General features: G+C 48.1%; 48 protein-coding genes (1 of these 48 cut by a window edge). 30 read left to right on the forward strand and 18 right to left on the reverse strand.

What is annotated here, in order from left to right; translation table 11 throughout:
- The first annotated feature begins 23 nt into the window (after window positions 1-23).
- Together BTV99_RS00720 and BTV99_RS00725 are read left to right on the forward strand one after the other, a co-directional pair.
- Complete coding sequence (locus tag BTV99_RS00720) at window positions 24-1,013, forward strand: malate dehydrogenase (RefSeq protein WP_172953122.1); 990 nt, start codon at window positions 24-26, stop codon at window positions 1,011-1,013.
- Window positions 1,014-1,235: 222 nt separating this feature from the next.
- Window positions 1,236-1,475, forward strand: coding sequence for a DUF2789 domain-containing protein (locus BTV99_RS00725; RefSeq protein WP_075100440.1), 240 nt, complete (start codon window positions 1,236-1,238; stop codon window positions 1,473-1,475).
- Window positions 1,476-1,584: 109 nt separating this feature from the next.
- Here the strand turns inward: BTV99_RS00725 and ribF are convergent, their stop codons facing one another.
- Window positions 1,585-2,625 carry a riboflavin biosynthesis protein RibF gene (ribF, locus tag BTV99_RS00730; RefSeq protein WP_083608459.1) on the reverse strand — a complete coding sequence of 347 codons (1,041 nt, stop codon included), beginning with the start codon at window positions 2,623-2,625 and terminating at the stop codon, window positions 1,585-1,587.
- Between the two features lie 301 nt (window positions 2,626-2,926).
- On the opposite strand from ribF, the gene BTV99_RS00735 reads away from it, so the two are divergent.
- Entirely contained in the window at window positions 2,927-3,565 is a 639-nt protein-coding gene (locus BTV99_RS00735) for a GNAT family N-acetyltransferase (protein ID WP_075100740.1), read from the forward strand.
- A gap of 124 nt (window positions 3,566-3,689) precedes the next feature.
- Here the strand turns inward: BTV99_RS00735 and BTV99_RS00740 are convergent, their stop codons facing one another.
- The 3 genes from BTV99_RS00740 to ampD all read right to left on the reverse strand — a co-directional run bounded on the left by BTV99_RS00740 (window position 3,690) and on the right by ampD (window position 6,741).
- A complete protein-coding gene (locus BTV99_RS00740; protein WP_075100441.1) occupies window positions 3,690-4,301 on the reverse strand; it encodes a hypothetical protein in 612 nt (203 codons plus the stop codon).
- A 109-nt stretch (window positions 4,302-4,410) separates the two neighbouring features.
- Window positions 4,411-5,961: a murein biosynthesis integral membrane protein MurJ gene (murJ, locus tag BTV99_RS00745; protein ID WP_075100442.1), complete on the reverse strand. Its 1,551-nt coding sequence runs from the start codon at window positions 5,959-5,961 to the stop codon at window positions 4,411-4,413.
- Between the two features lie 180 nt (window positions 5,962-6,141).
- The gene (gene ampD / locus BTV99_RS00750; protein WP_083608460.1) at window positions 6,142-6,741 is read right to left on the reverse strand and encodes a 1,6-anhydro-N-acetylmuramyl-L-alanine amidase AmpD; all 600 of its coding nucleotides are present in this window, start codon (window positions 6,739-6,741) and stop codon (window positions 6,142-6,144) included.
- Between the two features lie 142 nt (window positions 6,742-6,883).
- Here ampD and BTV99_RS00755 point away from each other — a divergent pair, with 142 nt between their 5' ends.
- From BTV99_RS00755 to lpxC, 12 genes are all read left to right on the forward strand, one after another.
- Entirely contained in the window at window positions 6,884-8,986 is a 2,103-nt protein-coding gene (locus BTV99_RS00755) for a DUF4105 domain-containing protein (RefSeq protein WP_256713695.1), read from the forward strand.
- 9 nt (window positions 8,987-8,995) lie between these two features.
- On the forward strand, window positions 8,996-9,832 hold the full coding sequence (locus tag BTV99_RS00760) for an SDR family oxidoreductase (protein ID WP_075100444.1): 837 nt from the start codon (window positions 8,996-8,998) through the stop codon (window positions 9,830-9,832).
- A 105-nt stretch (window positions 9,833-9,937) separates the two neighbouring features.
- On the forward strand, window positions 9,938-10,942 hold the full coding sequence (locus BTV99_RS00765) for a hypothetical protein (RefSeq protein ID WP_075100445.1): 1,005 nt from the start codon (window positions 9,938-9,940) through the stop codon (window positions 10,940-10,942).
- Window positions 10,943-11,000: 58 nt separating this feature from the next.
- Complete coding sequence (gene pyrE / locus BTV99_RS00770) at window positions 11,001-11,708, forward strand: orotate phosphoribosyltransferase (RefSeq protein WP_075100446.1); 708 nt, start codon at window positions 11,001-11,003, stop codon at window positions 11,706-11,708.
- A 112-nt stretch (window positions 11,709-11,820) separates the two neighbouring features.
- Window positions 11,821-12,792 (forward strand): glutathione synthase, encoded by a 972-nt coding sequence (gshB, locus tag BTV99_RS00775; RefSeq protein ID WP_075100447.1) that lies wholly within the window; start codon window positions 11,821-11,823, stop codon window positions 12,790-12,792.
- A 293-nt stretch (window positions 12,793-13,085) separates the two neighbouring features.
- Window positions 13,086-14,171: an undecaprenyldiphospho-muramoylpentapeptide beta-N-acetylglucosaminyltransferase gene (gene murG, locus BTV99_RS00780; protein ID WP_075100448.1), complete on the forward strand. Its 1,086-nt coding sequence runs from the start codon at window positions 13,086-13,088 to the stop codon at window positions 14,169-14,171.
- Between the two features lie 97 nt (window positions 14,172-14,268).
- Window positions 14,269-15,708 (forward strand): UDP-N-acetylmuramate--L-alanine ligase, encoded by a 1,440-nt coding sequence (gene murC / locus BTV99_RS00785; RefSeq protein ID WP_075100449.1) that lies wholly within the window; start codon window positions 14,269-14,271, stop codon window positions 15,706-15,708.
- Window positions 15,709-15,876: 168 nt separating this feature from the next.
- Window positions 15,877-16,845, forward strand: coding sequence for a D-alanine--D-alanine ligase (locus BTV99_RS00790; protein WP_075100742.1), 969 nt, complete (start codon window positions 15,877-15,879; stop codon window positions 16,843-16,845).
- Window positions 16,846-17,250: 405 nt separating this feature from the next.
- Window positions 17,251-18,042: a cell division protein FtsQ/DivIB gene (locus BTV99_RS00795; protein WP_075100450.1), complete on the forward strand. Its 792-nt coding sequence runs from the start codon at window positions 17,251-17,253 to the stop codon at window positions 18,040-18,042.
- A 222-nt stretch (window positions 18,043-18,264) separates the two neighbouring features.
- Window positions 18,265-19,557, forward strand: coding sequence for a cell division protein FtsA (gene ftsA / locus BTV99_RS00800; protein ID WP_198335354.1), 1,293 nt, complete (start codon window positions 18,265-18,267; stop codon window positions 19,555-19,557).
- Window positions 19,558-19,832: 275 nt separating this feature from the next.
- Window positions 19,833-21,032 (forward strand): cell division protein FtsZ, encoded by a 1,200-nt coding sequence (ftsZ, locus tag BTV99_RS00805; protein WP_075100743.1) that lies wholly within the window; start codon window positions 19,833-19,835, stop codon window positions 21,030-21,032.
- A 297-nt stretch (window positions 21,033-21,329) separates the two neighbouring features.
- Window positions 21,330-22,247: a UDP-3-O-acyl-N-acetylglucosamine deacetylase gene (gene lpxC / locus BTV99_RS00810; RefSeq protein WP_075100744.1), complete on the forward strand. Its 918-nt coding sequence runs from the start codon at window positions 21,330-21,332 to the stop codon at window positions 22,245-22,247.
- A 298-nt stretch (window positions 22,248-22,545) separates the two neighbouring features.
- On the opposite strand, the gene BTV99_RS00815 is transcribed toward lpxC, so the two are convergent.
- Complete coding sequence (locus BTV99_RS00815) at window positions 22,546-23,061, reverse strand: DciA family protein (RefSeq protein WP_075100452.1); 516 nt, start codon at window positions 23,059-23,061, stop codon at window positions 22,546-22,548.
- Between the two features lie 240 nt (window positions 23,062-23,301).
- Here BTV99_RS00815 and BTV99_RS00820 point away from each other — a divergent pair, with 240 nt between their 5' ends.
- Window positions 23,302-24,030, forward strand: a complete 729-nt coding sequence (locus tag BTV99_RS00820; RefSeq protein WP_075100453.1) for a CHAP domain-containing protein — start codon at window positions 23,302-23,304, stop codon at window positions 24,028-24,030.
- A 123-nt stretch (window positions 24,031-24,153) separates the two neighbouring features.
- Here the strand turns inward: BTV99_RS00820 and BTV99_RS00825 are convergent, their stop codons facing one another.
- Both BTV99_RS00825 and BTV99_RS00830 read right to left on the reverse strand, forming a co-directional pair.
- Window positions 24,154-24,843: a hypothetical protein gene (locus tag BTV99_RS00825; protein WP_075100454.1), complete on the reverse strand. Its 690-nt coding sequence runs from the start codon at window positions 24,841-24,843 to the stop codon at window positions 24,154-24,156.
- A gap of 310 nt (window positions 24,844-25,153) precedes the next feature.
- Complete coding sequence (locus tag BTV99_RS00830; RefSeq protein WP_075100455.1) at window positions 25,154-25,465, reverse strand: YhbY family RNA-binding protein; 312 nt, start codon at window positions 25,463-25,465, stop codon at window positions 25,154-25,156.
- A gap of 321 nt (window positions 25,466-25,786) precedes the next feature.
- Between BTV99_RS00830 and BTV99_RS00835 the strand changes: the two genes are divergently transcribed.
- From BTV99_RS00835 to BTV99_RS00865, 7 genes are all read left to right on the forward strand, one after another.
- On the forward strand, window positions 25,787-26,419 hold the full coding sequence (locus BTV99_RS00835; protein ID WP_075100456.1) for an RlmE family RNA methyltransferase: 633 nt from the start codon (window positions 25,787-25,789) through the stop codon (window positions 26,417-26,419).
- Between the two features lie 305 nt (window positions 26,420-26,724).
- Window positions 26,725-28,620, forward strand: a complete 1,896-nt coding sequence (gene ftsH / locus BTV99_RS00840; protein ID WP_075100457.1) for an ATP-dependent zinc metalloprotease FtsH — start codon at window positions 26,725-26,727, stop codon at window positions 28,618-28,620.
- A 196-nt stretch (window positions 28,621-28,816) separates the two neighbouring features.
- Entirely contained in the window at window positions 28,817-29,764 is a 948-nt protein-coding gene (gene folP / locus BTV99_RS00845; protein WP_075100458.1) for a dihydropteroate synthase, read from the forward strand.
- 28 nt (window positions 29,765-29,792) lie between these two features.
- Window positions 29,793-30,083 (forward strand): succinate dehydrogenase assembly factor 2, encoded by a 291-nt coding sequence (locus BTV99_RS00850; protein ID WP_075100459.1) that lies wholly within the window; start codon window positions 29,793-29,795, stop codon window positions 30,081-30,083.
- Between the two features lie 37 nt (window positions 30,084-30,120).
- Window positions 30,121-30,579, forward strand: coding sequence for a hypothetical protein (locus BTV99_RS00855; RefSeq protein WP_075100460.1), 459 nt, complete (start codon window positions 30,121-30,123; stop codon window positions 30,577-30,579).
- 406 nt (window positions 30,580-30,985) lie between these two features.
- The gene (locus tag BTV99_RS00860) at window positions 30,986-31,696 is read left to right on the forward strand and encodes a YidB family protein (RefSeq protein WP_075100461.1); all 711 of its coding nucleotides are present in this window, start codon (window positions 30,986-30,988) and stop codon (window positions 31,694-31,696) included.
- Window positions 31,697-31,923: 227 nt separating this feature from the next.
- Window positions 31,924-33,381, forward strand: a complete 1,458-nt coding sequence (locus BTV99_RS00865) for an anion permease (RefSeq protein ID WP_075100462.1) — start codon at window positions 31,924-31,926, stop codon at window positions 33,379-33,381.
- 29 nt (window positions 33,382-33,410) lie between these two features.
- On the opposite strand, the gene BTV99_RS00870 is transcribed toward BTV99_RS00865, so the two are convergent.
- The 3 genes from BTV99_RS00870 to trmB form a co-directional block, all read right to left on the reverse strand.
- Complete coding sequence (locus BTV99_RS00870) at window positions 33,411-34,463, reverse strand: regulatory protein RecX (RefSeq protein ID WP_075100463.1); 1,053 nt, start codon at window positions 34,461-34,463, stop codon at window positions 33,411-33,413.
- 30 nt (window positions 34,464-34,493) lie between these two features.
- Window positions 34,494-35,552, reverse strand: coding sequence for a recombinase RecA (gene recA / locus BTV99_RS00875; RefSeq protein WP_075100464.1), 1,059 nt, complete (start codon window positions 35,550-35,552; stop codon window positions 34,494-34,496).
- A 1,096-nt stretch (window positions 35,553-36,648) separates the two neighbouring features.
- A complete protein-coding gene (gene trmB / locus BTV99_RS00880) occupies window positions 36,649-37,371 on the reverse strand; it encodes a tRNA (guanosine(46)-N7)-methyltransferase TrmB (RefSeq protein ID WP_372046328.1) in 723 nt (240 codons plus the stop codon).
- A 386-nt stretch (window positions 37,372-37,757) separates the two neighbouring features.
- On the opposite strand from trmB, the gene BTV99_RS00885 reads away from it, so the two are divergent.
- Window positions 37,758-38,687 (forward strand): DUF2628 domain-containing protein, encoded by a 930-nt coding sequence (locus BTV99_RS00885; protein WP_075100466.1) that lies wholly within the window; start codon window positions 37,758-37,760, stop codon window positions 38,685-38,687.
- A gap of 110 nt (window positions 38,688-38,797) precedes the next feature.
- Here BTV99_RS00885 and BTV99_RS00890 read toward each other — a convergent pair whose 3' ends face one another.
- The 8 genes from BTV99_RS00890 to gmk form a co-directional block, all read right to left on the reverse strand.
- The gene (locus BTV99_RS00890; protein WP_075100467.1) at window positions 38,798-40,684 is read right to left on the reverse strand and encodes a monovalent cation:proton antiporter-2 (CPA2) family protein; all 1,887 of its coding nucleotides are present in this window, start codon (window positions 40,682-40,684) and stop codon (window positions 38,798-38,800) included.
- A gap of 73 nt (window positions 40,685-40,757) precedes the next feature.
- Entirely contained in the window at window positions 40,758-41,462 is a 705-nt protein-coding gene (locus BTV99_RS00895) for a hypothetical protein (protein ID WP_075100468.1), read from the reverse strand.
- A gap of 262 nt (window positions 41,463-41,724) precedes the next feature.
- A complete protein-coding gene (locus BTV99_RS00900; RefSeq protein ID WP_075100469.1) occupies window positions 41,725-42,909 on the reverse strand; it encodes a cation diffusion facilitator family transporter in 1,185 nt (394 codons plus the stop codon).
- A 307-nt stretch (window positions 42,910-43,216) separates the two neighbouring features.
- Window positions 43,217-45,499: a primosomal protein N' gene (locus tag BTV99_RS00905; RefSeq protein ID WP_075100470.1), complete on the reverse strand. Its 2,283-nt coding sequence runs from the start codon at window positions 45,497-45,499 to the stop codon at window positions 43,217-43,219.
- A gap of 218 nt (window positions 45,500-45,717) precedes the next feature.
- A complete protein-coding gene (locus BTV99_RS00910; RefSeq protein ID WP_075100471.1) occupies window positions 45,718-46,098 on the reverse strand; it encodes a RidA family protein in 381 nt (126 codons plus the stop codon).
- A gap of 271 nt (window positions 46,099-46,369) precedes the next feature.
- Window positions 46,370-48,568 carry a bifunctional (p)ppGpp synthetase/guanosine-3',5'-bis(diphosphate) 3'-pyrophosphohydrolase gene (locus BTV99_RS00920; protein ID WP_075100473.1) on the reverse strand — a complete coding sequence of 733 codons (2,199 nt, stop codon included), beginning with the start codon at window positions 48,566-48,568 and terminating at the stop codon, window positions 46,370-46,372.
- Window positions 48,569-48,963: 395 nt separating this feature from the next.
- On the reverse strand, window positions 48,964-49,224 hold the full coding sequence (gene rpoZ / locus BTV99_RS00925) for a DNA-directed RNA polymerase subunit omega (RefSeq protein WP_068403827.1): 261 nt from the start codon (window positions 49,222-49,224) through the stop codon (window positions 48,964-48,966).
- A 191-nt stretch (window positions 49,225-49,415) separates the two neighbouring features.
- A complete protein-coding gene (gene gmk, locus BTV99_RS00930) occupies window positions 49,416-50,039 on the reverse strand; it encodes a guanylate kinase (protein ID WP_075100474.1) in 624 nt (207 codons plus the stop codon).
- A gap of 337 nt (window positions 50,040-50,376) precedes the next feature.
- On the opposite strand from gmk, the gene ispH reads away from it, so the two are divergent.
- From ispH to BTV99_RS00960, 6 genes are all read left to right on the forward strand, one after another.
- Window positions 50,377-51,333 carry a 4-hydroxy-3-methylbut-2-enyl diphosphate reductase gene (ispH, locus tag BTV99_RS00935; protein ID WP_075100475.1) on the forward strand — a complete coding sequence of 319 codons (957 nt, stop codon included), beginning with the start codon at window positions 50,377-50,379 and terminating at the stop codon, window positions 51,331-51,333.
- Window position 51,334: 1 nt separating this feature from the next.
- Window positions 51,335-51,586: a hypothetical protein gene (locus tag BTV99_RS00940; RefSeq protein ID WP_075100476.1), complete on the forward strand. Its 252-nt coding sequence runs from the start codon at window positions 51,335-51,337 to the stop codon at window positions 51,584-51,586.
- Window positions 51,587-51,754: 168 nt separating this feature from the next.
- Window positions 51,755-52,570, forward strand: coding sequence for a thioesterase family protein (locus tag BTV99_RS00945; RefSeq protein ID WP_075100477.1), 816 nt, complete (start codon window positions 51,755-51,757; stop codon window positions 52,568-52,570).
- Window positions 52,571-52,937: 367 nt separating this feature from the next.
- Complete coding sequence (locus tag BTV99_RS00950) at window positions 52,938-54,464, forward strand: catalase (protein WP_305956332.1); 1,527 nt, start codon at window positions 52,938-52,940, stop codon at window positions 54,462-54,464.
- Window positions 54,465-54,767: 303 nt separating this feature from the next.
- On the forward strand, window positions 54,768-56,747 hold the full coding sequence (htpG, locus tag BTV99_RS00955; protein WP_075100479.1) for a molecular chaperone HtpG: 1,980 nt from the start codon (window positions 54,768-54,770) through the stop codon (window positions 56,745-56,747).
- 416 nt (window positions 56,748-57,163) lie between these two features.
- A protein-coding gene (locus BTV99_RS00960; protein ID WP_075100480.1) for a C13 family peptidase crosses the window boundary here: on the forward strand, window positions 57,164-57,671 show its start. It continues 962 nt past the right edge of the window; the window shows 508 of its 1,470 coding nt (coding positions 1-508); it begins with the start codon at window positions 57,164-57,166; the stop codon falls past the right edge of the window.

The following is a 57,671-nucleotide window of genomic DNA, read 5'->3' on the forward strand; positions in this document are numbered from 1 at the left end:
AACCATCAATTAGGGAGTATTCAATGTCAATGAAACAGCCTTTACGCGTTGCCGTCACTGGTGCCGCTGGTAATATCAGCTACGCGATGCTATTTCGTATTGCATCTGGCGAGATGCTAGGTAAAGATCAGCCAGTTATTTTGCAATTGCTTGAAATCACACCAGCGCTTGACGCCCTAAAGGGTGTGGTCATGGAACTAGAAGACTGCGCATTCCCATTGTTGGCAGGTATCGTTCAAACTGATGATGCAAATGTGGCATTCAAAGATGCTGACTACGCGTTACTCGTCGGTGCCCGTCCACGTGGCCCAGGTATGGAGCGTAAGGACTTACTAGAAGCCAACGCTGCGATTTTCTCAGCACAAGGCAAAGCATTGAACGAAGTGGCTAGCCGTGATGTAAAAGTATTGGTCGTCGGCAACCCTGCCAACACCAACGCGCTAATCGCTCAGCGTAACGCGCCAGATTTAGATCCACGTAACTTCACCGCCATGACTCGCCTAGATCATAACCGTGCGATGGCACAGCTGGCCGAAAAAACTGACAGCACTGTCAATGACATCAAAAACATGACCATCTGGGGCAACCACTCATCGACCCAGTATCCAGACCTAACGGCTGCGACTGTCAATGGCAAACCAGCGCTAGAGTTGGTTGATCGTGATTGGTACGAAAACACGTACATCCCAGAAGTACAGCAGCGCGGCGCGGCTATCATTAAAGCTCGTGGCGCCTCGTCTGCAGCTTCCGCTGCCAACGCTGCTATCGCTCATATGCGCACGTGGGCACTCGGTACTGACGAGAACGATTGGGTCTCTATGGGTGTTTACTCAAATGGCGAATACGGTATCGCTGAAGGCCTCATCTACTCATTCCCATGCACATGCGCTAACGGCGACTGGTCTATCGTAGACGGCGTTGACGTGTCATCAGAATTCTCAAAAGAGAAAATGGCTGCCACTGAGCAAGAGCTGAGCGAAGAGCGTGATGCGGTAGCACACCTACTACCGTAAGCCATGACTTTGCTAAAAGTATGGTAGACAGCCATATAGAAAAGGCCCTCTTAAGATAGAGGGCCTTTTTTGTGCGTTGACATTTATTGAGGCCCTTATCAATACAATTGATAACGTTAGATAAACGTGGATTAACAGCGAACAAAAAAAAGCTTGCTACAATAAATGAGTTCGTTGCAATAATAAGTACAATTAAACCTGCACCATTTAAGGAGAGACAGTATGCTAGGTGAACCTGAATATAATATGAATGAGCTATTTGCCCAGTTAGGACTCGATAGCTCTGATGAGGCGATTAATCAGTTTATCGAAAAAAACAAATTGGCCAAAGATGAAAAACTGGTAGATTCTGATATCTGGACGGACAATCAGCGTATGTTTTTGCAAGAAGAGTGGAAAAAAGACGCCGCTTGGGTGGAGACGATTGATGAATTAAATGTCCGTATGCATCCAGATGCCTAGAAGCTGATATATAAAACCTAATATATAGAAGTATTAAAGAAGTATAAAAAACCCCACAGTATAATATCGACTGTGGGTTTTTTATGTCTGTCACATCTGAATGTACTGCTCAATCAGGTTGCTGCGCGCGCCAAGCAATCAGCTCTTTGACATCACTATGGATACCTGTTTTTAGGGCGTCTAAGCTCTCATAATGGCGCTCGCCATGCAAATAATGCAAAAAGCGCACTTGTAGCGTCAGGCCATATAAGTCAGCTTGTAGGTTGGGGAAATGTATTTCTAAGCGCCAGTCGTGGGCTTTGTCGACAGAGGGGCGGGTGCCGATGCTGGCCGTGCCAAACAAACTGTGCGGACGCAAACCTGTTATGCCCATATTGTCATCATTAGCCAATTTTGTTAAACCATCTGCGATTATCTCGCCTCTGTCATCCAAGCTGACCACATCGACGGCAAAGATACCATGCAGCGCAGGCTTTAAGCGCTTAAGCTCGATATTGGCGGTAGGAAAGTCCAGAGTACGGCCGATTTTATCTCCACCGATGACCTCGCCTGTCATTGTATAATCACGGCCAAGCAAGGCGTTGGCCGACGCAATATCTCCTGCCAATAACAAATCACGCACACGGGTTGAGCTGATACGTGCTGCTTTGCCGCCATCATCGACGACGGTATGCAGATTGGTCACGTCTAAGCCGTAGCTGCGCAAAAACGCACTATCGCCCGTCCGATCATGGCCAAATTTAAAATCATCTCCTAGCACCAACGCTTTGACGTTTAGGCGTAGTGCCAGTAAATCCGCGAATGCCTGCGCCGATAGCGAGCGAAACTCATTGTCAAATCCTGCGACAATGAGAGTCTCTACGCCGTACTCTGCAAGTAGTGCTTGCTTTTCTGCCAAGTTGGTGAGGCGAGCAGGGGCGCTTGCTGGCGCAAAAAACTCACGAGGCTGCGGCTCAAATATCATGACAGCAGCGTCAAGCCCACGTGCATCGGCGATATCGCGTACTTGGGCGAGCATCGCTTGATGGCCTAAATGCACACCATCAAAGTTACCGATAGTGAGCACACAAGGCGCTAGCGCTACTGGGTGAGTATGGGCAGGCAGGGCGCTTGGTGTGGCAATCAGTTGCTCAAGAAAATAGGTGTTCATAAATGTCAGCTATGATAAATAAGACCAAATAAAGAAGGAAAAAACACGTTCAGATAAAACATTGAGGTGTCTAAAACCAGCCATTATAAAGTAAAATAGCCATACTAACATCTTATGGTCTATGGATAATACCAGTATCAAACGAACCAGTATCAAACGATTTGTGTCAGCGATGGCTGCATCGCAAAAAACGCGTTTGTTGATCTGCGCTATCGCGGCTTTGCTATCTGTTGATGAAGGTCTAGATGGTGAGTATTATTTTCCCAAATACCCTGTGTCGCTTTTTAGCTCTGGACATTCTATGACTGCTACTTCTTTACCTGCTTTGGCCCCGTCTTACCATCTCAATGATGTATGGTTGGTACAGCATGCTAGAGCAGAGGATTTGCCCGAGGTTGTGGCGATTTACAATCAAAGTATCGCTGGCAAACAAGCCACAGCGCAGCTGATACCAGTGACCTGTGAAGAGCGCGCCGCGTGGTTTGCCGAGCACATAAACAGTCCGACGCGGCCTATTTATGTCGTTAGAGCTAGAGCGCAAGCGAGGGAGCAAGCGAGCGAGGATACAGCTCAAACAGTGCAAACCAGTCAAAAAACATCACCAATCGTGGCGTGGGGCAGCTTTAGCGACTTATATGCGCGTATGGCTTATCATATCAGCACAGAGATGAGTATCTATCTGCATCAAGACTATCAAGCAAAGGGTCTAGGCAGTTTGCTGACACGCTGGATGCTGACGCAAGCACCAAGCCTTGGTATTCATAATGTCGTCGCCCTAATCTTTGCGCACAATCAGCCAAGCTTAGGACTGTTTGGTAAGCTTGGCTTTGAGCAGTGGGGCTATATGCCAAAAGTATGCGATATGCAGGGGTTTGTCGCTGATGTGGTGATGCTCGGTAAAGCGGTGACGTCAGATGGCATCTCAGATAAAACGTCTTAAATGCGTTGGTTTGGCATCTTTTGACCGAAGATGTTTATCATTTAAGCGGCCTTTATATAAAGAATATTCATCTACAGGACATTTATCAAAAACATCTTAACTAAACCATCTTAACTAAACCACATTAACCTAAAATTTTCCACTGACCATCTATCTTTTGCAGCTCATAAGTCAGCGGCGCAGGCTCACTTTGGCCTTTTAGCATCAGCTCGCCTGTGATGGTGGCACGCGTTTTATCATCACTATACTTGGTATCCGTAATGGTGACGCCATCGACTGTTTGTTGAAACGCTGACTGAGTGTTGGCCAGCTCTTCTTCAAAGTTTGCCATATTCACTTCATAATATGAGGCGGATTTTTTGGCATCACCATAATATAAGCTATCTAGCGCTTTTTTTACCGTATCTTCTGGCGTGCCTGCTTCGGTTGGATTAGTCACCAAGCTTTTTTGCTTGGCAGAGGCGGTGACAGGATTGACATTATCACTATCGATAGCGGTTTTATCTTCAGTATTGGCCGCTATCTGCTCACGCTTCACGTCATTGTCGCTATCGACTGTCTCTACTGCAGTCGTTAGGTCATCCTCAGAGGTTTTGGCAACAGCTGCTGTCTCTTCAATAGCCGCGGTATCTTTATTATCATTATTGCCACAACCACTCACAAGTAAGCCGGTGCTTAGAACGCCAGCAGTGAGTAAGGTCGGTAAGCGTAGTAAGGTGGATTGTTTCGTTGTCATATTGACCCTCAAAATTTATGTATTCGTTAAACGTCAATTATCACAACTATCGGCTTCACGCACTATCATTTCTCATATAAGGCTTGTTTTGGTTTGGTAAAGGCGTCGTTTAGCCATGTTTGAGCTGGCGCGGACGAAAGCCTGTGGCCAATAACACCACGCCATAGACCGCTGCGCCCACCGCACACATGACGAGCAGAGCAATGATACGCTGCCACTGCGCCTCATCGGTTGGAAAATAAGGCAGCATGATGTACAGGGCGGCAACCATGGCACTTGTAGCAATCGCAAACTGAGCAAACAATTTTTTCCAATGACTACCAAAGCGAAAAATCTCACGCTGATATAAGAAATAATACAACAAGCCGGCGTTGACAAAGGCGGCACCTGTGGTGGCTAAGGCCAATCCGCCATGTAGCGGCAGCTCTAAAAAGTAAAAAATACCGATAAAAACCACGCTAAAAATCATATTGGCAAAGACAGAGATAATACCGATTTTTACTGGGGTTTTGGTGTCTTGCCGCGCAAAAAACGCAGGCGCAAAAATCTTAATCAGCATAAAGCCTAAAATACCGCCAGCCATACTACGCAGCGCCAGCGCGCTCATCTGTGAGTCACGCAAAGTAAACTCTCCGCGCAAAAACAGCGCCTGCATGAGCACGTCGGCTAAGATAAATAACGCCGCCGACGCTGGCACGCCCACCAAAATAATCAGACGTGCCGCCCAGTCGATGGTTTTTTTAAAGCTGACATCGTCTTTTTGCGCTTCACTCTTTGATAAGCTGGGCAAAATCACCGTCCCAATCGCCACGCCGATGAGCCCTAGCGGTAGCTCGCTCATGCGCTCGGCTGCGTAGAGCCAAGAGACTGAGCCGCCTATCATCAATGAGGCAAAGACGGTATTGAGCAGCAGATTAATCTGGGTGACCGAGACACCAAAGATAGCTGGTAGCATCAGCTTTAGAATACGTCTGACCCCTTCATGTTTGAAGTCAACCTTGGGCGCGACCAGCAGCTTTTGTTGCCAAAGCTGCGGCAGCTGTATCAAAAACTGTAGCAATCCTGCGATAGCCACTGCATAGCCGAGCGCCATGATCGGTGTGTCAAACATCGGCGCGAAAATCAGCGCGCCACCAATCATGCACAAGTTTAATAACACAGGGGCAAAGGCTGGCGCGGCAAAGCGGCCATAGCTTTGTAGGATACCGCTGGCAAAGGCGGTCATAGAGATAAACAGCAAATACGGAAAAGTCAGGCGCAGCAGCTCAGCGGTGATGGCAAATTTGTCGGGTTGGTCAGCAAATCCTGGAGCAAACAGTGTCACCACCCACGGCGCAATTAAAATCACCAGCACTGTCAGCATGGACAGCACCAGTAGCAGCGCCCCTGAGGTACGACTGACCAAGATCTGCACCTGCTGTAGGCTATATTTTTCTTTATACTCAGACAGCACAGGGACGAATGCTTGGCTAAAAGCGCCTTCGGCAAACAGACGCCGCAAAAAGTTTGGAATCTTAAAAGCGACCAAAAAGGCATCCATCAGGCCACCTGCACCAAACACGCCCAATAACACCACATCACGTAGCAAGCCTAAAACACGAGACAGCATGGTCATGCTACTGACGACCATCGTAGAGCGAAATAACCGACTTTTTGCCATAAGAACCTGTTTTGCTATGTTGTTTACTGATAAGGGGTTGCTGATAAGAAGTTGCTGAGTGATGGGTGTCAAAAAACTGACAAATTATAGCACTTTCGTTATCGAGATAAATGGAACGACTGTGGAAATGCTACCAGCCAGCCAGCCAGCCAGCCAGCCAGCCAGCCAGCCAGCCAGCAGCTATCCTGCCATTTGATGAGCAATAAGCTCACGCAGCCGCGCCCATTCAAAAAACTCGCCTGGATCGGTCTTGCGTCCAGGGGCGATGTCGCTGTGTCCAGTGAGGTGACGGCGGGTGTTGGGGTAGGCGCTATATATAGCCGCGACGACGGCTGCAAGCGTGTGGTATTGCGCGGCGGTAAAGGGCACAAAATCAGACCCTTCAAGCTCGATGCCGATGCTATAATCATTACACTCAGGTCGCCCAAGGTAGCTGGATCTGCCAGCATGCCACGCACGCTCATTGAAGTTAACAAACTGCGTAATTGCGCCATCACGTTCTATGAACAGGTGCGCTGACACTTCAGCACCTTTGATCGTCTGAAAATACGGATGGGCGTCCCAGTCCAACTGATTGGTAAATAGTGCTTTGACATAATGCACACCATCAGAGCCGCATGCGCCAAACTCGTTGGGCGGTAGACTGATATTGTGAATGACAATGGTATCAATGGTGGTGTGCTCAGGTCGCTTATTAAAATTGGGTGATGCAAGCCAAGTAGCGGCCGATAGTAGACCATCATCGATAGTCATGGATGATGGGATGGTTGAGCTGGGCATAATATTCTCTTTATATTGTCGTTTTCGTTATAAATAGGTTGAGCGCAGATGTCAGATGTATGGCATCGATGATGATGGTTAGCATATTTAGTTGTTATTTAGATTTATATTCACTCATATGATAACGGGCGAGAGTTTCCTCATGTCTACAAAGCCGAGTTTTTCTGTAAATTGTACCTCAAGCGCTACTCGCCTGCGAGCGTACTGCGTGCGTGCACGTTTGCCTTTTGCAGTGGCAGCGCTGCTACTCTCAGCGCAAGTGCAGGCTGTGTTGCCGACGCCTGCGTCCTTGGTGATGACAGGCGAGCTGGCGGCTGCGCCAACCACCACGGCTGATATTAGCCAGAGCCCAATGCCGCAGACTGATGGCACCTTGCATAGTCAAGATAGCGAAGCCGAGCAATTATTAGCCACATGGCGTCAGCAGGTACAAGCGCACAGTCTGGCTGAGCATACCACTTGGCGGCGATTGTTGTACTTTTTGGATGATAAAAAATCACTCTTTAATAAAGGCGCGTCCAAGAGCCTTATCGATAGTCCTGCGTTTTTCCTCAGTACCGACGGCCAGCACGACGCTGGCGCTGAGCTGGATGCGCTGCTAGTGGCCTTGGCCGAGCAGAGGGTCGCACCGCCTGAGTCCAAACCCCGCAGCGATGCACAGTCAGCTATTTGCCGGTTTCCTGCGCGCACACACTGGCTCACTCAGAGGCTAGGCATTGATAGCTCAAGCTTGCAAGCGGACTGCCCTGAGCTGACAGAGTGGATGGCGATGCTAAACCCCGAGCAGCTGTCCATTATGTTTGCTGAGGAGTACTTGGACAATCCAATCTCCGCGTTCGCCCATACCTTGCTACGTATCGACTCACCGATCAGTGCCGCCGACCCCAGTCAGATTCATCATGCCTACGCCCTCAATGACACCGTCGATGGCGACCCTGACGATGCGTTTGCTGTTTATGCCATTAAAGCCACCAGCGGCGGTTATAATAATAGAATTGAGATCGACCCTTATCCCGAAAAGCTGGCCAAATATCTCAAAGACGATGAGCGTGACGCGTGGACGTATCAGTTGGACTTGACACCCGCAGAGGTGCAGCAAATCATCCTGCATGTGTGGGAGACTAAGGATTTAGACATTCCTTATTATTTTACCACGGACAACTGCGCCTCTGAGATTCTGCGTCTGATCGATGTGGTGCGCCCCGAGCAGGATTTGCTCAGCCAGCTGCCTTATGTGGTTATTCCCTCTGATGTGGTCAAGCTGCTTGATGAGGAGTCTTTATTGGCAGATGCCCGTTATACCCCATCTGATAGTACCGTGCGTCAAGCCGAGCTAAATAAGGCCAAGGCGGCCGCACTGGGCTATCAAAATCTCACCAATAATGACGCGAGTAATATTCAATCAGCCGCGCGCAATGTGGCATCGAGTATCTCAGCTGGCGATAAAAAAACCATCATAGATCATGGCATTATTGCCTCCGACAACAACCCAATCGATAGACATCCATTGCAAGTGGCTCAGATTGGCGCAGGTCAGCGCGGTGATAATGGCTACCTTGATGTGGGGTTGCGTTTGGGATTCCATGATACCTTGGATCGTGCTTCAGGATTTCCTCAGTTTTTTAATCTAGAGGCACTGGCTGCGACAGTGCGCTTTTATGAGACAGACACCAGTAAAGACCATGAGCCAGATCGTGTGGTATTAGAGAATTTTACAATCCTGCGAGGCCGCTCTTTTAATCCTGTCAATACCGCCAAACAAGGCAAAACCTGGGGCGCCAGTGTCGAGGCGACCCGCGTAAATGATGGCTCGCAACCATCAGGGCGCGATCACTTGGTCGGTAGCATCGGCTACGAGACGGGCTGGTCGTGGGCGCTCGGCAGCCCAAAATCTGGCAGCGGAGAGATGCCGCCGCAGCTATGCTACGCTCTATTTTCAGGGAAGGGGCAAGCAGGCCGCGGCATCCATAAAGGCTTTCGTATCGGTGCTGGGGTCAATGCAGGCTGCGACTATCAGATTAACAATCAGTTACGCGCGCAAGCCCAATTGCAATTGCCATATTGGTATCATGTCAGCAGTGACGACCCAGACGTTCGCAGTCATTATTGGCAGCCAATCTCAAGCATCGGCCTACAGTACGATATCGATAAAAATCAAGCAGTGCGCATCAATGCCAGCTATGAGTGGCAGGAGCGTATCGACGCCAATGACGATATACAGCTGTCATACCGACGCTATTTTTAAGGATATAAAATGAGTATGCACCTACTGATTATCGGACAAGGCGACATCGGACTGCCCGTGACCAATAAACTGGCGCAGGACGGTTTGTCAGTCACCGGTCTTGCTCGCCGCACGCGCGAGCACTATGATTTAAATGATCAAGCAAGCTTTATGCAAGCAGATGCCTTGCGCTTGCGCGCTGATGAGCTACAAGACTTTACCCATCTGGCGATTATCGTCACGCCTGATGACTACTCAGCCAGCGGTTATCAAAACAGCTATTTGGCGATTGCTCAGCATGTAGCCGCACTGGCCGAGCAACTACCACATCTGACGCGCGTTGTGTTTATTTCGTCAACGGGCGTTTATGGGCAGGATGGCGGTGAGTGGATAGACGAAGAGACGGTGCCGACCATGCCTAAGCGCGAAGCTTCGCAAATTATCTTGCAAGCAGAAAAGGTACTGCAGCAAGGCTTTGGTGATCGTGCCATTGCCATTCGCCCTAGTGGTATCTATGGGCGCGAGCGTCTGATGCGCCTGCGTCAAGCCCGCGATCCGCAAAAAAAGCCCGTCGCCGCTGCCCACTGGAGCAATCGTATTATGGATAGCGATTTGGTCAATATCATCGTCAACGTCTTGACCATTGCTGCGCCAAAGCCGCTTTATATTGCGACGGATTATGCGCCAGTCACCACCTTGGAGCTTGGTGTTTGGCTCAGTGCGCAAGTGGGAGAAGCACCGCCAGCGATAGCGGATGAAAAAACCGCTGTCACGGGCAAGCGTCTGCACAGCAATATACCATTAGCGTGGCTTGACTATCCTGACTGGCAAGTAGGTTACCGTGATATTGTGCGCCATCAAGCGTAAAATAGCCGTCTATCGTCAACCCTGTCGTTCAGTTATTTTAAAACCGATACAGCACAGCTGGTACTTATTTCGCGCTTATCGTTTTTTATCATTGATGGAGATTTCATGACCCAGCCTTCTACTTCTGAGAGCCGCTTATCTACTGCAAAGCACGCAGCAAGCGACATGCTGGCAGAAGGCAATGCTGAGCGCTCCTCTACGTTGCCTGATAGTCAGCAGCCTGCCATCGTGCACCCTAATTTTGATCCAAGCCAAGCGCCGCTCGATCCTGCACGGCCGCTGAGTGATATTCCAGAGCCAGCGCGGCGGCTAAACGGTCAGCTGCGCCGGCTTTACGGCAACGCTGCGCGGTTCTATCAGCCTTGTACCAGCAATTTATCGAAATGGGCGCTGATTGCCTCTGAAGCGTTGGCTGAGCATTTGGCGCTATTACAGGCAGCAAAGCTTGTCGAGTTGCCTGACAGCTTTTATCAAAACCACAGCGAACAGCCGCTACTATCGCCGCTCGGTGGCATGATACTGTTGGATATGGCCGATATCCATCAGGCCATGCGCGCGTATCCAGCGCTCCATCGTTATGGTTTTGCACCTGCTGATCGCTCGGTAAAAACCCACCAAACAAGCGCAGGCTTGCCTGAGAAGACCAAAGCCTCTACCGCCTCCCTGCGCGCCCTTATCAAACGCTATAATCCTGACGAGTTACTAAGCGATGCCTATGCCGATGACTGGCAGGTGATCTTGCAGCCGCAGCAGTTTGAAACGGGCGAGGGCAGCTTGGCCACTGACATCATGGCGTGCAGCGCGGCGGTTCATGCGCTAAAGCAGTGCCAGACGCGTAAAAGTATCAATCACCGCTATAGTGCGGCGCAAGTGTGCCAGTACGTACGCAGCTATTTACTCAGTCAGGTGATCTGTGAGCCTGCACAGCGCCATGTTTATCGGCAAATTCGGGTGTTTGCAGGGCATATCGTGGTCGCCGCCTACCATTTGGGCTGGGACATACAAGTCAGCCACGACGGTCACTGTTACTTTAACCTCTCATCGCGTAATGGCTTATTGATGCGTTATCCCAATATGCAGGATTATGCCATCAACGGTTGGTCAAGCTGATCAATAATGCGTACAATAACGCCACTTTTTTGCCTTTTTTTGCCAATAGGAATACCTCATGCTAAATGCCGCAACTGCTGACGCCCAAACCGCCTCTTTTTCTTCTCATCAATTTATTCAGCTGGCGCTTGACAACCAAGTGCTTAAGTTTGGCGAGTTCGTCCTAAAGTCTGGTCGTATCAGCCCCTATTTTTTTAATGCAGGCTTGCTGGCGACAGGTGAGATGTTGTCTCTGCTGGCACGCGGTTATGCAGATGCTTTGGCGGCACAAATGACCAAAAGTGACGAGGCGGACATGCAAGAGCTGGTCATTTTTGGTGCGGCTTATAAAGGCATTCCTTTCGTTGCCGCCACCGCGCAAGCGTTATGGCAGCATCACGGTATCAACGCCAAATGGGGCTATAACCGCAAAGAGGCCAAAACACATGGCGAGGGCGGTAACTTGGTGGGTGCAGATGTCAGCGGTAAAGCGGTCTGGGTGCTCGATGATGTGATTACGGCTGGCACAGCGATGCGTGAAGTGGTCGAGATACTCGAGCAAGCGGGCGCCAGCGTGGCAGGTATTATCGTGGCGCTTGATCGTAAAGAAAAAGGCCAAGGTGAGCACTCTGCTATCCAAGAGCTGGCCGCGACGCTAAACGTACCAGTACGAGCATTGGTCGATATCGACGATCTGATTAGCTACTTGGCAGCGGCAAATGGCCAGTACAAAGATGCTACCCAACTTGCAAAAATGCAGCATTACCGCGCGCAGTACGGTGTATAGTTGATCATTATCGTTATAGTGGCTGCTGCTCTGTGATTGACTGTATACAGATCGGCTGTATATCAGTTATATATCAGCGCGCCTAAACCATCTAATATAAATGAGTCTTATTATGAGCCAAGAAAATCAAAAAAAATCCTTACACATATTGGTCATCATGGACCCTATCGAGCAGGTCAATTATAAAAAGGACACCAGCTTGGCGATGATGTGGGCGGCTCAAGACCGTGGTCATACGCTTGGCTATTGTCAGATTCATGATCTGTGGCTGGATCGCGGTCAGTTGATGGCCGATACCCAGCCTGTGACCGTCAAACGTGATCCGGCAGATTTTTATAGCTTGGGCGACAAGGCCACAGGCGCGATCAGTGATTTTGATGTGATTTTGATGCGTAAAGATCCACCGTTTGATATGCGCTTCATTTATGCCACTTATATGCTGGATCATGCCAAAGCGGCAGGCGTGTTGGTGGTCAATGACCCACAAGCGATTCGCGACTGTAATGAAAAGCTGTTTGCCACTTGGTTTAGCGACTATATGAGTCCGACGATTGTGACCAGCAAACAGGCACACATTCGCCAGTTTATCGCCGAGCAACAAGACGTCATCGTCAAACCCTTAGACGGCATGGGCGGCACCGGTATTTTTCGCCTGACCGCTGACAGCCCAAATATCGGGGTGACGTTAGAGATTTTGACCGAGCTTGAGACCTTGCCGATCATGGCGCAGCGCTACTTACCTGAGATCGCTGAGGGCGATAAGCGTGTGCTCATCGTCGATGGCGTGGTGGTTGATTATAGCTTGGCACGTATTCCAGTCAAAGGCGAGACGCGTGGCAATCTTGCGGCCGGTGGTAGTGGGGTGGCGATGCCGCTCACCGATATGGAGCGTAAAGTGGCAGAGGTCGTCGCGCCCATCGTCAAAGAAAAAGGTCTTATGTTTGTCGGGCTTGATTTGATCGGCGGCCGTATCACAGAGATTAACGTTACCAGTCCGACTTGTGTACGCGAGATTGATGACCAGTGTGGCACCGATATTGCTACAGATTTGATTATCGCAATCGAGCACAAGCGCGCTCATTAAACAAAGCAGTAACGATAGCGTAATTTATTACTAAAGTATGTGCACAATGAGAAAAAAACCTTGTGCTAAGATGGGGCCGAAAAATGCGCCTCTAAGCACACGCTAATAATACCCAAGCTGTGATTTTTCATGGCTTGGATTTTTGTTATGAACTGTGCATAAAGTACTATATATCAGCCCATAATTTACACTATACTATGCCAGCTTTCGGCGGCTCATTTTGGACGGTGGGCCATGACCACGATAGGACAATAAGTGCTTCATATAAATAAAAAAAAGATAGGCAGGGGTTCATGACAACACCGCATATACTAATGATGGCTGCTGGGACAGGTGGCCACGTGTTTCCGGCACTGGCCGTTAGTGAAGAGCTGAGCAAACGCGGCGCGGTGATTCACTGGCTGGGCACGCCCGCGGGTATGGAAAATCGCTTGGTCGAGCCGACAGGCTACCGCTTTCATGCAATCGATATGCAGGGTCTGCGTGGCAAGGGCGTTGGCCGTCTATTAAAGCTGCCGGTGACCCTGCTTTCGGCGACGATGGCGGCTATCAAAGTGATTCGTAGCAATCAGATCGATATGGTGGTGGGTTTTGGAGGCTATGTCACCGCGCCTGGTGGTATTGCAGCGCGTTTGACCAAAACCCCACTGATCATTCATGAGCAAAACGCCATCGCTGGTATGAGCAATCGCTATTTGTCCAAGATGGCGACCAAGGTGCTACAAGCGTTTGAAGATACGTTTGCCAATAGCCAGCAGGATGCTAAGCTTGAGACTGTGGGCAACCCTGTGCGCAACGCCATTACGGGCGTCACAAAGCCTACTAAGCGTTATGATATCCACGACAGCACGCCCTTAAAGCTATTAGTAGTAGGCGGATCGCTGGGTGCACAGGCGCTCAACACCAATGTGCCCAAGGCTTTGGCGCTATTAGATCAGCCGTTTGATGTGCGTCATCAATGCGGCCGTAATAATGAACAAACGACGCAAGCGGCCTACGATCATGAAGATTTGAGCCAGCACACGTTTGTGGTACAGCCTTTTATCGATGACATGGCCGCCGCCTATAATTGGGCAGATGTCATCGTATGCCGTGCCGGCGCTTTGACGGTCACTGAGATTCAAAACGTCGGTATTGCGGCGATTTTTGTGCCATTGCCACACGCGGTGGATGACCATCAAACCGCCAATGCCCGCACGTTAACTGACCACGGTGCTGCGATTTTATTGCCGCAGTCTGAGCTGACCGCGCAGCGCTTGAGCCAAGAGCTGGCGGCACTGGATCGCGCCACGTGTTTGGAGATGGGCAAGAAAGGCCACGCGCTTGCCAATCGCCATGCCAGCAAGCAGGTTGCTGATATCATTTGGCAAACGTTATAGTTTCTACCGTTGTCAGCGACAGGCGTTGAGGCTGATTGTCTTAATCAGTTATTTTGACTTACCCTATTTTATTTGCCTTTAACCAAGAGAATCTCTTATGTCTACCTCTGAAAAATCTCTACCCAAGCGTTTGATCGAAATACCAGAAATGCGCCGTATTCAACATCTGCATTTTGTCGGTATTGGCGGCTCGGGGATGTGCGGTATTGCAGAGGTGATGAACAATCAAGGCTATCAGGTCAGCGGCTCTGATATTGCTGACAGTGTGGTGACGCGCCGCTTACAGCAGATTGGTATCGATATATCGATTGGGCATGACTCTAAAAACATCGCCAACGCCGATGTCATCGTTGTGTCCTCCGCGATTGATCGGAGCAATCCTGAGGTTAAAGCAGCGTTAGAAGCGCGCCTGCCTGTGGTGCGCCGTGCTGATATGTTGGGCGAGCTGATGCGTTATCGTCATGGTATCGCGGTTGCGGGTGCACATGGCAAGACCACCACCACCAGCTTATTGACCACGATGATGGCAGAGGCGCAGCTAGACCCGACCTACGTCATCGGCGGTAAACTCAATGCGTCTGGCAAAAACGCCGCGCTCGGTAGCAGTCGTTATTTGGTGGCCGAGGCCGATGAGTCAGATGCGTCGTTTTTGTCCTTGCATCCGATGGCGGCGATTGTGACCAATATCGATCAAGACCATATGGACACCTACGAAAACAGCTTTGATAAGCTCAAATCGGCTTATATTCAGTTTTTACAAAACATGCCGTTTTATGGTTTGGCTGTGGTTTGCGGTGATGATCCTGAGCTGTATGCGATGATTGATGATATTGGCCGTCCAGTATTGACCTTTGGGCTTGAGCCTTTTAATGATGTGCAAGCGATCGATGTGGTGAGTGAAGGCACCAAGACGCATTTTACCGTATTGCGCCGCGACCGCGAGCCGCTGCGTCTTACCTTAAACATCCCTGGCATCCATAACGTCTACAATGCGCTGGCCGCTATCACCATGGCGACCGATGAAGGCGTCGATGACGAGGCGATTACTCGCGCTTTGCAAAAGTTTGAAGGCGTTGGTCGCCGCTTTGAGCAGCACGCTGCTGTGGATGTCGATGAGGGCGATGTGTTACTCATCGATGACTATGGCCATCATCCAAAAGAAGTCGATGCGACGATTAAAGCGGCGCGCCAAAGCTTTCCGGATCGCCGCTTGGTGATGCTGTTTCAGCCGCACCGTTATACCCGCACACGTGACTGCTATGATGAGTTTGTCGAAGTGCTCTCAAGCGTCGATGAGTTGTTGTTATTAGAAGTTTACTCTGCAGGCGAAAATCCGATTGCTGGTGCTGATACCAAATCCTTAGCACGCAGTATCCGTCTGCGCGGTGAAGTCGAGCCGACGATTATCGATAAGGACAATCTGGCCCCTGCTATGCAGCGTTTATTAAAGGCCAATGACATGCTGATCACTCAAGGCGCTGGTAATGTTGGGCAGATTGCCATCGACTTGGCCGCAAACAACCTTTATATCCAGTAAGCTAAAAGACTTTTAGGAATTATCCTCATGACGATACAAACTCAGCAAGACACTCCAGATAGCCTAGCAGAGACGCTAAAACAAGATGAGCCTATCACTGAGGATAAAACCATTATCATCAACCCAGAGCCAGCCATCGCAGCAGCGGCACAAGCAGGGAAGAGCAGTATGGAAAACAAACAATCAACCAAAGAGCAGTCATCAAAAGCGGTGACCTCTAAAGTCAAAAATGCCAGTGAATTTGGTAAAGTGGCCGTTGTTTATGGCGGCAGCAGTAATGAGCGTAGCGTGTCGCTAGACAGCGGGGCTGCTGTATTGCAGGCTTTGCAAAACCAAGGCGTTGATGCCACCCATTTTGATCCTAAGTACCAAGACATCACCGAGCTTCGTCAGTATGATCGCGTGTTTAATGTCTTGCATGGCCGCGGCGGCGAAGACGGCTTGCTACAAGGCGTGCTGCAATGGTTCGATATTCCGCAGACAGGCTCAGGTATTTTGGCCTCGGCACTGGGTATGGATAAAGTACGCACCAAGCAGTTATGGCAAGGGTGCGGCTTATCAACCGCGCCATTCTCATTATTGACAGCCGACACCGATTGGCAGCAAGTGGTCAATATGCTGGGTTTGCCGCTCATTATCAAACCGGTGCATGAAGGTTCAAGCATTGGCATGACCAAAGTCAACAATCTCGACGAGCTACCGGCCGCCTATGCAACAGCCGTGCAGTGCGGCGACGCGGTCATGGCAGAGCGCTGGATTACTGGCCGTGAGTTTACCATCGTGATCATTGATGACGAGGCCTACCCTGTGATTCGCCTTGAGCCTGCCGATATCACCAATTTCTATGATTTTGAGGCCAAATACAATCGCAACGACACCAGCTACTATATTCCTTGCGGCTTAAGTGCCACCGACGAAAAGCACTTACAAGAGCTGAGCCTTGCCGCGTTCCGTGCCGTCGATGCCAAAGGCTGGGGCCGCATCGATGCCATGCAGGATGAGGCGGGCAATTTTTGGCTGTTAGAAATCAACACAGTACCTGGGATGACCAGTCATAGCTTGGTGCCGATGGCTGCAAAAGCGCGCGGTATGGATTTTGACGCGCTGTGCTGGCATATTTTGTCTCAGACTGTGTAGTGATGGTTACCAAAAGCTGTTTTGTCCGAAAACCAGCAGGGCGTGAAAACGGATAATGTATCGCTAGCGCTGCTGTGTCATAGCTTCATGTAAACTTGTGTAAATTCATAGTCACTCTTTGGGGTTAGGCTATTGTTTGACCACAAAATACGTTAATATTGTAATTATTAGGTTGTTTTGGTGATATTTGTGTTTTTTATGAGCAGCTGTCATAAGTCGTTCATAAAGTAAGAAAAATGTTACATTTAACAGAGCATAAGCGCACTATAAATGTCGTTTTCTCCCAAGTATTTGCTAACCTACTATTTAAGAGGTTTGCACTTAAACGGTTTGCAACATCGATGAGCCAATTTATATCAACAAACAGCATGAGCAATCTATGCAAATATAGGGAAAAAGGTCGTTATGGCTCAAACTGTCAACGAGGCAACTGACTTGATGAGTGATAAAACCCGTCGCCCGACCTCTAGTTTTCAAGTACCGACTTCGGTTAGATACTTATTTATGGTCTTGGTACTAGGTTTGTTGGTACTGATACTACTGATGGGCGGCAAGGCGCTGCGAGATGCCCCGCCAGCTGCTATTCATGTGAGCAATCAGGGCTTGACCGTGACGCAGTATCGTTCGCTCAGCCAAGTGATGAATCAGCAAAAAGTCAGTAGTTTTTTTACCTCTGATTTGCAAGCGCTCAGAGATATCGCAACCGGGCTAGCATGGGTCGATCAAGTGAGTGTCTCACGCGATTGGCAACGCGGCATCGTGGTGACGGCACTGCCCAAACAAGCGATTGCAAACTTTGGTACAGAGCGACTGGTCGATGCAAAAGGCGCGGTTTTTGTGCCTGCTGATAGCAAAGACCTGGCGCAAGAGGGTTTTGCGACGCTGCAAGGTGAGATATCACAAGCACCAGTCATCATGCAGCAAATGCAGCAAGTCAACGACTGGTATGCGCCGCTAGGTATACAGGTCGAGGACATCATCTTATCACCCAGAATGACGTGGCTGATTCGTTTTGATAATGGACTGCGAGTGATTGTCGATAACGAAAATACGGCGCAAAAACTGCTTAATCTGAGTCAATTACTGGCCAATCAATTAAGCGATCGCCGTGATGAGATACAGTCAGTGGACTTGCGTTACAAAAACGGCTTTACCATCTCTTGGGATATCAGCGCGCCACCAGCGCGCTCATCGTAATCGGTGGTGATATTGAGTAAAAAATGATAAGAGCCGGCTCAGAAAGAAGAGCATGAGCGGTCTTGCACAAACCTGATAAACAGCCAGTCATAGCGCACCGACAGATAGACGCTGTTTATTTAGTACAAGTTGTTTATTTACTACAAAGAATATAGCGATGGTTTTAATGATTTAATGGAGACGTCATCTGCTCTCCTGTTTAGCGATAATTTGTCTGGTACCATGAAAAATACTGAAAATCTGGTTGTTGTCCATCTAAGCGCCACGGCAGTATATGTCGTGATAGGCAATGTCGTCTCTGCAACAGACATTCGCATACTGGGCGTGGGACAAGTTAAAAACAGTGATTTTTATCAAGGGCAAATCAAACACCGCGAACGTCTACAAGGCGCCATCAAACAAGCCATTCAAGAAGCCGAAGACACGGCCAATTGCCGCGTGCATAGTGTGTGGCTCACGCTTGCCACGCCCGAGCTCCTCAGTAGCAATAGTGCAGGTGAGGTGCGAGTCGAAGACGAAGTGGTCCGTGCCAAAGACATGGTGCAAGCCCTATCCAATGCCAAATCCCGCGATTTGTCGCCAGATTATTATCTGATGCATTGCTGCCAGCAGGGTATCTATGTCGATGAGCAAGACTTTATGGTCGATGATGCCATTGAGATGATGGCGCACAACATCACCGTGATGTATCACATGATGATGATGCCGGTTTCTAGTCGCCAAAATATCCAAAAACTCTTACAAAGCTGTGATGTCGGCATCGATCATATTGTGTTTGATGCGGTGACTAGTGCGGAATATAGCTTGATGAGCGATGAGCGCCAGCAAGGGGTTTGCTTGGTGGATATTGGCGCTAGTACGACCAGTATTTGTGTTTACAAAGAAAACAAGCTAATTTTTACCCATTGTATCGCCACGGGTAGCCATGAGGTAACGATGGACATTTCAGCAGATTTTGGCATCTCGATGATTGAGGCGGAAAAACTCAAAAAAACGTATGGTACCGTCGATGTCAATAGCGTCGATCCCAGCTCGTTTTTTCTTTTTAAGCCACAAGGCTCGAATGACGAGATCAATATCGGTACCTATAATCTGGCACGTATTATTGAAGCGCGCTATATACAGATATTTACCGAAGTGGCGCGTCAATTGCATGAGGCTGACCTAATCGGCTATATTGATAAAGGCATCGTGCTCACAGGCGGCGGTACGGCCATTAAAGGCATGATACCCTTTACCAAAAAGCTGCTCAAAATGCCGGTGGTGCTGACCAATACTCATCCTGCAATCAGCGCACACAATCATTTTGATAATGACGAAGCGTTTAGACAGCTCAATATCCAAGTGAATGATCGCGCTTATCAGACAGCATTTGGTACACTACTATATAGTCAAAGTGAGCAGTTTCGCCGCAGTGAAAAAAGCGAGCCTGAAGCCATCAAAAAAAGCCGTGTCACGGGCGTTTTTCAGAGCGCAGGCCAGCGTTTTGCCAATGTCTTAAAAAAGATACTATGACGCTGCTAAGTGCCGCTGATACTGTTGGGTCATGCTTTTAGTCGAGACACTCTGATATAGGCTTATAGAGGGGTGAGGCAAGAGCGAGACCGACAAACGATAGATTGAGCAGTAAATACCGTGCTAAGACGACATATTACGTCTTAGACAAACTATTTGGGCCATTTACCCTATTTTATTTAAATACATTTATATATAGTATGTCGATAGCGCGCCACATGAGTGCGTTACTACGTATCGACCATTACGCTATCTGCAACTGGAGAATCTTTTTTATGTTAAAATACACCATGCCAGATGATAACCAGCTTCAAAATAACGGCCAAGCAAGCTTCACAGTATTCGGTGTGGGTGGCGGCGGCGGTAATGCGGTTGAACATATGGTACAACAAGGGATTAGAGGTGTAACCTTCGTCTGTGCCAATACGGATAAACAAGCACTTGACCGTCTGACAGCGCCGCATAAACTGCAGCTGGGCGCAAAGACCAACCGCGGGCTAGGTGCTGGTGCCAACCCAGAAGTAGGCCGCGAAGCAGCAGAGAGCGAAGAAGAAGCCATCCGCGGCTTGCTTGAGCATTCAGACATGGTGTTTATTACCGCTGGAATGGGTGGTGGTACGGGTACGGGTGCCGCGCCAGTGGTGGCTCGTATCGCAAAAGAGATGGAAGTGTTGACAGTTGCTGTGGTGACCACGCCATTTAAATTTGAAGGTGGTAAACGCATTAAGGCGGCAAAGGCAGGTATTGAGCAGCTGACCAATTTTGTAGACTCTATCATTACCATTCCAAACGACAAGCTGATGAGCGTCTATGGCAATATCTCAATGCAGGATGCCTTTAAAAAAGCCGATGACGTATTATTGCATGCGGTTCAAGGTATCGCTGAGACCATCGCCAGCGAAGGTATGATCAATATTGACTTTAACGATATTCGCACCGCGATGACAGCCAAAGGTCACGCTATGATGGGAATTGGCCGCGCCAGCGGTGATGATCGTGCTCGTCAAGCCACAGAAAAAGCCATCAGATCGCCACTACTTGATGATTTACGCCTAGAAAACGCCAAAGGCCTGTTGGTCAACGTTATCTCCTCTGAGTCATTATCACTCGACGAGATGAGCAAAATCAGTGAAATCGTCGAAGAAATCACAGATATCGATGACGCGCATATTTTCTACGGCTCAGTGATCGATGAAAAAATGGGCGATGATTTGCATGTTACCGTCATCGCAACCGGCCTTACTTTAGACGAAAACGCTGGCAAAGAGCCGGAAGTTAAAGAGCAACCAGTACCGTCTGTAAACAGTACTCAGCCTGTTGATCCTAACGTACATACCAGTGCGTTAAACAGTCAAAAGCAATCACAAGCGCAAATGTATCAAGACCATGCTGCCCGTGCAAACACTATACAAGAGCAGCCTAAGACCAAAACCAACAGTATTCAAGACTATCTAAAGCGTCAGCAAAACAAGTAGTTTGTCATACAGATCTTGTCTGTCATATAAGATATAGACAAAAAAGCCAGCATACATTGCTGGCTTTTTTGTGTCTGCTGTAGTTTACAAACCTGCTTTAAGTGTTAAAAGTATGACAGATTTTGAGATGTAGATACGGATATAAGAGAAAAAACAGACCACAGATGACGGCAAAAAATCAGTGATAAGTGTTATCAATCAAGGAGATAAGTAAATTAGCTACTTTTAACTATAGCGAAATAGGGGCGGGAAATGGTACACTATGGCAATTGTAACAAAATATGTGAGAAGACAGCCATGAACCAAAGAACCATAAAAACAGCGATAGCCGTTACAGGTACTGGTCTCCATAGTGGTCAGCCTGTTGACTTAGCGTTTCATCCGCAGCCAGTCGATACAGGTATTGTTTTCGAGCGCTCAGACATCGCCGGCAGCCAACCGATTCCAGCCAGTGCCTTTTTGGTACAAGATACCATGATGTCCTCCAATCTGGTCTTTGGAGGTACGCGCGTGGGTACGGTAGAGCATTTGCTTAGTGCGATTGCTGGACTGGGTATTGATAATTTATTGATTCGCGTGTCGGCATCAGAGATACCTATCATGGATGGCAGTGCCGCACCTTTTGTCGCCTTACTGCTGGAGGCGGGATTTTGTGAGCAAGAAGCACCCAAAAAATTCATCAAGATTGTGCGACCTGTACGAGTAAAAGTCGATGATAAATGGGCGGAGTTACGCCCTTATGAGGGCTTTGAATTAAACTTTGAGATTGACTTTGATCATCCTGCTATCGACAAAGACTTTCAGCACGCCCAATTGCAGTTCTCGACCCAAAACTTCATCGAGCAGCTCAGCTCGGCTCGTACATTTGGGTTTTTACGTGATATCGAAGCTTTGCGTCAAAACAACTTGGCGCTAGGCGGCAGTATGGACAATGCCATTGTCATCGATGATATGAGCGTGCTCAACGAAGAAGGCCTGCGTTTCAATGATGAATTTGTCCGTCATAAAATTTTAGACGCATTGGGCGATTTATATCTGATAGGTTATCCTATTTTAGGTCGTTTTAATGCCTATAAGTCTGGTCATGCTCTAAACAATTTGCTGGTACGTGAGATATTATCCAATCATGATAACTTTGAAATTGTAACATTTGATGACAACGTAACTTGTCCTATCGAATATTTGCCACTCAATGGTTTGGCCGTTGAAGGATAAATACAGGAATATACAGGAAGTATCGAAACATTTACGCAATATTACATAAGTTGCTCATGCTTACAGTCATAGAATATTCGTATTTTTGAATATATTGTTTAGTTTACTTTAACAATTCTGCGCTAACCTAGACAATATAAAAGCTGTGGATAATTTTATAATCGTCTATCGCTTTCATTCATTATTTGAATGAAAGCGATAGACGATTTTTTTTGTTTGCGATATTACAAAAACCCAGCGTTCAAGGGATGATTTTCTGTTTCTATTTACATAACTTTACATAGTAACGAGATGATTTTTAGTGATTTGCTAGGCGCAAAAGTGCTTTTTTGAGATTTTCATCAGTGGTGACATGCTCTGCAGCCTGTGATATAGTCCGCTTTGTGTTTTGGCTAAGAGCCTGATTTTTATTAGCTTTACGAGATTCTGATGAGGCCGCCGCTAGCCCTGAAGATGATTTTGATACATGATTTTCAGTAGAAGTATTGGCTACAATGACGCGAATTTGCTTGAGTTGTTTAAATGTAATTGACTGCTCATTAAGGACTTGCAAGTACGCGCTCTGTAAATAGCGAATATGGTTAGCAGCCGTCATTGAGCTGACACTGAGCACCAATTGCTCAGCAGTAAGTCCGACGACCCAGCAGCTATTGAGGATTTCCTCAGGTAGACAGTCTACCAGTAGCGCTTTTATCTCATTGGTCGCTTTTATATAAAACTGCATATTATCAGCAAGGGTTTGGGGTAGTGCGCTACCAGCAAAAGCTTGATGATCAATAAGTGTGGCAAGCCGATTGGGCTGTTTTTTTGACATCGTGATAACTCATCTAGTAGGTGACAAAAACGATATTTATCATAAACATGCTAACCGCAGTATATAACAAGTGAGTGATGAGGCAGTTGACCAGACCAAAACTATCGGTGTGAGTCACGATAAAAGAAGTGGTTGTGATAAGGATTTTATCATGTTTGCTTGATGTAGATACCCTCTAAATTAATTGATGCGTCGTCATGGATGACGAGCAATCCTGTATTAACCATAGGTAGTAAATTTATGAAACAAGCTTTATTAATTTTGTCAGTATTGGGAATGGGCATAGCACAGACGAGTGGTGCTGTCGAAACGACCTTTCAACCAAATAATACCTTGAGTCATACCGTCACAAACATCTCTACTTCTGTGAGCTACGGTTCTAGTCGCAATATCTATAGCACCAATAGCGGCGCCCATGTTTATAGTAATGATGAAATCAGTCAAGCAATTGACAACCTAAGTGCTCATGCCAAGCAAAAAGAATATCAACTTGCCTCGCTCACCAGCCGCCTCTCTTATGAGCAGCGCCAGCAGCAAGCAAGCCGTGTACCTGATAGCAACTCAGCCCCTGCCATTGCCGCAGCACGTGCTTCACGCGTGGCGTTGTCTAGAAGCTCTGGCTACTGTGCCCGCTACGTCCGTAAAGCCTTGCAATCAGCAGGCTATGAGTTTACGCCAAATCCTTCAGCGTATCAGTACGCCACGCGTGGCACGCTTGCCCAAGCAGGCTTTACCAAAATTAGTAATGACACACCGCATCAGGTGGGTGATGTGATCGTCTATGACCGTAGCTCAAGACGCCCGCACGGCCATATCCAGATTTTTGATGGTACCGACTGGGTATCTGACTTCCGCCAAAAAGGTATCAGCCCATACAGCGGTGTCCATAGTTATACCACATGGCGCGACTCACAATACGTAGATGATGCCTCAGATCGTGGTATCTATCTTGCCATGGCAGACAAATAATAATCCGTTTAGTAATCAGCTGATAGTGAGCTGATTTACCGGTTTTCTCCAAACTCAGTAATGCTCTTTATGACGTTACTGAGTTTTTTTATTTGTGTTGTCATAGCACGAAGCACACAACAGCTAAAGCACAAACTTGCACCAATGCTGGCGATTGTGAAAATCAGGCGGGGTAGCGTGAGAGGGCGCAAAATATAGCGCCGTTTTATCCACCCATAAGATAACGCAGGGGTGGAGGTGCTCAATCACGGTGCCATATACGGCGTATTGCTGATGCGGCAATGGCGTCACTGGTATATGCAAGTAACGCTCAAAATCAACTGAGCGGGCCAAGTTTACACCTGAGCTTGAGTTTACGCTCGATGTTGGCCAATCGAGCATGGCACGGGTTTGCAGATCTGTCATCAAGGCTGGCGGCGGCAAAGTATCTGGGTGCCGATAGCCATCAAACTGATACAGTGCGTAACGACCGTCTGGACTGGCATTGATTTCGATATAAGGTGCGTTTGCCTTTGCCATAGGAGCTTGCGGGATTTTAGCACTGATAAAGCACTCAAGGCAGGTCTCCTCCCACAGATAGTCTGCAAAACCGACCTTGTCTGACTGCCATACTGGCCACTCTAGTCGGTGCGCCATAGAAGGTGTGGGCATGCTGACTTGATATTGAAGCTTTAGATAAAAAGGCGACGTCTGGCTGATGTCTGCGTGTACGCTCACGCGGATATCTGATAGCGCAGCGATACTGACACCTAATTGCTGCGCCTGGATGGCGAGGCTGTCGGTGGCTAAACGTAAATGAAAGACTTGGCTCATGATGTAATCACTGTTTTGATAGGCACTAGTTTTGATAGGCAGTCTTTTCGATAGGTAGTATGAATACTGCGCGAGGTCTATTGCGCGAGGTCTATATAGTTAATCCTACATAAAAAACTGCGGTGCCAGAGTGCTACCAGTATTTAATTTAGAGTAGATTGATTATATACCCATCATGCAAAAAACCGCGAGCAACATGCCGCGCGGTTTTAGGGTATAGCAGATAGCAGGCGTATTGCGGCATGGTCACACACAGCACGACCATTTATTTATCCGCACTAAATCCACACCGCCTCTTTGTGCCGACATACTACTGGGCGTGACGAGTGAGATTAGAGAGTTTTGGATTGGCATTTGGGTTTTGGCGTAGTAGCAACGCCATACGACCGATAGAATGTACCAAAGTGGCGTTTGCCGCCGCCGCAAGCTCTGCGCCGATGGTATCACGCTCTTCTTTGGTGCCGGCAGGTAGTTTTACCTTGATGAGCTCATGATCTGATAAAGCACGATCAATCTCTTCGGTGATGGTGGGAGTGATGCCTTTGTTGCCAATCATAACGATAGGCTTTAGCTCATGGCCGATGCCTTTTAGACGTTTGATGGTAGCGTTATCGAGTTGCATAGAATTCCTAGGTATTGATAAAAATAAAAATATTACCGCCAACGGCAGTGAGTGATCATTATAGATAATCTATGACCAACTTGCATGAGATCGGCGGGATTTTGCACGATTTTACGTGCCGAAAATGTTAAACTGAAGGTTTGACCACATTATAAACGCTACTGCCTTTTAAAACAGTTATTTAACCAAGAGAATTTGATGATTTAAGCGCATTTATAGACAAATCGCCTCATTGGTACTATGTCTTGCGTGCATCAGGCGTTTCAAAGTGTATCGTTATCAAAGCGCATAAAGTTTTGCAGAGTAATAGGAGCAGGTATTTTGGCCACGCGTATCGAAAACAAAAAATTGTCAAAAAGCAGCAGTGCTTGGATGCAAGAGCATATTGACGACCATTATGTACAAAAGGCCCAAAAAGATGGCTACCGTGCCCGCGCAGCTTATAAGCTCCTAGAAATCAACGAAAAGACCAGCCTAATAAAAAAAGGCATGACGGTTGTGGATTTGGGCAGTGCGCCTGGTAGCTGGTCACAAGTGGCCGGGCAGTTGGTGGGTGATAAAGGTATTTTGATCGCCTCTGATATCTTGCCGATGGATGCGTTGCCAGATGTCACCTTTATCCAAGGTGATTTTCGTGAGGCTGAGGTGTTTGACGCGATTATGGCAGAAGTGGGCGATCGGCAGGTCGATGTGGTGCTATCAGATATGGCGCCCAATACTTCTGGCAATCGCGCGATTGATCAGCCGCGTATGATGTACCTATGCGAGCTGGCGGTCGACTTTGCGCTGGCAACCTTACCCAAAGGTGGCGCGCTTATTATGAAAGTGTTTCAGGGCGAGGGTACACAAGAATTACGTCAGCAGATGCAGCGTGATTTTAGTAAAATCCGTAGCATCAAGCCCGCTGCCTCACGACCACGATCAAAAGAGATGTTTTGGGTGGCGATCAAATAGTTTTAGTTTCAATGAGTTGCTGCTATTGTAAGCGGGAGAGTACGCCATCATAAAAGATGGATACCATGCGTGAAAATCCGCTACAATCGTTAACCGAATAAAAGTGAAACCTGCTTGAATTATGCAGGGAAACACCACATATCATGGTATATTAACTTTGTTTTAAGCATGAGTTTTAGGCAAAGTCGTCTGATAATAAACGCCCGATACGCTCGTTGAGATTTATATATCGTCAAATGAGCCAAACGTTTATGGACGTCACGTGTTTAGTAAACACACCAATAAGTAAGGGATGGGAATAACTAGTGAGCGACATGGTAAAAAATACCTTATTGTGGCTGGTGGTAATCGGCATTTTGGTGCTGGTGTTTAGCGGCTTTGATCAATCCTCTGAGCCGGATAACCTTAACTACTCTGAGTTTGTGACCGCGGTGTCAGAAAATCAGGTAGCCAGTGTTGAAATCGACGGCGAACAAATCACCGGTGAAAAGAAAAATGGCTCATCTTTTGAGACCATTAGACCCGCTGTGTCAGACGACGAGCTGATGCCGCTGTTGCGTGAAAATCAGGTTGAAGTTCAAGGAACTGCTCCGAAACGCCAAAGCGTCTTGATGCAATTGCTGATAGCCAGTTTCCCAATTTTATTGATTATTGGTCTGTTTTTATTCTTTATGCGTAATATGCAAGGCGGCGCTGGCGGCAAGGGCGGTGGTCCGATGAGCTTTGGTAAATCAAAAGCCAAAATGCTCACCGAAGATCAAATCAACGTCAATTTTGAGGATGTCGCAGGCTGTGAAGAGGCCAAAGAAGAAGTGGTCGAGGTCGTTGACTTCTTGCGCGACCCAGACAAGTTTACCAAGCTAGGTGCGACCATCCCACGCGGTATTTTGATGGTTGGACCGCCTGGTACGGGTAAGACGCTATTGGCGCGTGCCATCGCTGGTGAAGCCAAAGTACCGTTCTTCTCTATTTCAGGGTCTGACTTTGTCGAGATGTTTGTCGGTGTGGGTGCCTCACGTGTGCGCGATATGTTTGAGCAAGCGAAAAAGAGTGCCCCTTGTATCATCTTTATCGATGAGATCGATGCCGTTGGTCGCCACCGTGGCTCTGGTATGGGCGGCGGTAATGATGAGCGTGAGCAGACATTGAACCAACTATTGGTTGAGATGGACGGCTTTGAAGGTAACGAAGGCGTGATCGTGATTGCCGCGACCAACCGCGCTGATGTACTTGATAAAGCGCTACTGCGTCCAGGTCGTTTTGACCGTCAGGTACAAGTAGGCTTACCCGATATCAAAGGTCGTGAGCAGATTTTGAAAGTACATTTGCGTAAATTGCCGAATACTATCGGTGTCGATGCCAGCTCTCTTGCGCGTGGTACGCCTGGCTTTAGTGGTGCCCAGCTGGCCAACTTGGTCAACGAAGCGGCACTATTTGCCGCCCGTCGCAACAAAACCAGCGTCGATATGAATGACTTTGAGGACGCAAAGGACAAGCTGTATATGGGTCCTGAGCGCAAATCGATGGTGATACGCGAAGAAGAGCGCCGTGCTACTGCTTATCATGAAGCAGGACATGCCTTGGTTGCTGAGCTACTACCAGGTACCGACCCTGTGCATAAAGTAACAATCATGCCGCGCGGATTTGCCCTTGGTGTGACTTGGCAGCTACCTGAGCATGACCAGACCAGCATGTATAAGTCAAAAATGCTCAATGATATTGCTATTTTATTCGGTGGCCGTATCGCTGAAGAAGTCTTTATCAATCAGATGTCAACGGGCGCGTCCAATGACTTTGAGCGTGCTACCAAAATGGCACGAGCGATGGTCACTAAGTATGGTATGTCTGATGCGCTAGGTATCATGGTGTATGAAGATGAAGACAGCTCACAAGGTTATTTTGGCTCTAGCAGCCGTACGATTTCAGAGGCCACACAGCAAAAGGTCGATGAAGAAGTGCGCCGCATGTTAGAAGAGCAATATGATATCGCTCGCGAGCTGATCGAAGCCAACCAAGACAAGATGCATGCGATGGTCGATGCCTTGATGAAGTGGGAAACCATCGATCGGGATCAGTTGCAAGACATTTTGGCAGGTGAAGAGCCACGTCCACCAAGAGTGTATCAGCCCAACGAAGTGAACTTGTCAAAAAATGACGTTAAAACCACGGGTCCGACACCGCCGCCATTACCAGCGATGTAGAGCAAGCAAGTAAAATTGTAAAAGACCGCTGGCAGATCACTGTTTAAGTTAAAAAGCCCTTTTTGATAAAGGGCTTTTTTATGGCTCGTATTTTATTCAGAATTTAGAACCGTATGGGATTTACTGGTATCATAAGCAAACGATCGCCAATACCGATTCCCCTTTTTTAGCTCCTTTTATTGATAATGGATGGCCTATGTCATTGTTTCAGCCTTTACCGACTTATCGCATTCGCAGCCGCAACAAAGTTTTGGATCTATCGCAGCCGCAGGTGATGGGAATATTAAATGTGACGCCAGACTCGTTTTCAGATGGTGGTCAGTTTACCGCGGTAGATAAAGCGCTGCAGCATTGTAAACAGCTGATAAATGAAGGGGCGACGATTATCGATATCGGCGGCGAATCTACCCGTCCAAATGCCGCGCCTGTAGCGACGGATGAAGAAGTGCAGCGTGTGGTGCCAGTGGTGACAGCCATTCGTCAGCAGTTAGGTGAGATGGGTCAGGATATTTGGCTGTCGATCGATACCAGTAGCCCGACGGTGATGCAAGCAGCGTTTGATGCAGGCGCTGATATTTGGAATGATGTACGCGCGCTCAGACGTGAGGGTGCAGCCCAATTAGCAGCAGCACTTGATATACCGGTGATGCTGATGCACATGCGCGGCGAGCCCACGACCATGAATGAGTTGGCGCAATATGACGAGGTAATCGGTGATGTCAGTCGCGAGCTGCTTGCTCGTATTAAAGAGGTGACCTGTGCTGGCGTGAAGCGTGAAAACCTCATCATCGATCCAGGCTTTGGTTTTGCAAAAGATTACGAGCATCATTGTGCACTATTGACCCAGCTTGATAAGTTACAAACGCTTGGTTTGCCATTGATGTTTGGTATCTCGCGTAAGCGTTTTTTGGCACAGGTACTCACTAAGAGCGGTGTACCAGCAGTTGCCACTACGCAAGCCAGCGAGCGTGATGCGATCGGTACGGCGGCTGGATTGTTGGCATTGCAGCAAGGCGCGAGTATCATCCGTACTCATAATGTAGCGATGATGCAGCAAGCGGCCGCGCTCTGGCAGCAATTAACCGAGTATCATCAAACCTCTGTCATTACGACCAACAACCATCACTATCAATCTACTAAATAATGTACCTACTAGCTATGAGGCGTTTCCTATGAGCATATCTGCAAACAAGCAACCTGAGCCAACCAATGAGCAGCGCCGCGTCATCTATCAAGCTCGTCGCGGCCTAAAAGAGCTGGATTTTTATATCGATCCTTACGTCAAAGAGCGGTATTTGACCGCAGATGCTGCTGAACAGGCGACCTTTGCCGAAATGCTCACCCATGAAGACCCAGATTTATTGGATTATTTTACCAGCCAAAACCGCCCAGAGAGCGACGATATCTGGGCGCTGGTCAATAAAATTAAAACATGGCGTCATACCAAAGAGTTGATGCCCTAATTCGCTACCACACCCATTATGAGATTACCGCGATATCATGGATTCGATAACTGCCCTGCGTATTGATACTGCTATCGAGCCTAGGAGCCGATTGCGCTTGCTGTTATATCTGAGCTTAGCAAGCATCATGATAGGGCTTGGTTTATTGGCGTCTTTAGCGCTTTGGCAGTACGCGCTGGTCTTAGTGGTGGCAGCCGCCGTGGTTGGTTATTTGACCGTATCGCGGCCGATCCTGCTACATCTAAGCCAGCCGCCAGTGAGTCAGCGCCTTGATCGACACTGGCAGCTGTTGATGCGTACGGCGCAGGGGGAGGGCTTATGGTTGGCAAATCTACAAGCCATTCACCGTTTTGAGTGGGCGCTCAGTTTTGAATTTGATATCATCGAGCCTTATCATCGTTCGTTGGCCGTGACAGTTTTTCGCGATCAAGTCAGCCCCGAGCAGTGGCGAGAGCTAAATGTTTTGGCCAATATGAGCACGGGCAATACGGTCTAAATACTTATCTTCTTTTCCCTTGGTAGCGATGTGTAGGCTTACAAGCGCCTACATGTCATAACAAAATACCTATCTCGATCAGCGAAAAAGCTTGCTATATTAATGTCACTATTAATTGACAACTAACTATAGTCGATACACTTTAAAAGTGTTATAGCGCTACTGGGATGAATTTTTCGCAGCCTCTGGAGACGCAGCATGCAAGTAAAATTTATACCAGTAGTGCTATGTTTTTTTTAGAGTGCGTTGACTATAACAACTAACAACGCTGTTGTAGAAAGTATGGTTATAAAAATTATGGTGATAATGTATGTTGTGAGGCAGCGGCGTTAAAAAATGGCTACCGACAAATAACGGCTAAAAAACACTGTGCTAGACCACGATAATGATAAAAAAGGAGAAAAATATGAGTTTATTAGGGAATTTAGTCAGTCAGGTGGCTCGTCAAGCCATGAATCCTGCCGACGCCCAGCATAACCCAGTCAATCAGCGGGCTGATACAAGGCGGACGGGCGGTCTGGGTAATATCTTAGGAAGCGTGCTGGGAGGCAGTCAGGCAGGTGGCTATAATCCGCGTCAACACGATCGTCAGCCAGATAATGGCTTTGGCCTAGATGATATCATCGGCGGTCTTACTGGCGGCGCGCAGCGTGGTGGTGTCAGCGCAGGCGCTGGTGGTTTGGGTGATATCTTAGGAAGCGTACTGGGTGGTCAGCGCAGTCAAAGCGGCTTTGGCGGTAAAGGCATGCTTATCGCCGCGCTTATGCCCATGGTGCTTAGCTGGATCAAGCGTAATGGTGGTCTGAGCGGTGCATTATCCAAAATCACGGGCATGGGCTATGAAAACCAAGCACGCTCTTGGATGAGCAATCAGCAAGACAACGAAAACCTCGATCCAAACGATGTCAATCGGTTGTTTGATGAAAGTGAGATTCAACAAGTGGCAGCGCATACTGGTGCCAACGAAGCCGAGGTGCGCCAAGGCATTGCAGAGCTGCTACCTGAAGTCGTAAATCAGCTTACCCCCCAAGGTAACTTGGATACCGAAGCGGAGGCTAACGAAGAGATTGATCAAATCATCAGCCAGTTATCCAACCGTTTAGGCACTTTACGATAATGGCCCCATGTTTGTGTTATAGCTACCTTTAGCTGTGTAGTCTGCCGCTACTTACGCAGACAGCTGATAGCGGCCAAAAGAGCACGTTTGTATAGCGTGCTCTTTTTTGTTGTGAGGACTTCAACAATACATGCTACATAGATATGTTAAAAATGGTGAACAAATGCACAACAGTGCCGGTAATCTTATAAGATGAGGGTATCAGCCACTGCATAGGATACTGACGCATGCCGTTTAAGCCGATCCAAGCCGCTATTGCCATCGTCGTAGGTCTTATCATCTGGTTTGTCATTCCTGTACCGACGGGCGTCACTCCTGAAGCATGGCACATGCTGGCTTTATTTATCGCCACCATCGTTGCCATTATTGGTAAAGTGTTACCCATCGGGGCGATAGCGGTCATCGCCGTGACGCTCGTGGCTTTGACGGGTGTGACCAGTGACAGCCCAAAACAAGCCATCAATGATGCGCTCTCTAGCTATTCAAGCCCGCTGATATGGTTGATTGGTATCGCAGTAATGATATCGCGCGGCCTTATCAAAACCGGTCTTGGTCGCCGCATTGCTTATTATTTTATTTCTATCTTTGGCAAAAAAACCATCGGAGTCGCGTACTCATTGACGGCGGCTGAGCTGATGATAGCGCCTATCACGCCGTCGAATACCGCGCGTGGTGGCGGTATTATTCATCCTATTATGAAATCTATCGCCCAAAGCTTTCATTCAACGCCAGAGGAAGGCACGCAAAATAAAATTGGTCGCTATCTGGCAATGGTCAATTACCACGCCAATCCGATTACCTCAGGGATGTTTATCACCGCGACCGCGCCCAACCCTTTAGTGGTAGACCTGGTAAATAAAGCCACAGGCGGCAACATTCAGCTGTCGTGGACAACGTGGGCGGTAGCGATGTTTGTGCCGGGCATTCTGTGCTTGGTGGTGATGCCCTTGGTGATTTATCTGATCTATCCACCTGATGTCAAAGTCACACCCGACGCTAAAGGCTTTGCAAAAGACAATCTAGCAGACATGGGTAGCATCAGCCGCCAAGAAAAAATCATGCTCGGTGTGTTTGGCCTGATGCTACTACTCTGGGCCAATATCCCGGCGCTGCTATTGGGTGAGCAATACAGCGTCGATGCCACGACGACAGCTTTTATCGGTCTGACGACCTTGATATTGACTGGAGTGCTAACGTGGGAGGATATTCTCAAAGAAAAATCTGCTTGGGATACCATCATCTGGTTTGGTGCCTTGATTATGATGGCCGCTTATCTGAATGAGCTTGGCTTGATCCGCTGGTTTTCTGACAATATCGAAGCGATGATTGGTACGACAGGTCTGGGCTGGGTAGGTGCCGTGGCGATTTTGACGCTGGTGTATTTATACATTCATTACTTCTTTGCAAGTACGACTGCGCATATCACCGCTTTATTTGCCGCCTTTTATGCCGTCGGGCTGAGCTTAGGAGCGCCGCCCATGCTATATGCGCTGATTTTGGCAGCAGCGGGCAACATTATGATGACCCTCACCCATTATGCGACCGGCACCGCCCCCGTCATCTTTAACTCAGGGTATGTGACCTTAAAAGAGTGGTGGGGCATCGGCGCTATTATGAGTGTGGTCAATCTGGTGATTTGGATAGGGGCAGGTATGATATGGTGGAAAGTGCTTGGCTATTATTAATAGGTATCTGAGTGTTAGATGAGTCACGGTTAAAATCGCTCATCTAATGTCTCAAGTGTGTAGTCAAGGGCGGCAAAGCAGATGTCACTTTTAAAGCCTCTATACTGCAAAAACCGTAATTGACGAGCCTTGTCTTTTGGCTCACGGGGCAAGGTATTGCCGTATTTTTTGGTGCGAGCGGTCACCGCCAGCTTTAGCCAGTCAACGCCTTCGACCAGATTGTCATCACCATCCTCGACAAATTCGCTAAATTCCTCAGACTCTGCATTTGCCATATCGATCAGCTCATCGATGTTGTCTGGCATGACTATTTTTTTTTGATAAAATGCTTGCTTGATGCGGCCGCGACCCCGTCCTTTACGGATGTTTTCACGGATGAGCATGAGGGTGGTGCGGTAATCACTTTGATAGCCTTTTTTCTCAAACTCATCGAGTAAGGCATCAATCTTGTCTGGGTCTTGCTCCTTATCGAGCAGTTTTTGCTTTAGCTCTGCTTTACCGTACTCACGGCGCGACAGATAATAAAAAGCCAGCCAGCGCAGGCGACTCTCTGCCTTGATAGCGTCAATCTCGGCTTGCCTTTGTTCAGGGGTGCGAAGGTACGCTTTTAGAGCAGCAGGTAAGTTGTCCGCTTGCGCGTCTGTATCGTAACGATGGACGGCTTTAGGGCCAAGCAGTGGCGCTGAGCCTTCTGTGCTCTCTAAATAATCTACACCCTCTATACGTGCATCGCTATCAGCGGTGTTGGTAGAGGCGCTATCGTCCGAATGACCATGAATATGATGCTTTACCTCGGCCAGCATCTCTTTGATACTTTGCGCTTTTGGTGGCTGATACGCAGGTGCGTCGTTAGGTTCAGGGCTATAGCTCGCGGCTGGATGAAAGCGTTTTTCACGTCTTTTACGTTTGGCTGTAGACGCCGACTTCTGAGACGTATTTTTATCGACATGTGCTGCATGAGGCGATCTGAGCGCTTTGGGTGTTTGGGAGGTTTTAGAGATTTTTTTGGGCTTGCTAGTAGGGGCGCTCGCTGAGTCGGCGTCCGATTCAGCGAGTATTTCAGCTAAGGTTTTAATGTTCATAATCAATCATAACGATAAATAAGCGTGCCGTTATTGTACTGGCTCAGGCGCTAGGCTTTCATCTTTTTGAGAGGCGTCAGTGTCTTTGGCGTCTTTTTTGCTACCAAGCTTTTCTTCACGGATCTTATCTTCGATTTCTTGGGCAATACTAGGGTTTTCTTTTAAGAAAAGCACAGAGTTGGCTTTACCCTGGCCGATTTTTTCATCGCCATAGCTATACCAAGAGCCTGCTTTACCCACAGCGCCAATTTCGACACCTAAGTCGATGACTTCTGCTAGGTGATTGGTGCCTTCGCCATAAGTGATTTCAAACTCAGCTTGGCGGAAGGGTGGTGCCATTTTGTTTTTGATGACCTTGACACGGGTTTGGTTGCCGATGATTTCATCACCGTTTTTGACCGCCCCGATACGGCGAATATCCATACGTACTGAGGCATAGAATTTCAGCGCATTACCACCGGTTGTGGTTTCTGGGCTACCAAACATCACGCCGATTTTCATACGGATCTGGTTGATAAACACCACCATACAGTTAGAGCGTTTGGCATTACCTGTGATCTTACGCAGCGCTTGGCTCATCAAGCGGGCTTGTAGACCCATGTGTGAGTCGCCCATCTCGCCTTCAATCTCAGCGCGCGGCGTGAGTGCGGCGACGGAGTCGACCACGATCATATCGACCGCTCCTGAGCGTACCAGCATATCGGTAATCTCCAACGCCTGCTCACCGTTATCAGGCTGAGAGAGCAGTAGGTCATCTGTATTGACCCCAAGCTTACGCGCATAAACCGGATCAAGCGCATGCTCGGCATCGATAAAGGCACAAGTACCGCCTTGTTTTTGACACTCAGCGATTGCTTGTAGCGTCATGGTGGTTTTACCTGAGCTCTCTGGTCCATAAATCTCAATGATACGGCCTTTTGGCAAGCCGCCAATACCAAGCGCGATATCTAGTCCTAGCGAGCCTGTCGAGACCACATCGGCATCGAGGACTGCAGAGTCATCGCCTAGTTGCATGATGGTATTTTTACCAAATTGTTTTTCGATTTGACCAAGTGCGGCTTTGAGAGCTTTGGCTTTATTGTCGTCCATACTGGATTCCTTGTCTTCAATCATTAGTGTAAAACGATAAATTCGATGATAGATAAAATACGGGTAATAGGAAGGTTACGGGCCATATATACCGACGGCTCCCCAAATGGTAGGCAACGGCCAGTGTCTAGCAAGACGAATAAGATGTCGTATCGATGATGTCGAGAGTGCAATCATTCTACTATACAGTAAAATTAATGACGGATAAAAGTAAATAAAAGTTTGATATAACCCCTTGTGCAAGCAGCGCCTTCTCATTATTAAGGCGTTTGTTCATTTATCTAAGCGTTAGGGATGTATGGTTGATTGGATAAGGATATTATAACAAAATCTAGATAGCATACTAAGGGTGAAGGTATGCTAAACGACATCGGTTGTCGCATGCATATTATTTTTAGAGTTATATAAATATTGGCAAAATTAGCAAGTATTTTGGATAGGAAAATGGTATTGTTTGTCAATAGGGTTTGCAGTTGTCCACAATATATCTTCGGTAAAAATTCGCTGATTGTGAAACATCGGCTCTGATTTCGATTTTTCTAAAAAATATAAGAAATAAATTTTTAGCTTCTCTCTATAAGCGTAAATTGTTGATTTTTAAAGGTTTTTAAATTGTACAAAAAATGAACGATTTTACCTGACCCTTTAATATATCTAGGAAAATGCTTGTCAAGTGCTGACTTATACACAGGGTTATCCACAGCTTATGGGGAGAACTCACCAAGCCCTTGTAACATCAATGTTTGCGCAAATCGCTTGTTACGACTTCTTAAAGATCAAAGCAGATTTTGTGATGTCACGTGTGTGTTTTTCTCAAAAAATTAGTCTGTGTCGCCGATGTTTCACACCATAAAATATTTATTGTTATAAAAATAAAACCGTCAAAATGGTCGCAAGAATCGCTGAGTTGACCGTATGGCAAGCTTTTTATACTTAGTCGGCCGTGTTAAGGCGCGTTTTTATCCGCTGTATCGGTCACATTCCGCCGCGCTCTTGATCGTCTTCGCTGGCAAAGCGCCGCGCATAAAAAAGGCGGCTAATCTGTTAGCCGCCTTTATCGCTCTTTATCTAAGAGTAGATTTCTAATCGTTTGGTGTTAGTCTTTGCTATAAATCAAATCCCAAACGCCATGACCACGCGCGATGCCGCGGCGCTCAAATTTGGTCATTGGACGAAAGTCTGGTCTGTCAATAAAGTTGCCTGCACCTGCTTGGTTGGTGAGGCCAGCAAAGTTGTCTAGTACCTCCAGCATCCAAAAAGCATAATGCTCCCAGTCAGTGGCGGTATGAAACCAGCCGCCTTGGGTTAGGCTGCGTGTCACAATCGCCATGCGTTCAGGACTGACAAAGCGGCGCTTATAGTGGCGCTTTTTTTGCCATGGGTCAGGGAAGTACAGCTGAATACGGTCGATATGGTTTTCTGGTAGCTGTTTGAGTAGTTGGATGGCGTCACCATTGATTATTTTGACGTTACGCAAGCCTTGGGTGCCGGCCATATAGGCGCATTTGCCAATGCCTGGCTCATGGACTTCGATGCCGACAAAGTTGCGCGCCGGCTCTGCGGCGGCCATCTCGATGAACGAGTCGCCCAAGCCAAACCCAATCTCTAAGGTCAGCGGTGCGTCACTGCCATTTGGGCTATCGGCAAATAGCGCGCGCAAGTCATGGATGCCTGTTAAGTCGCCATCGCCAAAGCTGTTATTGACCAAATAATCGGCGAACTCGGGCGCGGTCAACGCCAGCTCGGCGTTTTTGTTCATGTGTGTACGTCGTTTCATAAAGGTATTGACGATACGAATGTGTTTGTCCGCGGTAGGCATGCTTTGGTTGTCATCAATGTCAGCGCTTGCTGTGTCGACGTTGGTTAAGGTTTGCTCATCAGTGGTTGGCGTACTGGTGAGATTGTCATTACTATCAGGATGTTGACTCATAAGATGGGCAGTGCTTCATTAGGTGAGTGAGATGGCGTCATTATAAGTGATATTGCTGCGACTGTGAATGTGCAATACGTTTTTAGCGGTTTTATACGGTTATAGGAGATGAGAATAGATGTGACATCAAAAGCGATAGTAAAGACTATCGAGATGATAAAGAGTATTAAAGTATCGAAAGACGTCAAATCGGTGTACACGGGTTTTCTATACAGGGCAGTTGGCGTTATCATATAATAACGATTGATATTTTTTAAAACTTAGAGCGTACTCTCATGTTATTTATCGAAACGGATTCGCCACCGCCGTTTTATCAAGAACAGCTCACAGCAGCCAAGCGCAGGCAGCTGGACAAATGGTTTATTGGCCATCGTAGCCAGCGTTATTATCTAAAACGCTTTGAGGAATTTGATGAGCAAGGGTATTTGTCGCCCAAATGGCACTGGGCGGCATTTTTCATCACTTTTCCTTGGCTGCTATACCGCAAGCGCTATATGGACGCCATTGTCTATAGTGTGGCGGGTTGGTCGTTTATTCAGCTTAATGTGGCGCTGGTCTTGGTGGCGTTTGAGTTTGTGGCGATGTCTTATGTCCCTGATGCGTATCAGATGGCCACCCGTATCGGTATTGCCGCGGCTATTTGGCTGTTTTGGTCGTTTATGGTGGCGCGCTGGACGGATGCCTATTATTATCGTATGGCGCGTCGTGAGATTGCGGATGCTATCAATGACCATCCGCGTGATGAGGAGGCGCAAAAGGCGCACCTAAAAAAAGAAGGCGGCGTGAGCTTGTTTGGTTTGGGGCTTGGCTTTGGGTTTTTTGCATTTGCGCTACTGGTGATTAAGGTGCAGTTTTTGCCTATCGTTGCCAAACCAAAAGAAAACGCGGTGCTGTTTGATACTTATGATATCGCCAAAAACGCCCAAAATCGGGTGGCGCTGATCTATCAGCAGACTGGGCAGTGTCCTGTGCATCTGCCGCTTAGTACCGAGGATCAACAGGTGCGCATGCATATCGCCGCCCAAGCGCCAGGGGTGACCAATACCGACTGCGCCATCATTGCGACCATTCAAAACGTCAGCTTTCCAGTACGCTACCTCAATGATCAGACCTTGGTTTTTTATCATCTGCCAGATAGTGATGATTGGGCTTGCACCAGCTCACTCAATAAAAAACAAGCCCCAAAAAGCTGCCTAGCTGATTGATGCATCGATATCGAAGCAAGGGGGTGCTATCGAGCGTGTATCCCAGTCAATGTCGTCAAAGTCGTCAAGGACAATGTTTTAGAGTGACAATAGTTTATAATGACAGTGCTTTAGGGTTTAGAATCAGCGGCGCTGGCATCTTGGTCATCGACAGGCGTTGCTTGACTCTTTAGTGCCTCATAAAAGTCAGTCAAATCCATCTTGCGCGCTTTATCGATATCTTCATCAAATAGACTCTCAAGCTCTGCCATGGCTGACTGCGCCGACTCGATCAGGCTGGCTTCGTCGCCATAAATGGCTTGCTGGCGCTCAATCAAGTCATCATCGTAATCACGGAATGTCTGCACCGTTTCTCGGGCTTTTTCTGGAGAGATGCCCAGCAGCTGTAGCGACTCGCGTGACATATCTAACGACGACAGGTAAGTCTCGCGCCAAATATGACGTACGCCTACTTCACGCAAGCGATAATAATGCTGACGATCCCGCGCTCGTGCTAGGACGATCATATCGGGATAGTTTTTGCGCAAATACTGGGCGGTGGTGATAGAGCGTTCCAAATCGTCAATCGCCAATATAAACACCCGTGCTTTTTTGATGCCAGCAGCGCGGAGGATTTCAGGGTTTTTTGGGTCGCCGTAATAGACTTGGTTACCAAATTTACGCACGAAATCGACACGGTTGGCTGAGCGTTCAATGGCGGTAAATTCGATATTGTGCATGCGCAGTACGCGCCCGATAATCTGCCCGACACGGCCAAACCCTGCAATGATGACTTGATGCTCATGATCAGGAATCGCATCGTACTCACGGCTGGGCTTGCTTTTGGCAAATAATGGCTCGCCGATTTTTTCTAGCAATAAAAACGCCAATGGTGTGAGCGCCATAGAGATGGTGACGATGAGGTTTAAGGTATTGGCAAGTTCAGGGCGCAAGACGTTTTGGGCGCTTGCCACGCTAAAGAGGACAAAGGCGAATTCACCGCCTTGTGCCAGTGTCACGCCCAGCCTAATACTGGTCGGCCAGCGATTGCCTGAGACTTTGGCGATGGCGGTAATCACGGCAAACTTAATCACCATCAGCGCAATGGCGCAGCCAATAATAAAAATAGGCTCCGCTAAGATAAGCTTGACGTCTGTGAGCATGCCAACCGACATAAAAAACAAGCCCAAAAGCAAGCCTTTAAACGGCTCGATACTGGCTTCGAGCTCGTGACGATATTCAGAGTCGGCCAGCAATACGCCCGTCAAAAACGCGCCTAGTGCCATTGATAGACCAATCTGACCCATCAAAATCGACACGCCCATCACAATGAAAAGCGCCACCGCCGTGAGCAGCTCAGAGGCGCCACTGGAGGCCACAAACTTAAAAAATGGACGTACCACATAACGGCTGGCAAAAATCAGACCCGCAAATACGGCAAACACTTTACCAAAATACAGCAGGTCGTAGCTTTGCTCGCGCACCCCTGACAAAAACGGAATGACCGCCAATAAAGGAATGACGGCGATGTCTTGAAACAATAAAATAGTAAAGGCTTCACGGCCATGGGTGCTAGAGAGCTGCTGCTTTTCGGTCAGTATCTGTAAGACAAAAGCGGTGGAGGAGAGTGCAAGGCCAAAACCGACGATAAAGGCAGTATCTAATGCCAAAGAAAAAAACTGGTGCAAAAGCCACATTAGCAGCATGCCAGTGAGGCCAACTTGCAAACCACCGAGGACAAAGATGGAGCGCCGTAGTGCCCAAAGCCGCGATGGTTGTAGCTCAAGGCCAATGATAAATAGCAGCATGACCACGCCAAATTCAGAGAAATGCAGCAAGCTCTCAGCGTCACCTGCCACATCCAAGCCGCTCGGCCCCAAAATCAAACCAGTAATGAGATACCCTAAAACTGTCGCGATACCAAATCGTTTACCAAGGGGTACAAACAGCAGCGCTGCTCCTAAAAAAATTGTAGCTTGTAACATCAAATTTGGTGAGCCGGCGGCGGCAGCGAACATCTGGTATCCTTAAATAGTGGCAAGGTCAAAGACATAATAAAAAACGTGGTCAGAAAAACATCAGAAACCTGCGTTATTTTTTGCGGTAAATTTTCCAAACGCCATTGTCGGCGATGGGGTTGTTGTAAGCATCGTTACGGCGTTTACGCGGGGTCTGTCTGCTATCGACGACTTTAAAATCAGGCAACGCATGGACGATAAGACCGGTACGATAAAAGCGTACGCGCTCAGGCTCCATCATCTCACCCTTACTATCGCGGCAAAACACATAAGCACGTAGGTCAATAAACTCACGATGCGCCACTAATCTTGCCTCGTCATCGTTATCAAATACTGCTGACATGCGCGCAGTCTCCTCGGCACTATAATCGCCGCATTTATCAGTCAGGGCACCGACCGAGCCAAAGCTTTTGGATTCTTTGGCTCGGGTTTTGGTCAGATGCAGGCGCTGCACATGATAAATAAACTGCGGTATCTCGAGGCTGGCTGGCAGTGGCAGATAATCAGGCGGTAGGTTGGCTGCAGGATAAAAAGCCATCGCGCGCTCAAGTAGGGGCTGCCAACGCTGCTGGTAGGCCTGCACCTCTGCTAAGTTACCTTCATAAATAGGCATGTCGCGGATCTGACGCAAGATATCAGGTGGAAACTGCTCGTCACGAAACTGAGCAATATCGTCTTGCAGCGTCGATAGCAAAACTTTGGCGTGTTTTTTGCCCTCTTTTGACGTTGGGTTGTCAATATAGTCTGGGGCGACAAAGGGCGCGGAACGTCTAGACATAAGATCACATCGTCAAGGAATCGGTTAAAAAATACAAGTCAGTTTATCTGCCATGGCAAATCAATCAGTAAATAGCAGTTTATAATTATTATAACCATATAAACGCCAGTAAAAGGATTTTTTTAAATAGGATAAGTAAAGTTTTGCTAGAAATTGTTGAGATGGGTTGGCGGTGGTAGGTTGAAGGTGATGGGTAGGTGATAAGCAGAGTGAGCTATTTTTAACCCATTTAGGTGACTGTCGATTAAATGGAGGGCACGCCCTAGTGACTGTGCCCGATATGGCTATTCGCAGAGCTTTGCTGCTCTGATATGTCGCAGACCAATGCATCGCTATGGGTGCCGGTCTGCGGGTGTGACAAGCTCTCAACCTGAATGGTGGCGTGATGAATACCAAGCGCAAGCAAACCTTGCTCAAGATTGGCAATCAATACGCTGGCATCCGAGATTCTCATATCTCCATCGACCACCACATGGCAAGATAGCGCATTTAGCCCGCTGGTGATGCTCCAAATATGCAGGTCGTGGACTTGTTTTACTTGTGGATGGGCAAGCAGCTTGTCTTCGACATCCACCAGTGATATGCCTTCTGGCGTGCCCTCCATCAAGATATGTACCGAATCACGTACAACTCGGTAACCACTTACTAAGATAAGTATGGCGACGATCACCGACGCTGCGGCATCGGCCCAAACCCAGCCAAACCCCATCATCAGTAACGCAGCGACAATAGCGGCCACTGAGCCCATCAAATCACTTAATACATGCAAGTAAGCGCTTTGCATATTGAGGTTGACAGGCTCTTTTGGGTCAGCACTTTTGGCTTTTATATGGTCTTTATTTGCTTTGTCTTCATTTGCTCCATGGCTGTGGGCGTGCCCATCGCTGCCGCTACTACCACGATGCATCAGCCAAGCGACCAAGATATTAACCAGCATACCGATGGTGGCGACGATTAACATACCTTGGGTGGCAATCTCTGGCGGTGAGTTAAAACGTTTGATCGCTTCATAAAAAATCATCAAGGCGATAATTACTAGCGTCGCACCATTGACGGTGGCCACGATAATCTCAAAGCGTTTATAGCCAAAGGTCTTTTGATGGGTGGCGGCTTTTTCGCCGATTTTAAATGCCATCAACGTCGCACCAAGGGCGATGGCGTCGCTGAGCATGTGACCGGCATCAGAGAGTAACGCCAAGCTGCCTGTCAGTAAGCCACCAATCGCCTCGATAAACATATAGCCTGTGATGATCACAAAGCTAATCAGTAACGTACGCTGATAGCCTTTGGTATCTCTTGGCGCGGTGTTTTGCTCTAAGTGAGTGTCATGATCATGAGCGTCTTGATTGCCAGCAGTATAGTTACTATCGTTGTTTTTATAGACATCAATAGGCTCACTTGGAGGTAAATGCTTATTTTGCTTATGACTGGGATCTTCTTGACTCATAACGTTACTCAAATTTATTAAGACTTATGGTAAATAACTTCAAGGATTAACCATAAATCTAACATAGTCGAGTATTAGAAGCTGTAACGACGAGGTAAAAATGCAGCCAGTAAGCTATAGTCGATTCACTGCAAAAATGACATCGTGCTACTGGTATGAATTTTTCTTGCGTACTGTTATCACAGAGGCTGCGCAACATTCATTCCAGTAGCACTCTTCAGTTTATCACCATGTTATTTTGAATTGACTATACGTTTAGGAGCCTAAGAACAATAAGAGGAAACGGTGATAAGTTTGAGGTGTCAGCCTACCAGCCGACAGGGTCGATATCTAAAGTGAGTTTTAGATATTTAGCGCTAGGTAGCGCCAATACGGGTTGCCACCAGTGGCTTAGTACTTGGTGGAGCTGTCCGCGCTCTTTGGCAATGAGGAGTAGCTGGGCATGGTAGCGGCTGTTTTTTTTGCTCATGGGCGCATCGATGGGCCCGAGCACGGCCAAATTGTGGTTACTGGGCAAGATAGCGATGGCATCTTTGAGCGCTTGCATGGTGGCGGCTAGGGTTTTGCCTTCGCAGCGAATCAGCGCGGCATGGGTATAAGGCGGCAGTCCCATCATTTTGCGCTCTTGTAGTAGATCCCGCGCAAATGATAGGTAGCCGTCTTTTACCAGCTTTAGCAGTAGCGCGTTGTCAGGCTGTAGCGTTTGGATTAACACACGTCCTGCTTTGTCTCCGCGTCCTGCCCGACCGGCGACCTGAATCATCAACTGCGCGGTATGCTCAGGCGAGCGAAAATCCGCGGACAAAAAGCCGCGATCGGCGTTGGGTAAGCACACCAAAGTAACGTTTGGAAAGTGATGGCCTTTGGCGACCATCTGCGTGCCAACCAAGATAGCAGGATCACCTTGATTGATACGCTGATAAATATTTTCCCAGCTGTCTTTGCGCCTTGTGGTATCACGATCGATTTGAATGATCGGGTATAGGACTTTGCTGGTTTGCGGATTGGCAAAAATCGCGTGCAAATTTTCGCTAAGCCTGGTCGTGCCTATACCTTTGGCATCCAAGTTTTGACTGCCGCAGTCAGGGCACACCGCTGGAATATAAGCTTGCCAGTCGCAGTGGTGGCATTTGAGATAGGCGTTACTGCTGTTTTGGCGGCTATAGTGTACTGTTAAATGCGCATCACAGCGTGGACAATCTGCTTGCCAGCCGCAAGCTTCGCACAATAAAACAGGTGCGTAGCCGCGCCGATTTAAAAACACCAGCACCTGATCGCCAGCTTCTAGGGTTTGCCGTATTGCCCCAATCATGGCGTCTGTCAGTCCAGTATCGTAGCGGGCGCCGTCATCCGTTGTCTGCTGGTGCGTACTTTGCAGACGCGCATCGATAAGCTGCATGGGCGCAGGCTTGGCATTGCCTGGCCGTGTCGATAGCTGACATTCTACCAGTTTGCCATCATCGACCAGTTTTAGATGCTCAAGCGAAGGGGTGGCGGTACCGAGTATGACGGGGATGTTGTATTGCACGCCGCGATAAAGCGCGACATCTGCGGCGTGGTAGCGCAGGGTGTCTTGCTGCTTATACGAGCCATCATGTGCCTCGTCAACGACAATCAACCCTAAATCGGCAAAAGGATAGAGCACTGCTGAGCGTGTACCAATGATGATTTGGGCGTGTCCTGTACGGCAGTCTTGCCAGCCCTGCAGGCGGTGGGTGTTGTTCATGCCAGAGTGTAGCAGCACGATATCTGCGGCAAAACGGCTGGCAAAACGGGCGCGCGTCTGCGGTGTCAAGCCAATCTCTGGCACCAAAATCAAAACCTGTTTGCCCGCTTCAAGTACCGCTTGCATGACTTGTAAATACACTTCGGTCTTACCGCTACCAGTAATACCGTTTAATAAAAAACCAGTATAACGGCCAGCTTTGTGAGCGGCGATGATGGTGCTAACCGCCTGTTGCTGCTCGTCATTGAGATCAAGTGGCAGTTTGGCCAGTTTGACAGGCGTCGGTGCTTGTTTTGGCTCGATATAGCGCTCGATGAGTCCTTTTTCTTCCAGTGTTTTTAAAAAAGGCCGCTGCATGCCTTCTAATAATAAAACGTCTTCGCTGGCACCGCGCTCGCCGTGCAATTTGAGCATATCAAACTGCTGTTTTTGTTTTTTGGCATTGGGATGAAAGTCGTCATCAGTGATGTTCGGCAGTATGCGCCAGTGCGTGATCAAAAGATCAAGTGGCTTGCCTTGACGCACCAGTGCCGGCAGGATCACGCCAAACACATCGCCCAGTGGATAGTGATAGTAGCGTGCCAGCCAGTAAGCAAGCTTTAGCATCGTAGCGTTTAGGATAGGCTCGTCATCCAAGCATCGATAGATAGATTTGAGCTTATTTAGTGGTACGCTGCTATCGGCGGCAGCGATATGAGCAACCACGATACCGATAAGTGTCTGCCGACCGAAAGGAACTTCGACACGGCTACCGATTGCTGGACGCGCGCTAGGCTCAGCGGTTGGGGTGGCCTGCGTAGCTGCTGGCAGGCGATAGTCAAATACCCGGTAAAGGGGCACAGGTAGAGCAACTTGTACCAACATAAAAGGCGTCGCCGTCTTATTAGAGAAGTATCATTGCCACAGACGATGATTTACATGGTCGGCATAGACAGTATTAGGACATTAAAGTCGAAATAACGCCGCATTAACCAAAAATATTTGAATGTTTAATAGACTCTATTCAGCTATTCACTGTTAAAAACCAATAAGCTTAGCAGGGTGCTAAGCTTATCGTTACAACACAGATATGAGTGGCAAGCTTACTCAATATACATGATGGCTTCGATCTCAACCACGCCGCCCTTTGGCAACGCGGCGACTTGTACCGCCGCGCGCGCTGGGTATGGCTCGCTTAGGTTGGCGGCAAACACATCGTTGAGCACGGCAAAGTCGCTTAGATCGGTCAAAGAAACGTTGAACTTCACCACGTCACTTAAGCTACCGCCAGCGGCTTCACAGACGGCTTTTAGGTTGGCAAATACTTGCTTGGCTTGTGCTTCAAAGCCTTCTTTTAGCTCCATGGTGTCTGGGTCAAAACCCAGCTGACCTGAGACATAGACAGTGTTGCCAACTTTGACGGCTTGTGAGTAAGTGCCAACGGCGGCAGGTGCTTTGTCTGTTTGGATGGTTTGACGAGTCATAGGATATCCTTGTTATCTGTTGTTAGATGGGTTTGTCAGTTGGGTTTTGAGCATACAGTGGCAGCCTGTACTGTCTTGCTGCAAGCTGTCCAGTTTAGCATTGTTTACTGCTTTCTAAAAACCTCTGAGCATCGCGCCGCGTTTTATAATTTGCCGCGTCGTCAAAAGCTGCTTGTGCGATCGTCAATCCAATATAAACACGACTTGATAGCCTTGTGTCTGATTTATTTGGATTCGACGATAGAGCGACACATCTGGCCGCCATTTAGTGCTATAGCTGATATAGACGGATAATATTGGGGAAGCCGAGTAATGAGCGTAGCTCGCGGATACCCTGCGCTAAGTGGTTGCGGCTACGTACCACGATATGGAGGATGGTATCGCTGCTGCGTACATCGATTTTTTCGACGCCCATATTGAGCTGGCGCAAGTGATAAATCACTTCACTGATTTGCTCATCGCTCAAGGCGATAGAGAGTTTAAGATAAGCGGGGAAACGAACCTTACCGTTATTTTTGATTCCTGTCTCACTAGTCTCGCCTTGGTTAACAGCTTTATCGCTGCGCCAGCGCAGTTGAATGACCTGATAAGGATTGTCTTTACGAATGTCATCAAGTGAAAAACATTTATGACGATGGACGACCAGACCGTGGCGTGATAAATGGCCAACGATAGGGTCGCCGTAGATCGGATGACAGCAGTTGGCAAAGTTGATCTCAACCCCTGAGGCGTTGACGATCAGCTGCTGCGGCTGGGTCATATCAGCGCTATGCTCTTGCGCGTGTAGGTCGTTGACTTCGTCACTAAATAAACGGGTAACGACCAGCTGCGGCAGCAATGTGCCAGAGCTGATTTGCTCAAATAAGGTGTTTTTTTCTGTCAAACCGCGCCATTCAGTTAGGTTTTTCCAGTCGTTGTCTGTCAGATCGTCAAGGCTTTTTTGATAAGTCTTAAGCGCGCGATCTAAGGCTTGCTTTCCATGATGCTGTTTGTCAGCCGCGGACAAGTCTTTAAACCAGCGCAATATCTCTTCGCGGGCCTTGTTGGTGGCTACAAACCCAAGCCACTCTGCTTTTGGCTCTGAGTGGTTGTCGACCTCGATTTCAACCAGTTGGCCATTTTTGACCACCGTGCCCAGTTTGGCTTTTTTGCCATCGATATTGGCACCGACAGCGACGTTGCCGACCATCGGGCCGACAGCATAAGCAAAGTCTAGGGCGGTGGCGCCTTGCGGCAGCTCGTAGGCTCGGCCTTTGGGGCTATAACAAATGATTTTGCTAGAGTGTAGATAGTCCATCAGCTCGTTAATGGTGGAGACGGCCGCCGAAAAGTCAGGACTGCCATCATTTAAGCTGTCTTCTTCGACCAAGTCCTTCATGTTACGCAAGGACGCTTGAATGACTGATTGACTGACATCAGAGGCGTGCTCAGCACCGATGACCCCAAGCCTTGCCGCGCTTTGCATTTGCTTGGTCAAAATCGTGACTTTGACCACGTCATTGTCGCGCTCGTAGATGAGCGTCAGCGACTGATTGCCACCTGGCAGCGGGCGGCGAATATTATCAGCAATATGGGTGTCGTCGATTTGGTATTTTTTGATCAGATAATAGGCGAGCTTATCGCAAGCTTCGATATTGTCGAGTACGATCTCAAACGCATAATGACGCAATAGCGCACTGATTTCGCCGCGGTTGCGAAAAAACTGTCGGTAAATCACCACGCGGTTGTCCAAGACCTTGACCAGACCGTTTAGATCTAAGTTATTTAACACGATACTCAGATAGCGATGAATGGCTTCTCGTTGAAAATTGCGCCCCAAGCCGTGTTGCAACAGCTTATCTGAGAGCTTGTTGTACATCTCAGAGTCAAGATTGCGATAGCACAGTACCTCGATATAATCGGCGATGTCATTGAGACCCATCAGCCGCGCAAAGGGCACATAAAAATCCAGCGTTTCTTGTGCGGTGGTGCGCTGTTTTTCTGGGCGTACCGCATCCAATGTCGACATGTTGTGCAGGCGATCTGCCAGCTTGATGATCAATACTCGTGGATCTGCGAGGGTCGCGGTCAAAATCTTATGAAAAGTGGCGGCTTTGTTTTCTTGTTTATTGTGTGCCGAGGATTTGAGCTTGGTGACGCCATCGACCAATCTGGCTACGGCTTTGCCATAGCGCTCAGCGATTTGCTCATCACTGACCTCAGTGTCCTCTACCGTATCATGCAAAATCGCCGCAATGATGGTATCTCGATCCAAGCGAAAACCTGCCAGTATCTCAGCGACCGCAATAGGGTGGGTGATATAAGGCTCCCCTGATTTACGCTTATCCTTGATATGGGCGATGTCACCAAACTCACAGGCATCAATAACATCACGGCGCTCGGCGGCAGTGAGGTAGCCTACTGAGCGCAATAAGTTATATTGAGCATCATCGACTAGGTGATGACTGAGCTTGGGCAAGGTTTGAATCATAAAGTGACGATCCTATATTTGATGACTGGGTTTTATGACCAGTTTTTATGGCTGCTTTTTATGACCAGGCAACTGCGATAACACTCAATCATCGATCAAGATAAGCGGCGGCTGACAAAATATGAACTCGCTATAGAAAACGTGAGAGTGAGAGCCGTGCACCTTCTAATTAATCTTAAATTGCATTCAATGTCAACAGCTAAGCAAATCGCGAGGCAAAAAATCTAAAAATTACCACTCAGTGGTATATTTTGGGGTCTCAGTGGTCATTACAAATGATACAACCAAAAAACCACAGCTTATGCTGTGGTCTCTTTTGTCATGATGATATGACGGCTTTTGGGGCATATATAGCCCGCCTTAATCTGGTTGGTCTAACAAACCATGATTAAAGATTAAAAGCTATGATCACCTGACAGGGCTAAGTCTAATGAGCTGGTTGCAAAGTTATGCTCTGGCTGATTTAAAATATCGCGGGTGATTTTGCCAGCAGCAATCTCACGTAATGCCAAAACCGTTGGTTTGTCATTATCGACATCAACCATTGGCTCAGCGATACCTTTGGCCAATTGACGGGCGCGCTTGCTTGCGACTAAAATCAGCTCAAAGCGATTATCTACGTTATCTAAACAATCTTCAATCGTCACTCGTGCCATAAATAGCTACCTCGGTTGTTTTTATTAAGTGGCGAATATGGCCGCCACCCAATAAAAATAATATCAAAAATATATAAAGGGGGATAGCTAGATATTATAGCATTTTTTGCCCCGCCGCGTCGTTGCTTTTTTATCTCTACATCACAAAATCTGGCACGCCGCCCTTTTAACGCGTTAATTTGTCTGACGTTTTAGTCTGCCTGAGTGCCGAGCAGATTGGCAATGGTGCGATGGTAGCGCTGCTGCTGGCGGCTTAGGGTCTGCCTGTCAGCGACGATAATGGCCTTTAGCTCAGTCAATGCCACCTCAAAGTTATCATTTATAATCACATAATCAAAATGGACGTACTGCGCCATTTCCGTCACTGCACCGGCCAAACGCTGCTCGATGACCTCCATCGAGTCTTGCGCGCGTGTCGATAGACGCTGACGCAGGGTGTCGATACTGGGCGGTAAAATAAAAATCATCACCGCGTCCGTAAAGATTTTTTTGACTTGTAGCGCCCCTTGCCAGTCAATCTCTAAGATGACATCGACGCCTGCGTCTAACTGCGCCCGTACGCTTTGCTCTGAGGTGCCATAGTAGTTGCCAAACACCTCAGCATGCTCCAAAAACTGATTGTCATGGATGGCGGCGACGAATTTGTCGACATTGGTAAAATGATAATGCTGACCATCGACCTCGCCTGGACGCGGCGCGCGCGTGGTATGTGACACACTGACAGTCAAGTCATTGGTGGTAGCCAATAGCTGTTTTACCAGTGAGGTCTTGCCAGTACCTGAAGCGGCGGTGATGATAAATAATGAACCTGTCATACAGTGTGTCCTAGTAGCGAGAGCCCTAATAAATATAAAAAGCTGGTAAAAAGAAAAATCGCCATCATTTATGGCGATAGCAGGGTTGATTGGTACCGTAATAAACAGCCGTTACGCATAATAAAGCCCCTGCCCATCAGTAGGCGGTAGTCACATGACTACTACGTACTATACGTACTAACTGTGACCGGCGCGGGAATTTCAAAGGCAATAAAAGCAAATTATGCTACAGTAACGCATGGGTTTTATCCCAAACCTTCAATCAAAGCTTAATCCAAGCTGTTGTGAGACGTTTTATATAGTCTTAAATACAAATTATCTAATGATAGGCCTTTTTATGCAAATTTATCTTGCCAATCCGCGGGGATTTTGTGCTGGTGTCGATCGCGCTATTGCGATTGTCAACGAAGCATTGACACGTTTTGAGCCGCCCATTTATGTCCGCCACGAGGTGGTACATAATAAATTTGTGGTCTCAGACTTGGCCAATCGCGGCGCGGTATTCGTTGAAGAATTGGATGAAGTGCCAGATGGCTCCATCGTTATTTTTTCAGCACACGGGGTGTCAAAGGCGGTCGAGGATGAGGCTGAGCGCCGCGATTTGACGGTATTTGACGCCACTTGTCCGCTCGTCACCAAAGTGCATATCGAAGTGGCAAAGTTTGCACAAGAGGGCATGGATGCTGTGCTGATCGGCCATGCTGGACATCCAGAAGTCGAAGGCACCATGGGGCGATTTAACCGTGGGCATGGCGGTCAGATTCATCTGGTCGAAAACGAAAGTGATGTGGCTGCACTCAGTGTCCAAGATGCTGAGCGCCTAGCGTTTGTCACCCAAACTACGCTATCGATGGATGACACCGCGCGCGTCATCGATGCACTGCGCGATAAGTTTCCAAGCATTCAAGGCCCGCGCAAAGACGATATCTGCTACGCCACCCAAAACCGCCAAGATGCGGTCAAAGACTTGGCGGGCCGCTGTGAAGTGGTGTTGGTCGTTGGCTCACCAAACTCATCAAACTCCAACCGTCTGCGCGAGCTGGCCGAACGTATGGATTGCCGTGCGTATCTGATAGACAATGCCAGCGAGATGGACAAAAGCTGGTTGGAGGGTGTGCAGAGTATCGGGGTGACGGCTGGTGCCTCAGCGCCGGAAGTTCTGATCCAAGAAGTGCTAAAGCAGCTGCAAGACTGGGGTGGCGATTTGCCAAGCGAGCTATCGGGTATCGAAGAAAACGTGACGTTTAGCCTGCCAAAAGCGCTGCGCATTCCGGTCACTCAAGTAGGCAAGTGATATGAGTCAACAGCAGCCAAAAACAAAGTTTGTCTTAGCAGAAGCCACGCTAGATGAGATCAACAAGCAGCTAAAAATTAATACCTTTGTCACCATCGTCTTGGTGCTGATGCTGCTACTCAATACCGCTCAGTTTATAAAGGGTTATAGCGTCTTATATGGCGTACTGATTGCGGTGATGGCGTTTTTTCTATTTATCATGGTCAAGAGTCGCACACTGCTGACCATGCAAAAACAACGATTGAGCAAATAACGTATGCTTATCGAATCCGGCAACACGTTATTTCAATCAAGCTCATATCCAACCAAGCTCATATAAGGTACACGTCGACGATAAGTCAGGCAGGATCAGCCAGACAGTTTGCGGTCATAAATAGTGTGCTTTAAATAAAAAAGAGAATCGAAAATATTAAGGAAAATTATGTCAGCGTACTACAAACTGGTCAAACGCGAACCATTGGCAGAGGGTGTCAGTATCGCGCATTATCAGCCGACGCAGCATGCCCAAGGCGCGTGGAACGAGCACGAGCAACATATGGCGCCAGCCACTGGGGTGCTGAGCGCTGAGCTACAAGGGTATGCGCCGCAAAAAAACATGCGCATCGCTCGTATTAGCTTAGATATTTTGGGGCTGATACCGCTTGATGAGTTTACCATTACTACGCGCTGTATTCGCCCAGGCAAGACCATCGAGCTTGTCGAGGCGGTAATGAGTAGCCGTGGCCGAGATGCCATTATTGCTAGGGCATGGCGACTGCTGACGCAAGACACCAGCGCCATCGCTGGCATTGAGGATCAACCAGCACAGTATAAGCCAGAAACACTGCCTGCTTGGGAGGATATGAAAGGTTGGCCGGGCGGCTTTATCGAAAGTGTGCGCTTGGTGGCCGCTCCAGATCGCCGAGAAGGTCGCGGCATGGTTTGGATAACCAACGATGTCGAGATGGTAGAGGGCGTACCCACTGATGATATGGTGCATCTGCTGGGCATGGTCGATACTGCCAATGGCGTGGTACCAAGACTGGGTTTAGGGCTGTCAAAACTAGAGTGGATGTTTCCCAATACAGACCTGCAAATCCATATGCACCGCGTCCCTAAAGGTCGCTGGCTCGGTATCGAGGCGGTACAGCAGTATGGCGCTGATGGTATCGGGCTGACCAGTGCTGTGCTCCACGATGTGCATGGGCCCTTTGGTCGTAGCGAACAAATACTGACCATCCGCCCGATGCCGCGCTAGCATAAAAAAGGTGAGTGAGCGTAGGTAGGCGAGCATATACGCCGCATTCGCGACCATGCTAACTATGCTGACCATGTTAACGAAGGCAAAGCAGAGCCAGAACCATGGCAGTTACCGCAAAGCCTCTTATAGTTCTGTAAAATAAAATGAAAGCATGTGATTAATTAATTATACAAAACAAGCCGAATCGGTTGTAATAGTAATCAAGCAAAGGCTAGGTAAGATAACTGCACAGGCAGGTTACTATGAACAAAATTCATCTGAACAAAGATCACCGCTTTTCAAACAAACTGACGAGCATTCTAGATATACTGCTAGAAGCCGTATTCAGAATAAGTTTGGCACTTTCATTTGTTTTTACAGGAGTATGACCATGAGTGATAAAAAATGCCCTTACGCCCCAACCCAATTGACCATGGGTAATGGCGCACCAGTCGCTGACAACCAAAACAGCATGACCGCAGGCAAGCGCGGCCCATTATTGGCTCAAGATATCTGGCTCAATGAAAAGCTTGGCAATTTTGTCCGCGAAGTGATTCCAGAGCGCCGTATGCACGCCAAAGGCTCAGGCGCGTTTGGTACCTTTACCGTGACCAACGACATCAGCAAATATACCCGCGCGGCTATTTTTAGCGAAGTGGGCAAAAAAACCGAGATGTTTGCGCGCTTTAGTACTGTGGCAGGCGAGCGCGGCGCTGCTGATGCTGAGCGCGACATTCGCGGCTTTGCCTTGAAGTTTTATACCGAAGAGGGTAACTGGGACATGGTCGGTAACAACACGCCTGTGTTCTTTTTACGCGACCCACGCAAATTCCCAGATTTAAACAAAGCAGTCAAACGCGATCCACGTACCAACATGCGCTCAGCGACCAACAACTGGGACTTTTGGACTTTATTACCAGAAGCCTTTCACCAAGTCACCATCGTCATGAGTGATCGCGGCATCCCAGCCTCGTACAGACACATGCATGGCTTTGGCTCGCACACTTACAGCTTTTGGAATGAAGCGGGCGAGCGCTATTGGGTGAAGTTTCATTTCCGTACGCAGCAAGGCATCAAAAACTTAACCGATGACGAAGCTCGTGAAGTCGTCGGTATGGACCGCGAAAGCAATCAAAAAGACTTGTATGATGCTATCGAAAACGGCGATTTTCCGAAGTGGAAAATGTACGTGCAAATCATGCCAGAAGCTGAGGCAGATACCGTCCCTTATCATCCGTTTGACTTGACCAAAGTATGGCCAAAAGGGGATTATCCGCTTATCGAAGTGGGTGAGTTTGAGCTTAACAAAAACTCTGACAACTATTTTGTCGATGTCGAGCAAGCTGCGTTTGCGCCTAGCAACCTAGTCCCAGGTATCAGCGTCTCACCAGACAGAATGCTCCAAAATCGCTTGGTGAACTACGCCGATGCTCAGCGTTACCGTGTCGGTGTCAACCATCAACAGATCCCTGTCAACAAGCCGCGCTGTCCTGTGATGAGCAACCACCGTGATGGTCAAGGCCGCGTCGATGACAACTATGGCAGCCGCCCACACTATGAGCCAAACAGCTTTAGCCAGTGGCAGGAGCAGCCTGATTATGCCGAGCCACCCTTAAAAATTGATGGCGATGCGGCGCACTATGATTTTCGCGAAGACGATAGCGACTACTTTAGCCAGCCACGCGCGTTGTTTCATTTGATGAGTGCTGAGCAGCAGCAGGTCTTGTTTGATAATACCGCCAGAAACATGGCAGGCGTGCCAGACTTTATCCAGTATCGTCATATTCGTAACTGCCATTGGTGTGACCCTGTGTATGGCGAGGGCGTGGCCAAGGCTTTGGGCTTGCGCGTCGAAGATGCGATGGCTGCCCGTGACTCTGATCCAGCGCGTCATCTGCCAAGCTGTCTATAAGCCGCGGCGCATGCTTGGCGCGCCTAGAGGAGGCAAGCGAGGCAACGCCACTCAATGCTAAAAAATGATAAAAACCGCTTAAGTCAACTTAGGCGGTTTTTTTGTGGACGATTTTTATGGTCAATATTGGTTTTTGCGGTATTTTGGCTTGAAATTTTTGCCTGTGCCCCTATCTGATTAACCAGCCTAACAGTATTTATCGCCCAGCCTTTATGGCCAGAGATGCCATACTGTTGGTATTGGAAAATTTGTGATTCACCGCTGCTGATGACAGCATCTTTGGTATGAATAATAGGAGTTTTTATGAGTGAGCAGACCCAAGTGGACAATCAAAGTTCCGCTGATGTAAAAAAACACAGTTTTGAAGCAGAAGTCGCCCAGCTACTGCACTTGGTGACCCATTCGCTATATTCTAATGCCGATATTTTCGTTCGTGAGCTGGTCTCTAACGCCTCGGACGCTTGTGATAAATTGCGCTTTGAAGCCACCAACGATGACAGCCTTTATGAAGACGATGGCGAGCTTAAAATTCGCATCGATGTCGACACCGAGGCCAAAACCATCAGCTTTATCGATAATGGTATCGGTATGAATGAAGCTGATGCCATCGAAAACCTAGGTACCATCGCCAAATCAGGCACCAAAGCTTTCTTAGATAAGCTGTCTGAGTCGCAAAAACAAGACGGTCAGCTGATTGGTCAGTTTGGGGTGGGCTTTTATTCAGGGTTTATCGTGGCCGACACCATCACCGTTGAGTCGCGCAAAGCCGGTGAGCCCGCCGATCAAGGCGTTCGCTGGGTATCTGATGGCACGGGAAGCTTTACGGTTGAGACCATCACAAAAGACACTCGCGGCACCCGTATCACGCTGCACTTAAAAGAAGAATACAGTGAAGGTGAAGACAACTACCTAGACCGCGGAAAGATCAAGCGTCTGGTCAACAAATACTCAGATCACATCAGCTTGCCGATTCAGATGCGTAAAGAAGTTTGGCAAGAAGATGTCAAAGAGGAAGGTGCGGACGAAAATGATAGTAGCGACGCACCAGCCGGCGGCCAGATGGTCTTGACCGATGAATGGGAAACCATCAACAAAGCCAGTGCGCTGTGGACACGCTCAGCATCTGAAATCGAAGATGATGAATATGTCGATTTTTATAAAAACATCACTTATGACATGGACGATCCGCTCACATGGACACACAACCGTGTCGAAGGCCGCGTGCAGTACACCCAGCTGTTATATATTCCTAAAAAAGCGCCAATGGATCTGTACACACGCGAGCAGCAGCATGGGCTAAAGCTGTATGTCAAACGCGTCTTTATCATGGATGAAGCAGAGCAGCTACTACCGATGTATTTGCGCTTTGTCAAAGGGGTGATCGACTCTGCTGACTTACCACTGAACGTCAGCCGTGAGCTGTTACAAGAGTCACGCGATGTAAAATCTATCCGTGATGGTAACGCGCGCCGCGTACTGACTTTGCTGGCGAGCCTTGCCAACAGCGAGGACAGCGACAAGCAAGAAAAATTTGCGCAGTTCTATAGCGAGTTTGGCGATGTCATCAAAGAAGGCCTAGGCGAGGACATGGGCAACCAAGCGCGTATTGCCAAGTTGCTGCGCTATGCTACCAGCACCAATGACAAGGTCGAGACCAGCTTTGAGGACTATAAAGCGCGTATGAAGGATGGGCAAAAAGCCATCTATTATCTCACGGCTGACAACCTCGCTGCTGCCAAAAACAGCCCGCAGCTTGAGCTGTTTAAGAAAAAAGGCATCGAAGTGATCTTGATGACCAGCCGCGTTGATGAGTGGGCGATGAACTTCTTGACCCAGTTTGATGACACGCCGCTACAAAACATTGCCAAAGGTGCGGTAGATTTGGGCGATTTGCAAGACGAAGAAGAAAAAGCGGAAGCGGAAAAGGCGCAAGAGGCCATGAAGCCAGTCGTTGACAAACTAAAAACGACCCTAGGCGCACGTGCCAAAGATGTCAAAGTCTCAACGCGTCTGGTCGACAGCCCAGCGTGTTTGGTGGTCGGCGAAGGTGAGCTCTCCCCACAGATGATTCAGATGCTCAAGCAAATGGGTCAAGAAGTGCCAGAGAGCAAGCCCACGCTTGAAGTCAACCCAGAGCATCCATTGATCAAAAAACTAGAAACCAGCGAGCAGTTTGATGAGCTGGCGCAAGTGATTTTTGATCAAGCACTATTGGCCGACGGTGGTCAACTTGACGACCCAGCCGCGTATCTAAAACGCGTCAACGAGCTATTGATGAAGTAAGCACGGCTGATATCAATGACTAATAAAGGAGGTCTTGTACTCAAGGCCTCTTTTTTTATATGTTTTTATGTAAATATAGCCGAATTTTACAAATCAGCCTTATCCTCTTAGGCGACAATCCGTTACAATCGCGATAGATTAGCGCGCTAAGCTATTCGGCTGGGTTTTTTATTTTTAACCCTATTTTATCGTCAATTAGGGATAAAATTGCTGTCGGTACACCGTACAAACATTAGGGCGTGTTGAACATTCAACCGTGGCACTGACAGAGACTATTTTTTAGACGATTCGAAGGTAAAAATAGTAAGCTTAGCCCTAGATAAAGTATATAAAGTGGTCTATTAAAAAATGCTGACAGCAAAGCGTGCTATCCTTGATTTGCGTTATTTCTCTCGACTGGCTAGAGGTCTAAGTCTTTGTCACTTGCGTCGTTAAAAACCGTATCGCTTCAGCGTTTTTCGCTCAATTTCGCGGCCAATATCATTGCAACCTTATGGATGCTAGTAGGCTCAACGCGGGCGTTTTCTTGGGTCAAGCCTACGTTTATACAATTTGCTGTTTTTGCGCTGTTGGCGCTGGGCAGTAATGTGCTGTTTTCGTGGCTGGCAGCCGAAAATGGCAGCGTGTTTAATGAGCAAGGACTGGTCAGCTATCTTATTTGGCCGATGATTATCTTGCTCGGTGGTATCATCTTGGCACGGCGAGCGAGCAATCAAGCCTTGGTGTTTGTGCCCGTGGTGCTATGGCTGGTCGCAGATACGTTATCGGCGCTGCTACAAAGCTTGGTACAGTTTTTGGGCAGTCATGGCTGGCTACCTGATTGGAGCTATTCATTTTTACCTATTTTATTTTTGCTGCTTTTTTTGTGGCAGACATTGGCACTGCTTTGGATATTTTCGCGGCGCCTGCGTATTCCGTGGTGGG

This window comes from Psychrobacter sp. Rd 27.2, assembly GCF_001921755.1.
Taxonomy (GTDB): Bacteria; Pseudomonadota; Gammaproteobacteria; order Pseudomonadales; family Moraxellaceae; genus Psychrobacter; species Psychrobacter celer.

Bases quoted from the DNA above. Each gene is read 5' to 3' on its own strand.
- pyrE (WP_075100446.1), top strand. From the start codon at position 11,001: ATGCTAAATGCCGCAACTGCTGACGCCCAAACCGCCTCTTTTTCTTCT.
- BTV99_RS00760 (WP_075100444.1), top strand. From the start codon at position 8,996: ATGAGTATGCACCTACTGATTATCGGACAAGGCGACATCGGACTGCCC.
- BTV99_RS00820 (WP_075100453.1), top strand. From the start codon at position 23,302: ATGAAACAAGCTTTATTAATTTTGTCAGTATTGGGAATGGGCATAGCA.
- BTV99_RS00885 (WP_075100466.1), top strand. From the start codon at position 37,758: ATGTTATTTATCGAAACGGATTCGCCACCGCCGTTTTATCAAGAACAG.
- BTV99_RS00865 (WP_075100462.1), top strand. From the start codon at position 31,924: ATGCCGTTTAAGCCGATCCAAGCCGCTATTGCCATCGTCGTAGGTCTT.
- BTV99_RS00945 (WP_075100477.1), top strand. From the start codon at position 51,755: ATGTCAGCGTACTACAAACTGGTCAAACGCGAACCATTGGCAGAGGGT.
- BTV99_RS00740 (WP_075100441.1), bottom strand. From the start codon at position 4,301: ATGACAACGAAACAATCCACCTTACTACGCTTACCGACCTTACTCACT.
- BTV99_RS00905 (WP_075100470.1), bottom strand. From the start codon at position 45,499: ATGTTGGTACAAGTTGCTCTACCTGTGCCCCTTTACCGGGTATTTGAC.
- BTV99_RS00735 (WP_075100740.1), top strand. From the start codon at position 2,927: ATGACTGCTACTTCTTTACCTGCTTTGGCCCCGTCTTACCATCTCAAT.
- BTV99_RS00755 (WP_256713695.1), top strand. From the start codon at position 6,884: ATGTCTACAAAGCCGAGTTTTTCTGTAAATTGTACCTCAAGCGCTACT.
- folP (WP_075100458.1), top strand. From the start codon at position 28,817: ATGTCATTGTTTCAGCCTTTACCGACTTATCGCATTCGCAGCCGCAAC.
- gmk (WP_075100474.1), bottom strand. From the start codon at position 50,039: ATGACAGGTTCATTATTTATCATCACCGCCGCTTCAGGTACTGGCAAG.
- murJ (WP_075100442.1), bottom strand. From the start codon at position 5,961: ATGGCAAAAAGTCGGTTATTTCGCTCTACGATGGTCGTCAGTAGCATG.
- BTV99_RS00725 (WP_075100440.1), top strand. From the start codon at position 1,236: ATGCTAGGTGAACCTGAATATAATATGAATGAGCTATTTGCCCAGTTA.
- rpoZ (WP_068403827.1), bottom strand. From the start codon at position 49,224: ATGGCACGAGTGACGATTGAAGATTGTTTAGATAACGTAGATAATCGC.
- BTV99_RS00815 (WP_075100452.1), bottom strand. From the start codon at position 23,061: ATGTCAAAAAAACAGCCCAATCGGCTTGCCACACTTATTGATCATCAA.
- ftsZ (WP_075100743.1), top strand. From the start codon at position 19,833: ATGTTAAAATACACCATGCCAGATGATAACCAGCTTCAAAATAACGGC.
- htpG (WP_075100479.1), top strand. From the start codon at position 54,768: ATGAGTGAGCAGACCCAAGTGGACAATCAAAGTTCCGCTGATGTAAAA.
- BTV99_RS00940 (WP_075100476.1), top strand. From the start codon at position 51,335: ATGAGTCAACAGCAGCCAAAAACAAAGTTTGTCTTAGCAGAAGCCACG.
- BTV99_RS00870 (WP_075100463.1), bottom strand. From the start codon at position 34,463: ATGAACATTAAAACCTTAGCTGAAATACTCGCTGAATCGGACGCCGAC.
- murG (WP_075100448.1), top strand. From the start codon at position 13,086: ATGACAACACCGCATATACTAATGATGGCTGCTGGGACAGGTGGCCAC.
- BTV99_RS00850 (WP_075100459.1), top strand. From the start codon at position 29,793: ATGAGCATATCTGCAAACAAGCAACCTGAGCCAACCAATGAGCAGCGC.
- BTV99_RS00855 (WP_075100460.1), top strand. From the start codon at position 30,121: ATGGATTCGATAACTGCCCTGCGTATTGATACTGCTATCGAGCCTAGG.
- BTV99_RS00795 (WP_075100450.1), top strand. From the start codon at position 17,251: ATGGCTCAAACTGTCAACGAGGCAACTGACTTGATGAGTGATAAAACC.
- ampD (WP_083608460.1), bottom strand. From the start codon at position 6,741: ATGCCCAGCTCAACCATCCCATCATCCATGACTATCGATGATGGTCTA.
- ftsA (WP_198335354.1), top strand. From the start codon at position 18,265: ATGAAAAATACTGAAAATCTGGTTGTTGTCCATCTAAGCGCCACGGCA.
- ribF (WP_083608459.1), bottom strand. From the start codon at position 2,625: ATGAACACCTATTTTCTTGAGCAACTGATTGCCACACCAAGCGCCCTG.
- BTV99_RS00920 (WP_075100473.1), bottom strand. From the start codon at position 48,568: ATGATTCAAACCTTGCCCAAGCTCAGTCATCACCTAGTCGATGATGCT.
- murC (WP_075100449.1), top strand. From the start codon at position 14,269: ATGTCTACCTCTGAAAAATCTCTACCCAAGCGTTTGATCGAAATACCA.
- BTV99_RS00790 (WP_075100742.1), top strand. From the start codon at position 15,877: ATGGAAAACAAACAATCAACCAAAGAGCAGTCATCAAAAGCGGTGACC.
- lpxC (WP_075100744.1), top strand. From the start codon at position 21,330: ATGAACCAAAGAACCATAAAAACAGCGATAGCCGTTACAGGTACTGGT.
- BTV99_RS00720 (WP_172953122.1), top strand. From the start codon at position 24: ATGTCAATGAAACAGCCTTTACGCGTTGCCGTCACTGGTGCCGCTGGT.
- BTV99_RS00950 (WP_305956332.1), top strand. From the start codon at position 52,938: ATGACCATGAGTGATAAAAAATGCCCTTACGCCCCAACCCAATTGACC.
- BTV99_RS00890 (WP_075100467.1), bottom strand. From the start codon at position 40,684: ATGTTCGCTGCCGCCGCCGGCTCACCAAATTTGATGTTACAAGCTACA.
- BTV99_RS00825 (WP_075100454.1), bottom strand. From the start codon at position 24,843: ATGAGCCAAGTCTTTCATTTACGTTTAGCCACCGACAGCCTCGCCATC.
- BTV99_RS00765 (WP_075100445.1), top strand. From the start codon at position 9,938: ATGACCCAGCCTTCTACTTCTGAGAGCCGCTTATCTACTGCAAAGCAC.
- BTV99_RS00860 (WP_075100461.1), top strand. From the start codon at position 30,986: ATGAGTTTATTAGGGAATTTAGTCAGTCAGGTGGCTCGTCAAGCCATG.
- BTV99_RS00900 (WP_075100469.1), bottom strand. From the start codon at position 42,909: ATGAGTCAAGAAGATCCCAGTCATAAGCAAAATAAGCATTTACCTCCA.
- trmB (WP_372046328.1), bottom strand. From the start codon at position 37,371: ATGCCTACCGCGGACAAACACATTCGTATCGTCAATACCTTTATGAAA.
- BTV99_RS00895 (WP_075100468.1), bottom strand. From the start codon at position 41,462: ATGTCTAGACGTTCCGCGCCCTTTGTCGCCCCAGACTATATTGACAAC.
- ispH (WP_075100475.1), top strand. From the start codon at position 50,377: ATGCAAATTTATCTTGCCAATCCGCGGGGATTTTGTGCTGGTGTCGAT.
- recA (WP_075100464.1), bottom strand. From the start codon at position 35,552: ATGGACGACAATAAAGCCAAAGCTCTCAAAGCCGCACTTGGTCAAATC.
- gshB (WP_075100447.1), top strand. From the start codon at position 11,821: ATGAGCCAAGAAAATCAAAAAAAATCCTTACACATATTGGTCATCATG.
- BTV99_RS00910 (WP_075100471.1), bottom strand. From the start codon at position 46,098: ATGACTCGTCAAACCATCCAAACAGACAAAGCACCTGCCGCCGTTGGC.
- BTV99_RS00830 (WP_075100455.1), bottom strand. From the start codon at position 25,465: ATGCAACTCGATAACGCTACCATCAAACGTCTAAAAGGCATCGGCCAT.